This window comes from Hymenobacter sp. J193, assembly GCF_024700075.1.
In the GTDB taxonomy this organism is placed as follows: domain Bacteria; phylum Bacteroidota; class Bacteroidia; order Cytophagales; family Hymenobacteraceae; genus Hymenobacter.
Genome location: NZ_JAJONE010000001.1, coordinates 458685 through 516355, shown reverse-complemented (window position 1 = coordinate 516355; position 57671 = coordinate 458685). Strand labels below are relative to the sequence as shown.

The 57671-nt window shown below is 60.3% G+C and carries 45 protein-coding genes and 1 riboswitch (1 of these 46 only partly in view); of the genes, 24 read left to right on the top strand and 21 right to left on the bottom strand.

The genetic code is table 11. The features are described 5' to 3' along the window. Positions 1 to 250: 250 nt before the first annotated feature. From LRS06_RS02270 to LRS06_RS02225, 10 genes are all read right to left on the bottom strand, one after another. Positions 251 to 877, bottom strand: coding sequence for a DUF4241 domain-containing protein (locus LRS06_RS02270; protein WP_257869984.1), 627 nt, complete (start codon positions 875 to 877; stop codon positions 251 to 253). 145 nt (positions 878 to 1022) lie between these two features. Then, positions 1023 to 1559 (bottom strand): pyridoxamine 5'-phosphate oxidase family protein, encoded by a 537-nt coding sequence (locus LRS06_RS02265; protein WP_257869983.1) that lies wholly within the window; start codon positions 1557 to 1559, stop codon positions 1023 to 1025. 49 nt (positions 1560 to 1608) lie between these two features. After that, positions 1609 to 1968 (bottom strand): DUF3592 domain-containing protein, encoded by a 360-nt coding sequence (locus LRS06_RS02260; RefSeq protein WP_257869982.1) that lies wholly within the window; start codon positions 1966 to 1968, stop codon positions 1609 to 1611. Positions 1969 to 1990: 22 nt separating this feature from the next. Next, a complete protein-coding gene (locus tag LRS06_RS02255) occupies positions 1991 to 6919 on the bottom strand; it encodes a DNA repair ATPase (protein ID WP_257869981.1) in 4929 nt (1642 codons plus the stop codon). A gap of 45 nt (positions 6920 to 6964) precedes the next feature. Then, entirely contained in the window at positions 6965 to 7339 is a 375-nt protein-coding gene (locus tag LRS06_RS02250; RefSeq protein ID WP_257869980.1) for a hypothetical protein, read from the bottom strand. A gap of 114 nt (positions 7340 to 7453) precedes the next feature. Further along, positions 7454 to 7969, bottom strand: a complete 516-nt coding sequence (locus LRS06_RS02245; RefSeq protein WP_257869979.1) for a hypothetical protein — start codon at positions 7967 to 7969, stop codon at positions 7454 to 7456. 219 nt (positions 7970 to 8188) lie between these two features. After that, complete coding sequence (locus LRS06_RS02240; RefSeq protein WP_257869978.1) at positions 8189 to 10357, bottom strand: flotillin family protein; 2169 nt, start codon at positions 10355 to 10357, stop codon at positions 8189 to 8191. A gap of 158 nt (positions 10358 to 10515) precedes the next feature. Continuing rightward, on the bottom strand, positions 10516 to 11157 hold the full coding sequence (locus LRS06_RS02235; RefSeq protein ID WP_257869977.1) for an OB-fold-containig protein: 642 nt from the start codon (positions 11155 to 11157) through the stop codon (positions 10516 to 10518). Between the two features lie 98 nt (positions 11158 to 11255). Beyond that, positions 11256 to 11972, bottom strand: a complete 717-nt coding sequence (locus tag LRS06_RS02230) for a PspA/IM30 family protein (protein WP_257869976.1) — start codon at positions 11970 to 11972, stop codon at positions 11256 to 11258. Continuing rightward, positions 11969 to 12385 carry a YbjN domain-containing protein gene (locus LRS06_RS02225; protein WP_257869975.1) on the bottom strand — a complete coding sequence of 139 codons (417 nt, stop codon included), beginning with the start codon at positions 12383 to 12385 and terminating at the stop codon, positions 11969 to 11971. The genes LRS06_RS02230 and LRS06_RS02225 overlap by 4 nt, the downstream gene beginning before the upstream one ends. 190 nt (positions 12386 to 12575) lie before the next feature. On the opposite strand from LRS06_RS02225, the gene LRS06_RS02220 reads away from it, so the two are divergent. The 3 genes from LRS06_RS02220 to LRS06_RS02210 are packed head-to-tail and all read left to right on the top strand — an operon-like array spanning position 12576 to position 15483. Then, a complete protein-coding gene (locus LRS06_RS02220; RefSeq protein ID WP_257869974.1) occupies positions 12576 to 13358 on the top strand; it encodes a LexA family transcriptional regulator in 783 nt (260 codons plus the stop codon). Positions 13359 to 13369: 11 nt separating this feature from the next. Next, positions 13370 to 13828 carry a hypothetical protein gene (locus LRS06_RS02215; protein ID WP_257869973.1) on the top strand — a complete coding sequence of 153 codons (459 nt, stop codon included), beginning with the start codon at positions 13370 to 13372 and terminating at the stop codon, positions 13826 to 13828. Between the two features lie 53 nt (positions 13829 to 13881). Then, on the top strand, positions 13882 to 15483 hold the full coding sequence (locus tag LRS06_RS02210; RefSeq protein WP_257869972.1) for a YdiU family protein: 1602 nt from the start codon (positions 13882 to 13884) through the stop codon (positions 15481 to 15483). 132 nt (positions 15484 to 15615) lie between these two features. Here the strand turns inward: LRS06_RS02210 and LRS06_RS02205 are convergent, their stop codons facing one another. Beyond that, positions 15616 to 16770 (bottom strand): DUF418 domain-containing protein, encoded by a 1155-nt coding sequence (locus LRS06_RS02205; RefSeq protein ID WP_257869971.1) that lies wholly within the window; start codon positions 16768 to 16770, stop codon positions 15616 to 15618. A 35-nt stretch (positions 16771 to 16805) separates the two neighbouring features. On the opposite strand from LRS06_RS02205, the gene LRS06_RS02200 reads away from it, so the two are divergent. Then, positions 16806 to 18482 carry a sulfatase-like hydrolase/transferase gene (locus LRS06_RS02200; protein WP_257869970.1) on the top strand — a complete coding sequence of 559 codons (1677 nt, stop codon included), beginning with the start codon at positions 16806 to 16808 and terminating at the stop codon, positions 18480 to 18482. Between the two features lie 140 nt (positions 18483 to 18622). Continuing rightward, positions 18623 to 20131, top strand: a complete 1509-nt coding sequence (locus LRS06_RS02195) for an NCS1 family nucleobase:cation symporter-1 (RefSeq protein ID WP_257869969.1) — start codon at positions 18623 to 18625, stop codon at positions 20129 to 20131. A 139-nt stretch (positions 20132 to 20270) separates the two neighbouring features. On the opposite strand, the gene LRS06_RS02190 is transcribed toward LRS06_RS02195, so the two are convergent. Further along, complete coding sequence (locus LRS06_RS02190) at positions 20271 to 21554, bottom strand: homoserine dehydrogenase (protein ID WP_257869968.1); 1284 nt, start codon at positions 21552 to 21554, stop codon at positions 20271 to 20273. 159 nt (positions 21555 to 21713) lie between these two features. Continuing rightward, the gene (locus LRS06_RS02185) at positions 21714 to 22916 is read right to left on the bottom strand and encodes a PLP-dependent aspartate aminotransferase family protein (protein ID WP_257869967.1); all 1203 of its coding nucleotides are present in this window, start codon (positions 22914 to 22916) and stop codon (positions 21714 to 21716) included. Positions 22917 to 23056: 140 nt separating this feature from the next. Next, a riboswitch (SAM riboswitch) is annotated at positions 23057 to 23171 on the bottom strand. 225 nt (positions 23172 to 23396) lie between these two features. On the opposite strand from LRS06_RS02185, the gene LRS06_RS02180 reads away from it, so the two are divergent. Next, complete coding sequence (locus LRS06_RS02180) at positions 23397 to 24722, top strand: leucine-rich repeat-containing protein kinase family protein (protein WP_257869966.1); 1326 nt, start codon at positions 23397 to 23399, stop codon at positions 24720 to 24722. 4 nt (positions 24723 to 24726) lie between these two features. Here LRS06_RS02180 and LRS06_RS02175 read toward each other — a convergent pair whose 3' ends face one another. Further along, complete coding sequence (locus tag LRS06_RS02175) at positions 24727 to 25119, bottom strand: hypothetical protein (protein WP_257869965.1); 393 nt, start codon at positions 25117 to 25119, stop codon at positions 24727 to 24729. A gap of 199 nt (positions 25120 to 25318) precedes the next feature. Between LRS06_RS02175 and LRS06_RS02170 the strand changes: the two genes are divergently transcribed. The 4 genes from LRS06_RS02170 (at position 25319) to LRS06_RS02155 (ending at position 29674) form a co-directional block, all read left to right on the top strand. Continuing rightward, positions 25319 to 25444, top strand: coding sequence for a hypothetical protein (locus LRS06_RS02170; protein ID WP_257869964.1), 126 nt, complete (start codon positions 25319 to 25321; stop codon positions 25442 to 25444). Positions 25445 to 25562: 118 nt separating this feature from the next. After that, positions 25563 to 28121 carry an excinuclease ABC subunit UvrA gene (uvrA, locus tag LRS06_RS02165; RefSeq protein WP_257869963.1) on the top strand — a complete coding sequence of 853 codons (2559 nt, stop codon included), beginning with the start codon at positions 25563 to 25565 and terminating at the stop codon, positions 28119 to 28121. Between the two features lie 275 nt (positions 28122 to 28396). Further along, on the top strand, positions 28397 to 29008 hold the full coding sequence (locus LRS06_RS02160; RefSeq protein ID WP_257869962.1) for a CDP-alcohol phosphatidyltransferase family protein: 612 nt from the start codon (positions 28397 to 28399) through the stop codon (positions 29006 to 29008). A gap of 87 nt (positions 29009 to 29095) precedes the next feature. Next, positions 29096 to 29674 carry a class I SAM-dependent methyltransferase gene (locus LRS06_RS02155; RefSeq protein ID WP_257869961.1) on the top strand — a complete coding sequence of 193 codons (579 nt, stop codon included), beginning with the start codon at positions 29096 to 29098 and terminating at the stop codon, positions 29672 to 29674. Positions 29675 to 29680: 6 nt separating this feature from the next. Here LRS06_RS02155 and LRS06_RS02150 read toward each other — a convergent pair whose 3' ends face one another. Continuing rightward, positions 29681 to 31228: a SulP family inorganic anion transporter gene (locus tag LRS06_RS02150; RefSeq protein ID WP_257869960.1), complete on the bottom strand. Its 1548-nt coding sequence runs from the start codon at positions 31226 to 31228 to the stop codon at positions 29681 to 29683. 482 nt (positions 31229 to 31710) lie between these two features. On the opposite strand from LRS06_RS02150, the gene LRS06_RS02145 reads away from it, so the two are divergent. Both LRS06_RS02145 and LRS06_RS02140 read left to right on the top strand, forming a co-directional pair. Further along, positions 31711 to 32889 carry a carbonic anhydrase gene (locus LRS06_RS02145; protein ID WP_257869959.1) on the top strand — a complete coding sequence of 393 codons (1179 nt, stop codon included), beginning with the start codon at positions 31711 to 31713 and terminating at the stop codon, positions 32887 to 32889. A gap of 103 nt (positions 32890 to 32992) precedes the next feature. Beyond that, positions 32993 to 33904, top strand: a complete 912-nt coding sequence (locus LRS06_RS02140; protein WP_257869958.1) for a bestrophin family protein — start codon at positions 32993 to 32995, stop codon at positions 33902 to 33904. A gap of 14 nt (positions 33905 to 33918) precedes the next feature. Here LRS06_RS02140 and LRS06_RS02135 read toward each other — a convergent pair whose 3' ends face one another. Next, positions 33919 to 34542, bottom strand: a complete 624-nt coding sequence (locus tag LRS06_RS02135; RefSeq protein WP_257869957.1) for a hypothetical protein — start codon at positions 34540 to 34542, stop codon at positions 33919 to 33921. Positions 34543 to 34719: 177 nt separating this feature from the next. On the opposite strand from LRS06_RS02135, the gene LRS06_RS02130 reads away from it, so the two are divergent. From LRS06_RS02130 to LRS06_RS02110, 5 genes are all read left to right on the top strand, one after another. Then, complete coding sequence (locus tag LRS06_RS02130; RefSeq protein WP_257869956.1) at positions 34720 to 35718, top strand: SDR family oxidoreductase; 999 nt, start codon at positions 34720 to 34722, stop codon at positions 35716 to 35718. A 622-nt stretch (positions 35719 to 36340) separates the two neighbouring features. Further along, positions 36341 to 37282, top strand: coding sequence for a hypothetical protein (locus tag LRS06_RS02125; RefSeq protein ID WP_257869955.1), 942 nt, complete (start codon positions 36341 to 36343; stop codon positions 37280 to 37282). Positions 37283 to 37758: 476 nt separating this feature from the next. Next, the gene (locus tag LRS06_RS02120; RefSeq protein WP_257869954.1) at positions 37759 to 39456 is read left to right on the top strand and encodes a reverse transcriptase domain-containing protein; all 1698 of its coding nucleotides are present in this window, start codon (positions 37759 to 37761) and stop codon (positions 39454 to 39456) included. Positions 39457 to 39969: 513 nt separating this feature from the next. Continuing rightward, entirely contained in the window at positions 39970 to 40656 is a 687-nt protein-coding gene (locus tag LRS06_RS02115) for an alpha/beta hydrolase (RefSeq protein WP_257869953.1), read from the top strand. Positions 40657 to 41249: 593 nt separating this feature from the next. Continuing rightward, entirely contained in the window at positions 41250 to 44276 is a 3027-nt protein-coding gene (locus tag LRS06_RS02110) for a PAS domain S-box protein (RefSeq protein ID WP_257869952.1), read from the top strand. A gap of 190 nt (positions 44277 to 44466) precedes the next feature. Here LRS06_RS02110 and LRS06_RS02105 read toward each other — a convergent pair whose 3' ends face one another. From LRS06_RS02105 to LRS06_RS02085, 5 genes are all read right to left on the bottom strand, one after another. Continuing rightward, entirely contained in the window at positions 44467 to 45114 is a 648-nt protein-coding gene (locus LRS06_RS02105; RefSeq protein WP_257869951.1) for a J domain-containing protein, read from the bottom strand. After that, on the bottom strand, positions 45032 to 45490 hold the full coding sequence (locus LRS06_RS02100) for a hypothetical protein (protein ID WP_257869950.1): 459 nt from the start codon (positions 45488 to 45490) through the stop codon (positions 45032 to 45034). The genes LRS06_RS02105 and LRS06_RS02100 overlap by 83 nt, the downstream gene beginning before the upstream one ends. Before the next feature lie 33 nt (positions 45491 to 45523). Then, positions 45524 to 46438: an AraC family transcriptional regulator gene (locus LRS06_RS02095; RefSeq protein WP_257869949.1), complete on the bottom strand. Its 915-nt coding sequence runs from the start codon at positions 46436 to 46438 to the stop codon at positions 45524 to 45526. A gap of 237 nt (positions 46439 to 46675) precedes the next feature. Continuing rightward, the gene (locus tag LRS06_RS02090; RefSeq protein ID WP_257869948.1) at positions 46676 to 47671 is read right to left on the bottom strand and encodes an aldo/keto reductase; all 996 of its coding nucleotides are present in this window, start codon (positions 47669 to 47671) and stop codon (positions 46676 to 46678) included. A gap of 197 nt (positions 47672 to 47868) precedes the next feature. Beyond that, positions 47869 to 48771, bottom strand: coding sequence for a histone deacetylase (locus LRS06_RS02085; RefSeq protein ID WP_257869947.1), 903 nt, complete (start codon positions 48769 to 48771; stop codon positions 47869 to 47871). A gap of 969 nt (positions 48772 to 49740) precedes the next feature. Between LRS06_RS02085 and LRS06_RS02080 the strand changes: the two genes are divergently transcribed. The 7 genes from LRS06_RS02080 to LRS06_RS02050 all read left to right on the top strand — a co-directional run. Next, complete coding sequence (locus LRS06_RS02080) at positions 49741 to 51021, top strand: PcfJ domain-containing protein (protein WP_257869946.1); 1281 nt, start codon at positions 49741 to 49743, stop codon at positions 51019 to 51021. A 95-nt stretch (positions 51022 to 51116) separates the two neighbouring features. Then, complete coding sequence (locus tag LRS06_RS02075; protein WP_257869945.1) at positions 51117 to 51290, top strand: hypothetical protein; 174 nt, start codon at positions 51117 to 51119, stop codon at positions 51288 to 51290. Beyond that, positions 51223 to 52647, top strand: a complete 1425-nt coding sequence (locus LRS06_RS02070; protein ID WP_257869944.1) for a TROVE domain-containing protein — start codon at positions 51223 to 51225, stop codon at positions 52645 to 52647. Before LRS06_RS02075 ends, LRS06_RS02070 begins: the two co-directional genes overlap by 68 nt. A 126-nt stretch (positions 52648 to 52773) precedes the next feature. Beyond that, the gene (locus tag LRS06_RS02065) at positions 52774 to 53607 is read left to right on the top strand and encodes a TIGR02452 family protein (RefSeq protein ID WP_257869943.1); all 834 of its coding nucleotides are present in this window, start codon (positions 52774 to 52776) and stop codon (positions 53605 to 53607) included. Between the two features lie 1607 nt (positions 53608 to 55214). Beyond that, on the top strand, positions 55215 to 56618 hold the full coding sequence (locus tag LRS06_RS02060; RefSeq protein WP_257869942.1) for an RtcB family protein: 1404 nt from the start codon (positions 55215 to 55217) through the stop codon (positions 56616 to 56618). 198 nt (positions 56619 to 56816) lie between these two features. Continuing rightward, the gene (locus LRS06_RS02055) at positions 56817 to 57194 is read left to right on the top strand and encodes an endonuclease domain-containing protein (RefSeq protein WP_257869941.1); all 378 of its coding nucleotides are present in this window, start codon (positions 56817 to 56819) and stop codon (positions 57192 to 57194) included. A 185-nt stretch (positions 57195 to 57379) separates the two neighbouring features. After that, positions 57380 to 57671, top strand: partial view of an RtcB family protein gene (locus LRS06_RS02050; protein WP_257869940.1) — the 5' portion only. It continues 1145 nt past the right edge of the window; the window shows 292 of its 1437 coding nt (coding positions 1-292); its start codon is at positions 57380 to 57382; its stop codon lies beyond the right edge, outside the window.

Below are 57671 nucleotides of genomic sequence, written 5' to 3'. Positions count from 1 at the left end.
TGGTAGTGTCATCGAAGTCAATGGAGGTTCGTGTACGGTCGCAGTAGAAGGGTGGTGAAGCAGCGGCGAGTTTCTGGGTAGCACAAGGGGCTTAAAACGTGTTTGGGTTTTTTAGCTGTGGTCATGCTGAGCCTGTCGAAGCATCTCTACCGCTTCGTTGAGATAGTAACTCTAACAAAGCGGTAGAGATGCTTCGACTCCGCTCAGCATGACGTTCTAGAGGCCTTTTTAACAAAATTCAAACGTGCTCTTAGTTGGCGTTGGCGTCGATAAACTCCGTGACGAACTTCACGGGCTGATCATGGGCATTGAGGCCAAAGTAAGTGGCGTAGAACCCGTCGCCGTAGCCCGACTGAAACACGGCCACGTTGTTTTCCTGGCTGGGGTAGGGCTGCAACGTACAGTATGGCTGGCTTCCGGCCGCCGGGTAAAGCAAGTCATCCACGTAATCGTCGTAGTAGCTGACATACGCGTCGCCTAACTCGGCTTGCAGGTCAGCGTCGTGCCGGTTGACCAGGGCCAGGGTGGAGTGGTCCATGAAGCAGCCCAGGCCCGCCGATACTGGGTAGCCGAAGATTTCACCAGGCGCAAGCGAAGCAGGGTCCTGCCGCGCTGTCACGGCCAGCTCCCAGCGGCTGACGGTCCCTTCGCGCAGGCGCAGCTCGGCGTAGGCAATGCATTGATCCGCGGGCAGCAGGTGGATGTACACCGGGTAGCAGCCGGGCAGAAAGGGTTGGCGGAAGGGCTGTGGATCGGAGTAAGCCACCGGGTCACAGGCCAGCAGCTTTCCGGTTGGGAGAAACAGCTCGGTGACGAGCAGGGGCTGCAGCTTAGTGAGATGGGTAGAATCAGAAAACAAGCGGGTCAGACTAGTCATACGATAGGCTGCAGGTTAACAGGGGGTAGTAGCACGGTCGCAATATACCGGCAATAGCCTCCTGAGTGCCGCTTAACTCCTCCTCCAGGTTTTTTCCAGCGCGGGCAGAAAAACAGCGTCTCACGCATGCACCCCGTAGCCCGGCTCAAATGCCAGTGGGCTTGCCGTCGATGCTGCGGGTGTTGCGGTCGTGCCAGTACTGCTCTACCTGCTCGGTACCGCGCTTTTCCATGTTGTGATTCAGCTCGTCACGCTCGGCCCGGAAATCCAGGAAGGGCACGGCCATGCCGCAGGAGGTCTGCACCAAATCCACCTCCACCACCAGAATCTGCCGGGCGCCGGGCAAGGGCGGAAACAGGAGCAGCAGGTCGGCCCACTCCGGGTCGCGCGGGTGGTATATAGTGGCCGTGCCGTAGAGGCGCAGAATGTTGGGCTTGCCCTCGAAGGCGCACCACATCAGCGTAATGCGGTTTAGCTCCAGCAAGTGGGCGGCGGTTTCGTTGCCGCTGCCGGTCAGGTTGAGCCAGGCCACGCGGTTGGGGTCGAGCACGCGCAACGTGTCCTGGCCCTTGGGCGAGATATTGACGCGCCCATCTGCGGCGGCCGTGCCCACGAAGAACATGTGCTGCCGCTCGATAAAGGCCTGAGTGTCGGCGCTGATGGTGGGGTATTGCTTGCCCATGAGGAAGGGAGCTAGGAAAGTTGTCTAGTTAGGTAGTCGTTACCAGCTACTATGAAAACACACCAAATAGTAGCAACAGCAAGCCTATACTCAGGAATAAGGCGTGCAGCACTTTGTGCTCAGGGGTAATCAGGGCAATTTCCTGCGGATTATCAGGATTGTAGTACAGACTGATCCACTCACCATTTTGGTGGTATCGGCGTGATGGACTGGCTGGTGGTTTCGCCGTAACGGGTTGCTGATCGGTGGTGTAAAACCTGATAATGAGACCCTCATCGTGGTCAACGACAGTACCCATCGTGAGCTGCCCATTGCGCAAAAGCCATTGCCGTTTGCGCCATAGGTACAGACCATATAGCAACAGCAAGCCGCCCATGAGGCTCATAGATACACTTTCTTCAGTAATCATGACTGTATCCCTTGATGATAATCTACTCCCGCTTCAGCGCCTCCCGAATTCCACTCAACCCTCCGGCAATGCTTTCGAGCTTGTCGAGCATCTGCAGGAGCTGGCCGGCGCCGGAGTCGCGGAGGTTGTCGAGGTAGGTTTGCTTGATTTGCTGCCAGCGGGCGGCTTGCTCGGGGGTGAGCCAGTTGAGCAGCTCGCGCAGCTTGAGCAGGTTGGCCTCGGTGGCGCTGGTCAGGATTTGGGCTTCGCTTTCGTAGTGGGCGGCCAGGAGCTGCTCAATTTCCTGGTCGTTCATCACGGGGCGCACTTTCTCGGCCAGCTTGTTCATGTTGCGGTAGGAGCCCTGCAGCTTGAACGGCGGCTCGGTGCGGTAGGCGTCGGCCTGGGCGGCGCTGGCAATGTAGGCGGCATTTACCTTGGCCACCACGTCGCGCAGGCGCAGCAGCTTTTGGAGCACCGCCACGTACTCGTTCAGCTCCTCGGGCGTGTGGTTGCCCTCGAAGCTGAGGCCGTCCTGCTGTCCGGTTTCGGCGAGGCGGATGAGGGCGGGCACGTCCTGGGGGCTTTGGGTGGCAAGGCGGGCTAGGGCCGCGTTGCTGGTGAGGGCGTTTTCGAGGTAGGAGAGGCGGAAGGCGTCTTCGGAGCCAGCCGTGAGAATGTCGCCGAGGTTGTAGATGTCGGCACGGTTGGCTAGCATGTCGGGCAGTTGGAATACGTCGCCGCTTTCGGTGTAGGGGTTGCCGGCCATCACCACGCACACCTTGCGGCCGCGGAAGTCATAGGTGCGGGACCGGCCCTGGTACACGCCCTCAATCTTGCGCTGGGCGTCGCAGAGCGAGATGAACTTCTGCAAAAACTCGGGGTTGCAGTGCTGGATGTCGTCCACGTAAATCATCACGTTGTCGCCCATCTCGAAGGCCAGGTTCAGCTTCTCCAGCTCCTGCCGCGCCCCGGCGTTGGGGGCCTGGGCGGGGTCCACGCTGGTTACGGCGTGCCCGATGGCCGGCCCGTTGATCTTCATGAAGATGAGGCCCAGGCGGTTGGCCACGTACTCCATGAGCGTGGTTTTGCCGTAGCCGGGTGGCGAGATGAGCAGGAGCAAGCCCATAAGGTCGGTGCGCTTGCCCTCACCCGCCGTCCCGATCTGCTTGGCCAGGTTGGCCCCGATGATGGGCAAATACACTTGGTCGATGAGGCGGTTGCGCACGAAGGACGTGAGCACGCGGGGCCGGAAATCTTCCAGACGCATATCCTCGGCGGCTCGGGCCAGCAGCTGCTTCTTTACCTCCTGAAACGCCTCGTACTGGGCCACCGTGGCCCGGTCGTAGTGCAGCAAGCGGCGGCGGAAATCGGGGAAGTCGAGGTGGTAGTTGTTGGTTGTTAGTTGTTGGTTGTTCGTGGAAATGATGCGCGGGTGAGTGCCCTGGAAGCCTTCAAGCGTTTCGCGCAGGGGCGTGTGTACCACCCGCGCCGAATCGTAGGAGCCCGTCAGCAGCAGCACGGCGCACTCGTTGCAGAAATCCGCCAAGGTAGCCGCGGCCGGCGCCTGGCGCAGGTAGGCCTGGAGCCACTGTCGAATCAGGGGGAGCTGGGCGGCGGGCTGTTCCTGGAGGCCCGTCACCGACTGCTGGAACAAGTCGGTGGCCTGGCGCTCGTGCAGCTGCTTCTGGAACTGCTGGTACAGCTCGGCGGCTTCGGCAGCAATGATAAAGGTACCGGTGTGGGTCAGCTCGTGGAAAAGATAGTCGCCCGCCTCCGCTACCTGGGCGGGGGTGAACAGGCCGGTTTGCTCCGCGAAGCGGTCCACAGCGGTTTGTAGCTCGGTTTTCAGCTCGTCGAACTCCTGCGAATCGGGGAAGACCTGGAGCAGCACCCCGATACCCTGAAGCTGCCGCTCCCAGTGGGCGCGCTGGTCGGGGTTGGCGAAGCGCAGCCAGTAGAGGGCCGCGGCGGCGCGGGTGTCGGCGGGGTAGCGGAGCAGGTCGGCGGTGCGGGTGAGGCGTACCAGGGCCGTGAGCAGCAGGGCCGCGTCGTGGTCGTGCACGCCTTTGAGGTAGCCTTCCTGGTAGCGCGCGGCCATAAACTGCTGCACGTAGGTGAGCAGCTCGGTGGCACTGAGGTGGCCTAACTCTGTAACGGACAGCACGGCGGCGCGGCCGGTTTCCAGGTCGGCGGGGGCGGGGTGTTGGGCGGCTTGCAGAATGCGCCAGGCCAGAAACTCGGCCCGGTACACGTCCTGGTTTTCCGACACGACGGTTTGCTCCCACACAGGCTTGGAGGCCAGCAAAGCGGGGTCGGTTATCTTCTGGAAGAAGTTGGTGCCGGTGAGGTGGTAGTGCAGGTCACCGTCGCGCAGCACCACGGTCAGCTCCAGCGGCTGGGTGTTGACGGTGAAGGAATGCGGGCCGAACTTGAGGGTCTGGCCGCCGTCGGCGAACAGGTCGGCCCGGTCGCGGAGCTGGCGCACGGCATCCTCGCGCAAGGTTTTCAGCCGGCTCTGCACATCGTCGGACTTCACTGAGTCGCCGAGGTTGATGAGCTCCTGGGCCGTCTGGCGCACCTTCTCCACCATCACGTCGGCGGCAAAGTACCCGTTGATATCCGCCACTGATTCCAGGCGGGTAAGGCGGCTCTGCACCGCTTTCAACAGCCGCTCGGCGCTTTGCAACAAGGCCGTAGCGCGCTGGTTGCGGGCCGCTACCAGGGCCGTTTTCTTCGACTCAAAGGCTTCTACGACCTGCTCGCGCCGGGTGGTGAGCTGCTCGATAAACTGGTCGAAGTCGGGAAACTTGCCTTCCAACTCTTCGAGCTGCACCATGAGCTTGGTCAGGTACTCGTCGCACTTGGCGGGCGTGTCGGCCAGGTCGAGGTAGTTGGTCAGGGCCTGCTCCAGCAGCTTGAGCTGGGCGGTAAACTCGGCCTGGGCCTCGGTGCCGGCCAGGGCCTGCCGCCGCCGTTTCAGCGCCGCCCTGATCTGGTTGAAGCGGGCGTACACCGTCGAGATGTTGTCGATGATGGCCGTGGTTTGGGTGGGGTCGGGGATGGGCAGGTTGCTGACTACTTCAATCAGCAGCTCCAGCTCCTGGGCCACGGCGGCGGTTTCCTGCTCGCGCTGGTCGGCTTCGATGGTTTTCTGCACCTGCTCCACGCTGTCGGCAATGGCCTGCACGCGCTGGGAGTAAGGCGCCAGGGCATCGGGCTTGAGCAGGAAATCCACGGTTTGCAAGGCCACTTCCTTGCTCAGGGCTTCCAGGTCAGCGGCGTGCTTTCCCACCGCCGGCAGCTCCACGTAGCGCAGCTCCTTGAGCGAAATTACTTCGCCCCGCACCCCGCGCAACTCGGCCAGCAGTTGCACAAACTCCGAGACAGTATCGGGGGCCGAGCGGCGAATGCGGCCGGTCAGCTCGTCGGCTTTCTGGAATACGGCTGCCGTTTGCTGGGCGGTGTTCTTGCGGATACTCTGCACCTTCTCAAACTCCTCCACAGCGGCCGTGGCCGTCTGGCGGATTTCGCCCAGGGGCTCGGCCAACGCCTGAGCGGCCGGCTCGCGCAGCCAGTGGTAGGCGTCGGTGAGGCTAGTTGTCTGGCGGATCAGGTCGAGGTAGAGGCCGGCGTAGGAATCGTCTTTGCCGGTCAGGGTCAGCACCTCCTGCACCTCGCTCATGGCCCGCACAATCTCCTTGTTGCCCAGCTTGTAGAGGTAGGAATCGGAGGTGACGGGCAGCTGAAAATCGGGGGCGGTGTAGGGCGTCTGCCAGATTTGCACGGCGTGGTGCTTCTTGGGCTCATCGTCGGCGCGGAAGTAGCACAGTTCCCCGTTTTCAAACAGGGCGTAGCCGTGGCACACAATCGGGTTATCGACGCGCTGGGCAATGCGGTTGTAGCTCAGTAGCAGGTAGGTGCCGTGGTCCTTGTTGAAGAACACGTACAGAAAATCCTCCCCGTTGGGCGACACCACGCGCTTCTCAAACAGCATCTCGCGCAGGCCGTTGTCGAAGAGCTTGTTGTCGCCGGTTTGCAGGTAGAAGCCGTGGGGGAAGATCAGGCCCTGCCCGTCGGGCAGCAGCACGCAGGCATCGGCCAGGGCATCGAGGCGCTGAGCCGTCTTAAGCTTGTGGTTGAAGATAAAGTAGCGGTAGGTCTGCTCCTGGTAGGGCCGAATTTTGAGCAGAATCAGGTTGCCGATGGCCGCAAAGTAGATTTCCGAGTCGTCGAGTGTTTGGTCCTTATTATCCACCGGCTCGCTCAGAATGCCGTGGCCCGAAGCGGTGTTGTCCTCGACTTTGATGGTCAGGTCGCCGCCCACGGTTTCCACGAACACCTTGTCCTCAATGCTGATGTGGGGGTGCTTGCCGCCGCGCTGCATGTCGCGGGTGGCGCGCTTCCACTGGAACTCGTGCTGGGGTGGGAAGGTGTACTCGTGGTCGGAGCGGTTGTCGATGTAGCTCAGCGTGTCGCCCTGGATCAGCCACTTGAACGTCTTCACGTCGGACGCACTCTTGCCCACCCGAAACACCATGAACAGGTGCACGCCGATGACGGCGAACTTCACGAACTGAGTGTTCTTGTAGTAGCGGTACAGGTTGCGGAACTCCTCCAGAAACTGTGGGTTCTGCAGCAATTCCAGCCCCAGCGGCCGGAAGTCGTGCTCAGTGTACTCGTATATTCCGAACACGTCGGCCAGTTCTGGCTCGGCCTTCAGCCCCAACACCACGTTATACCCGAAGATGAACCGCTGCCCCACCGGCACCATGTCCCAGGCCACGCAGTTGTTTTCCGTCGTGATGCGGCCGGTGCCAATCAGGCGGGTATCCACGGCCCCAAACACCTGCTTACGCTCGGTATTGAGCAAGTCGAGGCGCTGGCGCAGGTCGGTGCTGCTTTTCTGCAGGCGGTTGCGCAGGATTTCGTAGGTGCCGGTTTCGAGTTGGGTGGGGGCTTGAGCTTCCATAGGCGGGCAAGGCACAAACCCTTGCCAGGAGAAAAGAGCTGCTAACTAGTTGGTTGAGGACCGCAACTTAGCCTTCAGGATAGCATTAGCTGGATCCGATTTAGCATAGATGACAGCGGTAGTATCGCCTTTTTTGTGGGTGCGCAAAAAGGCTCCGGGCACCCTCGTTCTGAGGGAATACGCCTTACCGGCCACTATATACTGCACCGATATTCGCTTGCCTTTGAACCTTCTTACCCGGGTAATGATGCCTGTGGCATACCCTGGATTGCTCAGAATCAACTCCCGCTCCTCAGCAGTTTTCGTTATGACGAAGTAGATGATGCCGGCTGCGACTGCAAAACAGAAAATCAGTCCAAGGACAAGGCCGACTACTTGCCGGGTTGAAGTTGGCGGATTGGTCGAATCAGGTGCTGGCATAAACTGCAACGAGAATGGGAACCCAACTTCCCTCGCCAAATGAGCAAGGGCAAGAGTGGTTGATAGGGCGAAATGCTGCCGGCTCAGCTGCGGTAGACGGTAATACAGCCGCGGCTACTCCGTGGTACGCACGCTGTCAACCACGCACCGGCCACTTTCCTGCTTGACGTAGAAGATCCAGCTGAAATTTTCTTCTCCTTCTGAGGGTAGCGCCAGGCGGTAGGCCTGGGTGCCGGGTTTAAGACCAGTTGCCTGGTACGCCGTCAGCTTGCTGATGTCGTCGAGTTGATACAGGTCCTGGGTGTGCATCACTTCGTCGGAATCAAAGCCTTCGAGCAACCCTTCCGTCACTTTCTCGGCTTCCAGCTCTTGCCCGCGCTCCAGGATGGAGGCCCGCTTCGTAGCTAGGTAGCTGGCGGAGAAATAGCCGGAGCGCCGGAGCGTATCGAGGTACACCGCCAGCTTAGGCCGGTTCAGCTGCATGTACTTCGTGGAGCTGACATTGCTGCGTGGGATTTTAGCTAACGTGGCCGCGTCTTCTTCACCGGTGAGCGGCATGTTGATGAAATCCGTGGTCGTATCGAACTCAGCGTTGTAACGCCGATGATACCAGCGCAGAAACCCTTGCATGCGCTCCAAACAAGGAGCCGCCGCAGTGGCTGCGGCTCCTTGTTTAGTTGTGGCTTGCTCGGCCGGCCCAGGCTGGGTGCGGGTCTCACCGGAGTCAGGGGCACCGCAGCTAGCTAAGAATACTGCTAAGGGTACTTGAAGCAGGAACGAGGTAGGAAGGCATAAAGACATGCAGCGTAGCTTGGTTCTCGCTTTGATTGATGAACGGAGCGCTATTCCCTACTTGAGCTCCAGCATTCGGGCGGGCTTGTCGCCGATGCCTAGGGCCGTAGCGGTGCTGGCCAGTTCCGTGATGGTGTTGCGAGTAGCGTCGTCGCCGGCCTTGTTCATCATTTTCAGCAGTAGGGCCGACACGCTCAGGTTTTTGATTTCCTCCGAGCTCAAACCAAACTGGTCCACGAAGCGGCGCAGGTTGGTTTTGAAGTCGCCCCCGCCGTCGGTGCTGAAGAAGGCGTCTTTCACCGTGCCCAGCACCTCGGAGTTATGCACCGTGCGGTCCACCATCTTGCCCTTGGTAATCGAGCCGATGATCTGGTCGAAGAACATGGTTTCCCCGCCCACGATGTCGATTTTGGCCGCTTTGAGGGCCTCACCAATAACCTCCGCTTGCGAGGCGGCAATGTCTTTCTGAATGTTGATCTGGGCTAGCTCCACCGACTTGTCCTTGTCGAGGCGCAGCTTGAATTCCTCGTGGTCTTTGCCCACCCCATCGAGCTTTTTCATGGCGTCGGCCTTGGCTTCGATGCCCTTGGCTTCCACCGCGAACTTCTGCTCCGAAACGGCCGCTTCGGCGAGGCCTTTCTTCTGGTCGGCATCGGCGCGGGCCTGGATGATGTCGGCGTCGGCCAGGCCTTTCTCGCGGTTGATTTTGGCGGCTACCATACCCAGCTTTTCGTCGGCTTCGGCCTGGGCCCCGGCTTTCGACTGGATGGCCTGGGCTTCGGCGGCGGCGGTGAGCTGGAGCACGTTGGCTTGGGTTTCGCCTTCTTTCTGGCGGGCCGTGGCTTTGGCCTGCATCACCTGCGCCTCCGCCAGGCCCACGGCGGTGGCTTTGCTGGCTTCGGCTTCGGCGAGGGTACGGATGGCTTGGCCTCGGAACTCAGCCGAGGCTTTTTCGGCTTCGGCATCAATCAGCGCCTGCTTGGCGCGGAACTCGGCGGCCTGACGCTCCATGTCGGCGTTGCCTACCAGGCTCACCGTGGCCGCTTCGGCCTGCTGCTTGGCGGCGGTAATGGCGACCAGCTTTTCACGGTCGGCCTGGGCCTGGGCGCGGGTGTCCTTGATTTTTTCCTCTTCTACCACCGTGGCTTTTTCCACCGTGATTCTTTCGCGAATAATGGTCTGGATGTTCTTTTTCTCTTCTTCCAACGCCTTTTCCTTTTCAATCTGCGCTAAGGCCACAATCCGCTCCCGTTCGTTGATTTCCAAAGCTTTGGCCTGAGCTACTCGTTCGGTTTCCACGGCGTCGGTGCGCTGCTTATTGCGCTCGGCTACCAACACCTGCCGGTCGCGGTTCTGCTCGGCAATGCCCACTTCTTCCTCCGTGGCAATGCGGGCTTTTTCGCCTTTGAGACGCTCTTCCTGGGTCACCTTCTCCGTTTCGGCCAGCTCCCGCGCCTTGATGTTGGCAATTTCGCGCTTCTGCTTTTCCTGGTTTTCAATCAGCTGCTTTTCCAGCTCCAGAATGGTTTCCTGGGCCTCTACGTCCTGCTTTTTGATGGTTTTCTGCTGCTCCCGCTGAATGGAGTTGGCCTGAATCTTCTGCTCCGAGGTCAGGGCAATGATTTTCTTGATGCCCTCGGCATCCAGGATGTTGTCCTGGTTCAGGGCCGCCAGCGGGGTTTGCTCCAGGTAGTCAATGGCGCAGTCGTCGAGCACGTAGCCGTTCAGGTCGGTGCCGATGATGCGCAGAATCTCCTGCTTGAACTGCTCCCGGGAGTTGTAGAGCTCGATGAAGTCGAAGTGCTTGCCCACGGTTTTGAGGGCTTCCGAGAACTTGGCGTCAAACAGGTTTTCGAGGGCCGCCGGGTCGGAGGCGCGGTGGGCACCGATGCTCTGGGCCACGTTGAGCACGTCGTCGTGGGTTTTGTTGACGCGCACGAAGAAGTTCACCTTCACATCGGCCCGCAGGTTGTCTTTGCACACCAGACCTTCGGAGCCGGCCCGCTGAATGATGATGGTCTTGAGCTTGATGTCCATCACCTCCATCTTGTGTAGCACGGGCACGATGAAGATACCCGTAAACGAAACCTTCGTGTCGCCCATGCCGGTGCGCACCAGGGCCTCGCCCTGCACGGCTTTCTTGTACATGCGCGCCACTACGGCCAGGATGCCGAGCAGAAACAAACCGAGCACGACCAGCACGGCAATTGAGAGTTGACCAATCATAAAAAGTAGGGTAGAGGTAGAATCAGGGGAGAAGAGGTTGCGAGAGGTGATGTCCGGAATCGAAGATGGATTCAAGGATGATGACTATTCTTTTGGTCAGTAGCGGCCGTGGTACTGGCCGTTTTCTGTGGCTTGCTGATCTTGGAGCGGTCAATTCATTAGCTGGCTTCGTCGTAAGGCTCAATGAGGTAGCAGCGACTGGGCGCGTGGTAGTCAATAACCAGGGCCGTGTCGCCTTTGCGCAGCTCGGTAGCGGCGGAGGCGGCTTTCACGTTCAGCATCAGCGTGTCGCCGTTGGTGCGCACGGTGGCCTGGCCCAGCCGCTCATGCGAGGCCGGCAGCAGCAGGGTGCAGACTTTGCCAATGGGGTTGCTGCCCGACTGATCCTGCTCCAGCGTGGCAAACAGCTTCACGAAGGGAGTAGTCAGCACTTTGGCTACGAGCAGGCTGCCAATAAACAGGGGGAGGCAAAACGCTAGACCCAGCAGTAGGGAAGAGTTGTGCGTGTAGTAATTTGTGAGGATGCTGCCCACCCACAGCGGCAAAGCCAGAAAGCTCACGAACACCATCAGCGGCACCCGGCCCAGGTTGAAAAATGCCAGGGCGTGGTTAAGCCACGCTACGCTCAGGTGGGCATCGTGGGGCACATCGTGGGTGCTATCCACGTGCAGATCAAGATCCAGGGTCTTGAAATCGAGCAGCCCAACGATGACCGTAAGCCAGTACAGCAGCACGAAAATCAGCAGGCCCGTAGCCAGCAGATTAGGCGGGGAAACCGCCGCTTGTAGGAGTTCGGTCATAGGCATACAGTGGGCAGCTTAAAGGTAGAGGATTTGCTGCGCGGCCCAACGCAGCCGCGCGGCACCTCACCGTATTTGTTTCTTCAACTGACCCCGGCTTACTGTGCGTTGGCATCCAGCCCCAGTTTTTCTTTCAGGGCCTGCAAGTCGGCGGCTGCTTTGCCGGCACCGCTCTGCTGCAGGGCCTTGTCGATTTCCTGGTCAACGGAGCGGCTTTCCTGGGCAATCTGGCCGTAGGACTCGGCCAGGGCTTCCTCGGTGGCTACCTTCTCCTTCATGCGCTCCAGCAAAGCTACCGTACCCGAGGAGTCAATCTGGGCCAGCTGCTGGTTGATGGTTTTGGTGGCCGTGCTCACCGTGACGCGGGCCTTGAGGGTCTTCAGCTCGTTTTCCCACTGGCTCATGGTCTGCTTGAGCTGCTGCACGTTCTGGTCGAGCTGGGCGGCCGAAGCGGCAAACTTCTCCTGGTCGGTGGCGGCGCGACTGGCCTGCGCTTCGTTTTCAGTTTTTTTCAGCAGGGCCTCACCGGCCAGCCGGTCGGCTTCGGCGGTGGGCAGCTCGCCCTTGTGGGCGCGCTGCAGCAAAAGCACGGCTTTGTTTTCGTAGTCCAGGGCCTTGGCGCGGAACGCTTCGCCCTCGTTGCGGGCCCGAATCACCATGGCTTTTACTTCGGCCAGGGCGTGCAGGCTTTTGTCCAGATCCTGGCGCAGGTCGCGCAACCCTTGCTCGGTCATTTTGATGGGGTCTTCGAGCTGATTCACGGCAGAATGGGCTTCGGACTGACCAATTTTGAAGAGGCGGCTGAAAATGTTCATGGCTTTTGGGGGCTTGGAGTCTTGGAAAAAGCAATCAGTTCGTCGCTGAATTCACTGAGCAGCAACGCCAGGGAGTTGAACACGGCTTCCAGCTCGGGGCGGTCGAGCTGCTCAAGCTGGAGCGTGTCGCGAAAAATGACCTTGCAGCCCGAGTCGTCGAGCACAAAGGCGCCGTGGATGATGTCGCGGTTTTTCTGGAGCAGCCGCTGGTACACCTCGCAGGTGGGGCCGGGCAGATCCAGCAGGTGCTGCTCCATAATCAGCAGGGGCTCGCCGCAGCCCAGCACCAGATGCTCAATGCCCAACTCCGGCTTGCTCACCACCAGAATGTTGGAGGCTGCGTCCTGGTGCTGAATGTCGAAGTCCAGCTCCAGCAGGTAGCGCTGGATTTTAGCGAAGTAGCTCTCGGCCATAAAAAGAAATAAGGTGAAGAAATCAGAAGGTAGGGAAAGCGGAGCAGGAACGAGGAAGCGTAGAATATAGGCGTGCTCAAAAAAGAGCTAGCGAATGCGCAGGTAAGCGCTTATGTGGTAGCTTTACGCTGCAATTCTACTCAAAGTTTGAGAGATGCTCAAGTTTTGAGCGAAATATTTTTTCTCTGCTATGTCCTACGTTGGCAAGAACATTCGCAAAATCCGAACGGTTAAGAAGCTGAGTCAAGCGGCTTTTGCCGAGTTGTTTGGCCTGGCCCGTCCCAGCGTGGGCGCCTATGAGGAGGGCCGATCAGAGCCCAAAATGGAGACGCTGATTCAGATTGCTCAGCATTTTGGCTTATCGGTTGATCTGCTACTAACGAAAGAACTGACGGTAAATGAGCTGTATCATTTCGACATCTTTCAGAAAGAAGCCACGCCCGTTCCGGCCACGAAGCCAGCCGCCCTGGCTGATCAGCAGGCCAACGTTACGCCCTTTGTGCCCGCCGACCGCTTGCTCGAATACATTGTGCAGCACCACAACACGGCTTTCCTGGATGCACTGATGCCCCTTACCTTTCCGCATACCCTGGGCCCGGTCACCCGCGCCTTTGAGATAGTGGGGGCCGAAATGCAGCACCAGCAGCAGGGCCTGCGCCACCAGGACGTTATTCTCTGCCAGCGCGTGGAGCTGGCCGCGCCCACTCTGCGGGTGCAGCGCATCTATGCCTTCGTAACGCAAAGCAAGCTGCTGGTGCGGCGCCTGGCCGAGCGGATATCAACCACCCACCTCAAGCTGCGCGCCGATAACCCTGATTATGGCTCAGAGGAATTTGCGCTGGATCAGGCCCTGGAAATCTGGGAGGTGAAGGCCGTATTTACCACTCACCTGCGCCCGCCTTCCCGCATCGAGGACCGGGTGCTGCGCCTGGAGCGGCAAGTGGAGGAATTGTTGGCGCGGCTGGACGGGTGAGCCGAGTGTGTATGGGGTTCTTCGATTTCCTCTTCAGCAAGCCTGTGTACCTGGAGGACAAGTTTTTCGGCCAGCTCCAGTGGCTTGGTGACAAGGCACAGACCGGATACTCTGAGGGAAAACGGATTTTTCAGCCTACGGGCCAAGTACTGGAGTTCAACATCAGTGCCCAAAAAACCGGCCCTACGGCGGCGCATTCAGCCTTTTTTCAATGGGTAGAAGCTCAGTATCCGGCGCTTTGCGGGGCGGCCGGGCCGCTTATCACGGCCGAGTTCGGTAAGTGGATTTCTGGCTTTCAGATTCAGGACTTTGAGCGTGAGTTCACGCCCACCTTTCTTTCGATTCCGGCAAATGCCGCTGACCCGCTGGCCGAGTGGGAACTAGCATTTGATACGGTGCATGACCAAAACCATACGGTCACGGTTTGCTTTGTAGGTGCCACACCCGTATATGGGCGAGTGGATGGTTGAGGGTTTCTGGTAAGAGAAACCCTAGCCACCTTGTATCAAACCTATTTTACATTATGTCTGCTTCCGCCCAACCCCTCGAAAACGCCACGTTTCAGAATTCCTTTGTGGAAGAGCTGCGCGGCGATACATCCCTGAACAATAGCCCACGCCAGGTGCCGGGCTACCACTACTCCCGCGTGCAGCCCACGCCCGTAGCCGACCCGCGCCTGCTGGCCTGGTCGGAGGAGCTGGCGGCGGAGCTGGGCCTGAGCCAACCGCCGGAGCGGGGCGCAGCCGTGGAGGCGCTGGCCGGCAACCGCGTGCTGGAAACCATGAAACCGTTTGCGGCGCGCTATGGCGGGCATCAGTTCGGCAACTGGGCCGGGCAGCTCGGCGACGGGCGGGCTATGTCCCTGGGCGAGCTGCCGGCCCTGAATGGCACCACCCGGGAAATCCAGTTGAAGGGCGCCGGCCCCACACCCTACTCACGCCGCGCCGACGGGCGGGCCGTGCTGCGCTCCTCGGTACGGGAGTTTCTGTGTTCCGAGGCCATGTACCACCTGGGTGTGCCCACCACCCGCGCCCTCAGCCTGGTAGCCACCGGCGACGCGGTAGTGCGCGACATGTTCTACGATGGCAACGCCCGCCCCGAGCCGGGCGCCATTGTAGCCCGGGTGGCGCCTACGTTCGTGCGCTTCGGCAACTTCCAGCTGCTGGCCGCCACCGGCGAAATCGACAACCTGCGCCTGCTGGCCGACTACGTAATCCGGCGGCACTTCCCGGAGCTGGGGGAGCCGAGTCCGGAAGTGTACGAACGGTGGTTTGCGCAGGTGTGCCAGCGCACGGCCGTGATGGTGGCGCACTGGATGACGGTGGGCTTCGTGCATGGGGTAATGAACACCGACAATATGAGCATCCTCGGCCTCACCATCGACTACGGGCCCTACGGCTGGCTGGAGCCCTACGAGCCCGACTGGACGCCCAACACCACTGACTTTGCCACCCACCGCTACGCCTTTGGGCAGCAGCCCCGCGTGGCCCTCTGGAACCTGATGGCCCTGGCCCAGGCCCTCACACCCCTCATATCCGACCCGCAGGCGCTGCGTCCTCACCTGGATGATTACGTAGCCACATTCACGGCCAAGCGCCAGGAGTTGCTGCGCCGTAAGCTGGGCCTGGGCGTGGTGCTGACGGAGGATAATGCCCTGCTGGATGAGCTGCTTTCGGCCCTTGAAGCAGCGCAGGTAGATATGACGGTGTATTTCCGCCAGCTTAGCCACCGCACCTTCGACGTGCTGGCGGGCACAGCCTCCGAAGCCACGGCATGGCCGGCGCTGCTGGCTGACGCGGCCTACCCCGATTCTCCGGCTGAAGGCCAGGACCAGCTGCAGCAGTGGCTGTGGCGCTACATGCAGCGCGTGCGGCAGGAAACTACAGCACCGGACGATATTCGGGCCGGAATGCTGGCGGCCAACCCTAAGTATGTGCTGCGCAACTACTTGGCCCAGCAAGCTATTGAAGCCGCCGAAGCTGGCGACCTGGCTCCGCTACAGCGCCTGTATCAGGTTCTCAAAACGCCCTTCGCCGAGCAGTCCGAACACGAGGACCTGGCCGCCAAGCGCCCCGAGTGGGCCCGCGAAAAGCCCGGCAGCGCCACGCTCTCGTGTAGTTCCTGATTAGGGAATTACTTATAAGTCTAAACGACACCAAGCAGATACCCGAGAAAAACCATTGCTTCTTTTGAGGAAAAACATTGCCACTTTTTCCTCAAAAGAAGCAATGGTTTTTCTCGGAAGGACGGTGGCCCGTTACCCGGGTAAAACAGGCGAGGAGTGCGTGAGCCGAAGCAGCAGCCATTCCAGCGGACCCTGCCGGAAACGGCGTAGCCACCAGCCCGAAATCAGTGTCTGTAGCAGAATGAGTGGGACGTAGGCGGCCAAGAGCGCGAGAGGCGGTAGTGTAGCGTACAAACCCAGGCCGTAGCCGTAGAAAAGCAGGCTGTACAGCAGGTTCTGGAACAGGTAATGAGTGAGTGACATGCGGCCCAGGGGCGCCAGCCAGGTCAGCAGCTGGCGCCCGAAGTCGGTGGTGTTCCATACCAGTGGAGCCGAAACCAGCACCAGCACGTTGCCGGCATAGAACACCGCTACCAGGCCCAGTTTCAGCGCGGCAAGTGCCGGATTGCTGGGTTCTTCCCCGCGCAGGCCGGAAACCTGCAGCAGGATGCCTGCTCCCACCAAAGCTGCCAGGGCCGCGCCCAGCAGCCTTAGCGCCGGCCGGCGCTGCACCCAGCGCCGGTAGCGGGCCTGCTCGCCCAGGAAGTGTCCCAGCAGCAGCCAGGCAAAGATTCGGGCCTGAAACACCAGCGCCTCCGGTGACCAGAAACTGAAGCTGCTCAGTCCCAACCGTGTCCGGGTAACCTCGGTAAAGGAGCCGTGCTGCAGGCTCTCCCGGATAGTGGCAAACACTAGTGGAGGTGCGTCGGCAGTTGATCCGATAGGGGCGAAGCTAAGCAGAAACAGGACAGTCGCTAGGCTTAGCCGCACCGTGGGCGGCCACCACCGGATGCTCAGCAGCAACAGACTCATAAGGGCATACTGATGCAGCACGTCCCCGTTCCAGATAAAGGCCAGCTGCAGCAGCCCCAGCCCACCCAGCACCAAAGCCCGCCGCACGAACGGCATAGGGCCTTTGGCTTCCAGGGCCAGGGCCGCCGCCAGCCCAAACACAAGCGCCATGATGGGGTAGAATTTCCCTTTCAGAAAAATCATGAAAACCGTGAACCCCAGCTGCTGCCCGGCCTGCGGGAACTGCGTGGCGTACTCGGCCACGTAGGCGCTGTCATAGTTGAAAGCCACCAGGTTGACGGCCCCTACGCCCACCAGCCCCACCCCGCGCAGAATATCCAGCAGGTCGTCGCGCCGGGAGGCTGGGGGCGGGGAGGCAGGCACAGGAGCATTCATGGGCGCTTTCGTTTATTTGCGAAAGTTCACACAAAATGCCTTCATCTCCGCTTGTCCGTCTGCGCCGGTACCTGGGCTCTGCCTGGGGGCTTTGGCTGTTGCTGGGCGGCTACGTGGCCCTGGTAGAAATGCGCCCCGGCCGCCTCTACTATATCCTGACGTACCTGCTATTTCAGGAAAGCGTAACGCAACTGCTGGGCTACCTGCTGTGCCTGGGCCTGGCAGTGGCCGGGCTGCTGGCGCTGTGGCTCAACCGCGCCCGGCTGCTGTATAGCTTGGGCAGCGCGCTGTGGCTTGTATGCCTGGCAGTCAGCCTCACGTACCGCCTTATTATCGGCTACAACTTCATGTACTCGGATGCAGTGCTGGCCTGGAACAACCGCGCCCTGGCCGGGGTAGCCCTGCAAAGCTACGCCGGTCAGCTGGCCGGGGCGGTGCTGGGCGCCAGCCTAGTGCTGGCCGGCCTGCACTGGCTGCGGCAGCGCATAGCCTGGCGCGCGGCCCCGGTTTCGGCGCTGCTGCTGCCGCTGGCGGGAGCGGCCATCTATGCCCAGATAAAATGGACCACCGGCACCGTCGATGACTTCCCGGCTTTGTACCGGGTGCCGCTCACGCTGCTGGCAGCCATTACCGACCAGCTGCCCCAGCCCCAGCGGGCGCCCGTGCCGGTGGCCCCCGTGGCACCAGGCGTGCCCCATTTGTTTCTGGTGGTGGATGAAAGCATTACGGCCTCGGAGCTGACGCTGCAAGATTCTGCTTTGCGCACTACGCCCTTTCTGTATTCGGTGCGCGGGCAGCTCCACGACTTTGGGGTGGCCAGCGCCACCATCAACCAAAGCGCGGGCTCCAACATTGCCCTGATGAGCGGTACCCGCCCCGCGGAGCTGCCCGACACCCGGTACCGCACGTTTGCCCGCACCAGCATCTTTCAGTTTGCCAAGCGGGCCGGCTATGCCACGTACTATATTGATGCCCAACTGGGCGGCGACGTGCTGCAGAACTTCATGAGCCCCGAGGATCTGCGCTACATCGACCACGTGGAGCGCCCCGCCGCGCAGCAGCCCCAGCTGGCCTACTATGAGCGCGACATGGTGGTGGCCGCGCGGCTACGCGAGCTGGCCCGGCAGCCGCGCAAAGTTTTCACCTACGTAGTAAAAGCCGGCGCCCACTGGCCCTACGCCCGCACTTACCCGGCCGACTCAGCGTTTTTTCGCCCCGTCCTTTCCCCGCGCAGCCTCTACAAAGACCAGAACCGGACCCTCAATACCTACCACAACGCCGTGCGCTGGACCGTGGACGAGTTCTGGCGCAAACTAATGACGGACATTGTGCCCCGGGACAGCGCCGTGGTGGTGTACACCTCCGACCACGGCCAGAACCTGACGACCTCGGGTGTGGCTGTTTCGCATGCGTCGGTGTATGAAACCTCGCCCCAGGAAGTAGCCGTGCCACTCTGGGTCTGGGACGCCGGTAAGCAGGTGACTTTTCCTCCAACGGCCGTAACCGGCCCGGGCCGCAGTCACTTCGATATATTCCCGACGCTGCTGCGGCTGCAGGGCTACGCGCCGGCCTGGGTGGCGCAGCACTACGGCTCCTCCCTGCTGGACGCCCCGACCCAAGAACCCCGCCGGTTCATGACGGGTGACTTGTTCGGGCGGGGGCCGCACGCACTGCAGCCTTTCCAGTGGCCGCTCGCGCAGTCGGTGAAGTAGCGCGAGCCGGCAGCCAGGGCGGCATTGCCCACTATACTATGTGGATGCCGCTGCATTTCTGGCAGCCCGCCAGCGGAAATGCTTGCGTAAGGTGCTTTCTCTGCTTTACTTACGAAGTGAACCTTCTAAGGCGCCGCCCTATGCAAGTACTTTCTACCCCGGTAAACGACCAGCCCAGCGCCGGCCTCACCAGTCCTGATCTGGCCCCCGTACCCGCCGCGGCCCGCACCTGGACCAGCGCCAACTACGCCGCCCTGTGGATCAGCATGAGCTTGTGCATTCCCACGTATATGCTGGCCAGCTCGCTGATTGAAGGCGGCATGAACTGGTGGCAGGCACTGCTGACTATTTTCCTGGGCAACACGGTGGTGCTGGTGCCCATGCTGCTCAACGGGCACGCCGGGGCTAAATACGGTATTCCGTTCCCGGTCTTTGCGCGCGCGTCGTTTGGGGTGCGTGGGGCCAACGTGCCCGCTCTCTTGCGTGCAATTATTGCCTGCGGCTGGTTTGGCATTCAGACGTGGATTGGCGGCTACGCCCTCTACCAGATGGCCGTGCTCTGGGTGCCGGGGCTGGCCACGCTGCCGGCCGTGTTTCCAGCTTCCTGGGGCCTGGCAACGGGACCGGCCATAACCTTTTTCCTGTTCTGGGTGCTGAACATGTACGTGGTGTACTTGGGCGTCGACAGCATCAAGAAGCTGCTGGTGTTCAAGGCGTTTTTCCTGCCGGTGGCGGCAACAGCTTTGCTGTGGTGGGCCATTTCGGCTGGCCACGGCTTGGGGCCGATTCTGGCGCAGCCGGCCAAATTTGCTTCTTCGGCCGAGTTCTGGGCGTTTTTCTTTCCCTCGCTCACGGGTATGGTAGGCTTCTGGGCCACGCTTTCCCTCAACATCCCCGATTTCACCCGCTACGCCATCAGTCAGCGGGCTCAGGTGCTGGGGCAGGCCCTGGGGTTGCCTTCGTCCATGACGCTGTTTTCCTTTGTGGGCGTGGTGGTTACGTCGGCCACGTTCGTGATTTACGGACAAACCATCTGGGACCCGGTGGTACTGGCTGGTAAGTTCGACAGCAAAGTGCTGGTGAGCGTGGCCATGCTGGCCGTAGCGCTTTCCACCCTGGCCACCAACATTGCCGCCAACATCGTTAGTCCAGCCAACGACTTCGCCAACTTCGCCCCCGAGAAAATATCCTTCACCACGGGCGGCTACATCACCGGCGTCATCGGCTTGCTGATCTTCCCCTGGAAGCTCATAGCCGACCCCTCCGGCTATATCTTCACCTGGCTGGTAGGCTACTCGGCGCTGCTGGGTCCCATCGGCGGCATCATGATAGCCGACTACTACCTGCTGCGCCATCAGCAACTCCACGTACCGGACTTATACCAGTACCAGGGCCGGTACACCTACCAAAACGGCATCAACTACGCCGGCATGCTGGCTTTGGGCATCGGCATTCTACCCAACATTCCCGGCTTTTTGCAAGCTGTGGGTGCCGTGCCAGCGGGGAGCGTGTGGCCCTGGCTGGCGGCCGTGTACAACTACGCCTGGTTTGTAGGCTTTCTGCTGGCCGGTGGCCTCTACGTGCTGCTGATGCGCCCCCAAACCCGCCTGTCCGTATCGCCCCCACTGGCTGCCGCAGAGGTAGCTTGAGCAGAAAAACAGACAGTCATTCCGAGCGCAGCCGAGGAATCTCGCGTGCTGATGTTGTGGTGCTAGATGATTACTACACTAGCGAGATTCCTCGGCTGCGCTCGGAATGACGGATGGGAGTAGCATGTAACTGCCGCTCCTACAGCGGGCTCACCGCTTCATCGGTTGCCCATGCGGCCTGCACGATGGTATTGGTTTCCGGCGCAGGAGCTGTTGTCACGGCCCGCAGCGGCGCGGGCAGCCGCACGATGCTGATGCCGGGTAGCCGCAGCCACGCAGCCTGCGCCAGTTGCTCCAGTCCAATGGTGCCGGTGAGGTAGTAGCCTAACTCCTGGGAGTGAAAATACTCGTGAACGGTGCTGAAGTCGGCGCGGTCGGGGGCGTGGTCGGCCCCGAAGGTTACCAGTATGTCAGCTTCAGCGGCGGCGGGAGTGAGGGACAGGGCGCTTTGCTGGTGCAGCTTCTTGTACTCGTAGCGGTAGCCGTAGGTAAGGGCCGACAGGTCGCTGAGTACGGCCGAGGCAGTCGGCACAGCGCCGGCGCCTTTGCCCAGGAAAAACTGTCGGTCGGCGAAGTTGCTCTGGGTAATGAGGCCGTTGTATTCGTCCTGCACGCGCGCCAGCTCGTGCTCGGGGCGCACCAGCGTGGGTAGCACAGCCGCCGCTACCCCCCCGTTGGGCAGGCGGCGGGCTTCGGCTACCAGCTTCAACACCAGGCCTTTTTCGCGGGCGTAGCTGCTGGCCAGCTCACTGATGCCGGTTATGCCCACGGCTAGAATGTCCTCGGGCCGGGCTACCAGCCCGAACGCGTGGGCCAGCAGCAGCACCAGCTTGTTGCGGGCGTCGAGGCCTTCTACGTCGAGGGCGGGGTTGCTTTCCGCGAAGCCCAGCTCCTGGGCCTTACGCAGCGCCGCCGAGAAAGTCAGCGCGTCGCGGTGCATGGCCGTGAGGATATAGTTGGTGGAGCCGTTGATGATGCCTTCCACCGCTTCCAGCAGGTCGGTATCGTAGTACTCCTCCAGGTTGCGGATGACGGGCAGGGATGCACAGGCAGCGGCCTCGTAGAGCAGGGGCGTGTTGGTTTCGCGCTGCAAATCAATCAGTTCCTGCAGGTGCTCGGCCAGCATTTTCTTGTTGGCCGTTACCACGGCTTTGCCCCGGCGCAGCGCCCCCATCACGATGCGGTAGGCCTCGTCGGCGTCGTCAATCAGCTCCACAATGACGTTAAGCGTGGGGTCGTCCAGCACTTCGTCGCGGTCGAAGGTGAATAGCTCGGCGGGCAGGTTGCGGGCTTTGGTGCGGTCCTTCACCCCGATGCGGCCGATGCGGGCCCGCAGGCCGGGCGTGCGTTCCAGCACAGTGTGCAGGCCTTGGCCCACCACGCCGAATCCGAATAAGCCGATGCGGATGTCGTTACGATTCATAGTACTTGTGCAAATCAAAAGGGCGTCACACTACTGTTAACCATCATGCTGAGCGCAGATGAAGCATCTCTACCTCTGGCTAACCAATTGACATTGCAACGAAGCGGTAGAGATGCTTCGGCTGCGCTCAGCATGATGGTTTACTATCTTTTTCAGCCCCTACGCCAGCTGGGCTTCGGCTTCGCGTACGGCTTCTTTCAGGGCTACTTTGCCTTCGCTCAGGCGGTCGAGTGCCTGGGCCAGGTCGGCAATCAGGTCTTCGGCATCTTCCAGGCCCACGCTCAGGCGAATCAGGCTGTCGGCCACACCGGCGGCCTGGCGCTGGGCCACGGGCGTGGATTTGTGCGTCATGGTGGCGGGGTGGCAGAGCAGGCTCTTGGCGCCGCCCAGGCTTTCGGCCAGGTGGAAGTACTTGGTGCTGGTGACTACCTGCGTGGCGGCTTCCTGGGTGTCTTCTTCGAGCACGAGGGCAATAATGCCGCCGAAACCGCCGGGCTGCTGCTTTTTGGCTACCGCGTGGTTGGGGTGCTCTTCCAGGCCCGGGTAGTACACGGCGCGCACTTCGGGGCGCGTTTGGAGGAATTGGGCCACTTTCAGGGCCGTGCTACAGTGCCGCTCAATGCGCAGAGGCAGCGTTTCCAGCCCCCGAATCACGAGGAAGGAATCGAACGGCCCGAGGATACCGCCCGAAGCGTTCTGGATGAATTTTAGCTGCAGCCCCAGCTCCTCGGTGGCCGCTACCACGACGCCGGCAATGAGGTCGGAGTGGCCGCCCAAGTACTTGGTGGCGCTGTGCACCACGATATCGGCCCCCAACTTGATGGGCTGCTGGAGCACGGGCGAGGCGAAGGTGTTGTCCACGCACAGCCAGGCGCCGTGGGCATGGGCTATGTCGGCAATGGCGGCAATGTCCGACACTTTCAGGGTAGGGTTGGAGGGCGACTCCAGCCACACCAGCTTGGTTTTTGCGGTAATGGCGGCAGCTACCTTGGCCGGATCAGTGGTGTCGCAGTACACGATATCGATGCCGAAGCGGCGGTACACGTGCTCGAACAGGCGGAAAGCCCCGCCGTACAGGTCGTCGATGGCCACGATCTGGTCGCCAGCCGAGAGCAGCTTCACCACCGCATCGATGGCGGCCAGACCCGAGGCGAAGGCGTAGCCGGAGTGGCCGTATTCGAGGGTGGCCAGGATGTTTTCGAGGGCGCGGCGGGTAGGGTTGCCGGTGCGGGCGTAGTCGTAGCCCTTGTTTACCCCGGGGGCCTCCTGTACGAAGGTCGAGGTCTGGTAAATCGGAACGGAGATGGCGCCGGTGAGCTCATCTACGGGAATGGACTGGAGGAGGCGAGTGGCAGATTGCATGGGTTTGGCCGTTTTGTGGTTAGACGAAAACGCACCTTGTTGCCCAGACACTTATGCAAGATTTCTTACCGAAAGAGCATAAAAAAAGCCCTCCCGACAAGTCAGAAGAGCAAGACCGCTGCAGACGGTAGGCATCTTTTAACTTATCTTCTTCCGCGCCGACCGAAGCCGACTCAGAACAGGATTTAGCACCTGGTATTTCTACTGGTTGCTAAGGCATCACAGGGCCTGTCCCTCCGCCTTTCTTGATAAGTGCTCCGTGGCATGGAGCGCAGGGCAAATGTACAACCAGAATTTATTCGTGCAAATAATTTTGAAAATATTTTGGAGCAGGTGGTAAGGTCATGCAGAGCGCAGCGAAGTATCTCACGTGCAATGGTAATTTGATTACTGATGCAACGTCAGCATGCGAGATGTTTCGCTCTGCTTAACGGCTGATAACCGCAAAGGCAACGGCCGCAAACCACGACCTTTGCCCGTATGCACACGTTGGAGCAATTGCGCCGCGGCGACTTGGTCGGCGCTACCCGCCTTGATCTATCGGAAAGCCTCATGGAGTTTCCCCGCGAAATATTCGAGCTGGCCGATACGCTGGAAATCCTCAACCTCTCCGGCAACGCGCTGGCGGAGCTGCCCGCCGACTTGAGCCGCCTGCGCCGGCTGCGTATCCTTTTCTGCTCCGACAACCAGTTTACCGAGGTGCCCGAGGCACTAGGGAAGTGTTCAGAGCTGCAGATGGTGGGGTTCAAAGCCAACCAGATCCGTACGCTGCCGGCCACCGCGTTGCCACCCAGGTTGCGCTGGCTTATCCTGACCGACAACCAACTCACCGCGCTACCGCCCGAAATCGGCCGGTGCCACGAGCTCCAGAAGCTGATGCTGGCCGGCAACCAGCTTACCCATCTGCCGCCCGAAATGGCGGCCTGCATCGCCTTGGAGCTGCTGCGCATCTCGGCCAACCACCTTGGGGAGCTGCCGACGTGGCTGCTCAGCTTGCCTCGCCTGAGCTGGCTGGCGTTTGCCGGCAACCCACTCAGTGAGTACATCGAAGCCGCCGCGCTGGCCGCGCATCCCATACCAGAAATCAGTTGGGAGAAACTGGCTATCCAGCAACAGCTGGGTGAGGGCGCTTCGGGGGTGATTTACCGGGCGGAGTGGCAGGATCCTGCAGCCCACGAACCGGTTGCCGTGAAGCTGTTCAAGGGCGCCGTGACCAGTGACGGGCTGCCGCATAGCGAAATGGTAGCCTGCATCAGTGCCGGGCGCCACCCCGGCCTGATTCCGGTGCTGGGCAAGCTCAGCCGCCACCCGGCCGCCGCTGAAGGGCTGGTGCTGGAGCTGCTGGACCCAGCTTACCGCGTGCTGGCCGGCCCGCCCAGCTTTTCCACCTGTACCCGCGACGTATATGCTCCCGGAAGTTTATTCAGCCTGGAGCAGGTGCTGCGCATAGCGCACGATGTAGCTTCGGCGGCGCGACACCTGCACGCTCAGGGCCTGCTGCACGGCGACCTGTACGCTCACAACACGCTGGTGAATGCAGCCGGCAAGGCACTGCTGAGCGACTTTGGGGCAGCCAGCTTTTTCGATAAACAGGATAATGCCCGGGCTGAGGCGTTGCAGCAGCTGGAGGTACGGGCCTTTGGCTGCCTGCTGGAAGAGCTGCTGACGCGTTGCCAAAGTGAGCCTGCCGACGCCGCTACGGCGGAAAGCCTATGGGCCTTGCAGCGCCTTTGCGCCCAGCCAATGGTAGCAGCGCGGCCCTTGTTTATCGAAATAGTACAACTGATAACCGGCCTGCAAGGGTAGTGCGTCAGCTTTGGCGGGCCAGCCACGCGTAGCCCGAGGCCAGGTCATCGAACAATACCACCATGGGCCGCGTGACGAAGAGCATAGCCGTTTCCATGGACTTGCGGGCAGGCCAGTGTGGCGGGCAGATCCAGGCCACGAAGCGCACCCCCTGGTCGGCCAGGGTGGCATAGTAGTGGCTGCCCACCCAGCGCGCTCCTCTGTCCCACTCGCTCGTTACCTGGCTGTTGTCGTTGAGCATTTTGGTACACGCACAGCTTTGCAGATGCTGCAGCACTAGCTCGCCGCCCTTTTTGGAAGACACTGCATCGTGGTGGCCTTTCCATTCTACGTAAAGCCACTGGTTGTCTTCGTCGAAGGCAATAGATAGCGAAGAAGTTTCATGAAAATACTGCATCGTGGAAAGAGCAGCGCCAGGGGTAGGGGAGCGGTGCCAGTCAGGAAGATACGGGTTGGTTATGGTTATTGTACTATATAGAGCACACATATCTGTGTGACAGCAAGCCGGGCCCGGGAAACGTTTCGTCCTGTCTGCTACGTAAAACCAGGTAACGCTCTGTTCTGCATTTTCACTTCCACTTATCCGCTGTTTTCCCATGCGAATGCCCGGTATGAACCGCCGCCCGCGCCCCGATTACAATGACCGCTACACCAAGTGGGGCTGGTACACCATGGCGCTGATTGCCGCGGTCTGGGTGATATACGAGCTGTTCTATAAGTAACCCGCAAGCTGCCTGCGGCCGGAGCCAGGCTACTGCCCGTACCTCATTTAGTTACAACGGCTTGCTTTGGTAGCGGCCAAAAAGCGGCCAAAACCAGCCAGTTGCCGTATTTCGCCCCATGACGCCTTCCTCTGCTTCTTCCAACCTTTCCGGTTTCGTGCGCGTGCGCGGCGCCCGGGAGCACAACCTCAAGAACATCGACGTTGACATTCCCCGTGATGCCCTGGTGGTGTTTACCGGCGTGTCGGGCTCGGGCAAGTCGAGCCTGGCGTTCGGCACGCTCTACGCCGAGGCCCAGCGCCGCTACCTCGAGTCGGTGTCGCCCTACGCGCGGCGGCTGTTTCACCAGATGGCCGTACCCGAAGTCGACGCCATCGACGGCCTGCCCCCGGCCGTGGCCCTGCAGCAGCAGCGTGGCACGCCCACTGCCCGCTCGTCGGTGGGCTCCGTAACCACGCTGTCCAACCTGGTGCGGATGCTGTATTCCCGGGCCGGCGACTACCCGGCTGGGCAAGGCATCGTGTACGCCGAAGGCTTTTCGCCCAACACCCCCGAGGGCGCCTGCCCCAACTGCCACGGCCTGGGCCGCACCTACGAAGTCACGGAGCAGACCATGGTGCCCGACCCCACGCTCACCATCCGGGAGCGGGCCATTGCCGCCTGGCCCCAGGCCTGGGGCGGGCAAAACCAGCGCGACATCCTCGTGACCCTGGGCTTCGACGTGGATACGCCCTGGCAGGCTTTGCCGCAAAAGGACCGGGACTGGATTCTGTTTACCGACGAGCAGCCGGTGGTGCCGGTGTACCCGGGCTACTCGCCCCAGGAAACCCAGCGGGCCCTCCGGCGCAAGGAGCCGCCCAACTACATGGGCACGTTCACCGGCGTGAAGCGCCACGTGCTGCACACCTTCGCCACCACGCAAAGTCCGCTGATGAAGAAGCGGGCCCTGCAGTACATGCTCAGCACCGAGTGCCCGCTCTGCCACGGCAAGCGGCTGCGCCCCGAGTCCCTGGCCGTCACCTTCGCCGGCCTCGACATTGCCGACCTGTCGCGCCTGCCGCTCAAGCGCGTCGCGGAGCTGCTGCGCCCGTTTGCCGACGGCACCGCGGCCGGCCGCAAAAAGCAGGATTCCGCTCATCCTGAGCAAACCATTGTGGCCCGGCGCATTGCCGAAGACCTGGTGGCCCGCCTCGGCGTGCTGCTCGACCTGGGTTTGGGCTACCTCGCCCTGGAGCGCAGCACGCCTACCTTGTCGCCGGGCGAGCTGCAGCGCCTGCGGCTGTCCACACAGCTGTATTCCAATCTGTTCGGCGTGGTGTACGTGCTCGACGAGCCCAGCGCCGGCCTGCATCCGTCCGACACCGAAGCCCTGCTGCAGGCCCTGGCCAGTTTGAAAAAAGCTGGCAACTCGCTGTTTGTGGTAGAGCACAACCTCGACGTCATCCGCCAGGCCGACTGGCTGGTGGACGTGGGTCCGGCCGCCGGGGAGCAGGGTGGGGAAGTCCTGTACAGCGGCCCGCCGGCGGGCCTGGCTGCAGTGGATGCGTCCCAGACCCGACGCTATCTGTTTACTGCTGAGAAGAAGCTGACACCTCGCCAGCCGCGGGAGCCGCGGGGCTGGCTGCGTTTGCAGGGCGTGACGCGCAACAACCTCACGGGCCTCGACGTGGAATTTCCGCTGGGCGTGTTCACCACCGTTACGGGCGTGTCGGGCTCGGGCAAGTCAAGCCTGGTCAGCCAAGTGCTGGTGGAACTGGTAGCGGCTGAATTAGGAATTAGTAATGAAGAATTAAGAATTGACGCGGAAGAAGCAGAAGATGCAATTCTTAATTCTTCATTGTCAATTACTAATTCTCCGACCGAAGGAAGGATTGTGGCCGGCATGGAGCAGATCAAGCGGCTGGTACGGGTCGACCAGAAGCCCATCGGCCGCACACCCCGATCCAACATGGCCACCTACACCGGGTTGTTCGACCACGTGCGCAAGCTTTTCGCCGCTACTCCGGCGGCCAAGAAGCGCCGCTACGATGCCGGACGATTTTCCTTTAACGTCGCCAAGGGCCGGTGCGAAAACTGTCAGGGCGAAGGGTTTGTGATGGTGGAGTTGCTGTTTCTGCCCAGCGTATACGCGCCCTGCCCGGTGTGCCACGGGGCCCGCTACAACGCCAAAACCCTCGAAATTACCTACCGCGACAAAAACATTGCCGAAGTGCTGGGCCTCACCGTGGATGCCGCCGCCGACTTCTTCGACGAGGAGCCAACCGTGCTCCGGGCCCTTACGGTATTGCGCGAAGTGGGCCTGGGCTACCTGCGGCTGGGGCAGCCGGCCACCGAGCTGAGTGGGGGTGAGGCCCAGCGCATCAAGCTGGCGACCGAGCTGCAGCGGGCCCAGCGTGGCAATTCCCTTTACGTGCTCGACGAGCCCACCACCGGCCTGCACCCATCCGACGTGGAAAAGCTGCTCGTCCAGCTCGACGGCCTCGTGGAAGCCGGCAACACCGTCATCGTGGTGGAGCACGACATGCGCGTGGTAGCCGGCTCCGACTGGGTGCTGGACATCGGCCCGGGCGCCGGCGACGAGGGCGGCAAGGTAGTAGCCGCCGGGCCGCCGGAAACGGTGGCGAAGGTGAAGGAGAGCAAAACGGCGCCTTACCTGGCGCGGTTCCGGAGCCGGTAGATGACATAAGCCGCCTCGTTTTGCAAAACTGTTCAACTCTGCGTCTGGCTGTTTCTTGTTGGTCTGCTGAGCAACGAAAAGCTCTGGCTGGAGCGCTAATGGAGTTCGATGGGAACTGCCCGAAAAGTCTGATCTGAGTGTGGGGATAATGCATTAAGTCAGCTGCTTAAAGCCGTTGACGGGAAGATTCAGGAGTCTGGTAGGTCGAAAAGCTGGGTGGGTGCCTCGTGGTAAGGCTGTTTCCTTGCGGCTCTACTCACCTGCTGCCCGTTCCTATGCTGCGCCACCTTCCGCTTGCCCTCGTGTATTCCCGGTTGGTCCTTGGCTTGGTAATTCTGCTTGGCTGCCTGCTGCTGCCGGCCGAGCCGCTCACCCGCCCGCTGGTGGCTACGCTCGTGGTCATTGGCCTGCTTACCGACGTGTTCGACGGCATCCTGGCCCGGCGCCTGGGCGTGGCTACCCACCGGCTCCGCCGCCTCGATTCCAGCGTTGATACGGTGTTCTGGCTGTGCATTGTGGCCGGTACACTCCGGTTGTGGCCACGCTTCTTTCCGGATAATGCGTTGTGGATTTGCCTGGTGCTGGGGCTCGAAGCCCTGACGTACGTGGTCAGCTACCTGCGCTTCCGCCGCGAAATTGCCCTGCACACCCTGGCCGCCAAAGCCTGGGCTCTGCTGCTGATGGCTACTATGCTGCAGCTGATTCTCACCGGGCAGACGGGGCTGTTATTCTCGGCGTGCGTGGTACTTGGGGTGCTGAGTCGGCTGGAAACCCTGGCTATTGTCGGCACCCTGCGCGTGTGGGCGGCCGATGTGCCTTCCCTCTACCACGCCCGGCAGCTGCGGCGGGGGCAGGCTATCCGCCGTCACCCACTGTTCAACGGTTAGGTAGAGCATAATGCTCGGATCTGCATCCGATCCGGCAAGCATTCGTACACCTGGGGCGACAAATGCTCACCTTCGCCCTCCGATTGTATGCTGCCCCCATTCGTCGAAGAATTCCTGCGCGACCCGTCCACCGTCGGCTCCCTGATTCCCAGCTCCCGCGACCTGACCGGGAAGGTAGTCGAGTCCATCGACTTCGACCGCGCCGCCTGCATTGTGGAGTACGGGCCCGGCACGGGCGTCTTCACCGATGAGCTGATCAAGCGGCGCCGGGCCGACACCGTGCTGGTATTGATGGAGGTGAACCCACGCTTCTGCGAGCAGTTGCGGGAGCGGTACGCCGGCCAGCCGGGCGTCCACGTTATCGAGGACTCCGCCGACAAAACCGGAAATCATTTGGCGCGGCTCGGCATTGAAAAAGCCGACTATGTGGTATGCGGGCTGCCCTTTACGTCTCTCTCGCCCCGGCTGGGCTGGCGCGTGCTGGAGCACACGCGTAACATTCTGGCTTCCGACGGGCAGCTGATTCTGTTTCAGTACACCCTGCAGAATACCCGGCTGTTCGAGAAGTTCTTCCGCCCTCTGAAGCAGGACCATGTGCTGCTGAACCTGCCGCCGGCCTACGTGCTGGTGTACGCGCCCAACCCGGAGCCGGTCCCGGCAGAGTAGCCTGGCTCAGCCCGCGTCTGTCACCACGCGGTATTCGGGGTCTTCCAGGATGTTGACTTCGATTAGCGCCCCGGCATTCTGCAGCAGCCGGCGGCAGTCGGGGCTGAGGTGACGCAGGCGCAGGGTTTTGCCCTGGCGCTGGTACCGTTCCGTGAGCTTGTTCAGCGCGTCGATACCCGACATGTCGGCCACCCGGCTTTCCCGGAAGTCGATGACTACCTCCGCCGGATCAGCCTGCACGTCGAACTTATCGGTGAAAGCCTGCACCGAGCCAAAGAAAAGGGGGCCGTAGATTTCGTAGTGCCGGGCCCCGGCATCGTCCACGTGCTTGCGGGCCCGGATGCGCCGGGCATTCTCCCAGGCAAAGGCCAGCGCCGACACCACTACGCCCAGCAGCACGGCCAGCGCCAGGTTCTGCGAAACGGCCGTTACGATGGTCACTAGCAGCATCACCAGCACGTCGGTACGCGGCATGCGGCGCAGGATGCGCAGGCTGGCCCACTCAAAGGTGCCGATGACGACCATGAACATGACGCCCACCAGGGCTGCCAGTGGCAGCCGCTCAATCAGCTCCGAGCCAGCCACCACGAACAAAGCCAACGCCGCGGCCGCCACCACGCCCGACAGCCGCCCTCGGCCGCGGGACTCCAGGTTCACCATCGTCTGCCCGATCATAGCGCAGCCGCCCATGCCGCCGGTCAGGCCCGAGGCCACGTTGGCCAGGCCCTGGGCTACGCAGTCCTGGTTGCCCCGGCCCCGGCTGTCGGTCATTTCGTCGACGACTGTCAGGGTGAGCAGACTTTCAGTGAGGCCCACCAGCGCCATGATGACGGCGTAGGGAAACACGACCACCAGGGTATTCCACGCCAGCGGCACCTGGGGCAGATGAAGCCGGGGCAGCCCGCCCGCAATGGAGGCAATGTCGCCCACCGATTTGGTTTCGAGCCCGGCCCCAACCACCAGCGACGACACCACCACGATGGCAGTGAGCGAGGCCGGCACGGCCCGGGTGAGCCGGGGCATCAGGTACACGATGCCCATCGTGAGGGCTACCAGTCCCAGCATCAGCCCGAGCGGGGCGCCCGTAAGCCAGTGCTCGGCGCCGACTGCGTCGCGCACCTTGAACTGCTCGAGTTGAGCCATGAAGATGATAATGGCCAGGCCATTGACGAAGCCATACACCACCGGCTGGGGCACCAGCCGGATAAACTTGCCCAGCCGCAGCAGGCCAATGCCCATCTGCAGCAGCCCCATCAGCAGCACGGCCGCAAACAGGTACTCCACGCCGTGCTGCACCACCAGACTCACGATAACCACCGCCACGGAGCCGGCCGCGCCGGAAATCATGCCGGGCCGGCCGCCGAATACGCTGGTGACAAGGCAGATGACGAAGGCCGAGCCGATGCCCACCAGCGGGCTGATGTGGGCCAGCAGCGCAAAGGCTACCACCTCCGGCACCAGGGCCAGGGCAGTAGTCAGGCCGGCCAGGATTTCGTCTTTAACGTTTACTGTGTACTGGGCGAAATAAGACTGAAGCTGAAAAGAAGCGGGCATCACAAGCGGAAAGCAAAAGAAAAGCCGCCCACACTCGGTAGGGAGCAGCGGCATGGAGCACAACGAGCCAATTGTTAAGGTAGAATGAGCCCGAGCCGAAGCAGCAAAGGTAGGGCTGCCCGCGCTAGAGGCGGCAATGGCTAGTTTTCTACGGCTGATTATAGCGTTTGGCCGGCTACCGCCAAAGGCTGGAATTGTTCAGATTAAAATGCTTTATTCTTATTTTAATTAAATTCTAACACACTTATAATTCAATTTTAATTCTGGTAGTTACAATGGTCTTTACCTTTGTGACGGTCGAATTGGTAGCTGCGCTGGTTTATCAGCTTACCCTGGCTGCTATCCGCAGTCCTGCTGATTCCGCCCGGTCCGGCTGCTCTGGCCACCGCCTCCCCGCCCTGCTTCTGCCTTCCCACCCGGTCTACTGCTTTTCGCTGCTGTTAAAGTAGCGCTGAAACTTTCATGCCGTTTTCCTCTCACCTATGCTGACGACTTTCCTGCCTTTCCTGTTGCTTGCTCTGCCGGCCAACCTGCTGCTGACTTCTTCGCTGGGCCTGGGCCTGGTGGGGGTGCTGGCAGGCCTGGGCTGGCAGCTGCGCAAAAAGTGGCGGCCCGCCCGCCGCCCGGCTTCGGCCACCCGACTGCAGCCGGGCCTGCAGCAGCTTCGCCTGGGCCAGCACGTGTCGTTTCTGCACAAAGCCACCATGCTGACCACCCTCAATAAAGTGCCCGCCAATACCACCGTGGAAATAGACGGCACCTTGTCCGCCTTTATCGACCCCGATGTGCTGAGCGTTATTGAGCTGTTCCGGGAAAGGGCCCGGCCGCGCAACATCCGACTGCTGCTGCTGCGCCGGGCCGCCGACTACGCCCGCCACCTGGCCGACCAGCCCCGGCTGAGTTTTCGGGAACAGGAATTCACGGCCTTTTACCCGCTTTTTGCCCAGCGCAACTGGGTGGCCAACAAGCTGCAGCAGCTCGCCGATTATCCTCCCGCCGTACCGGCGGTGCCGCCCCGGTTTCTGTTCGTAGGCTTTTCTGAGGCACCGGTTGCCGGCGTGGCCGGGCCAGGCGTGGAGCCCCGGCAGGTGTTTGGCCCGCGCTCCGCCGCTAACGTGGTGGTTAGCACCGAGCTAAGCCTGCCGGCTGTGCTCCGGTACGCGGTGGAGGAGCTGCAGGTAGAGCATATAGTGCTGTGCGGGCACTATGAAGGACAGCCTGCCGCCGCCCCCGCCGCTTCGGTGGAGGCCGCAACGGGGCGCAGCTGGCTTACGGCCGTGCGCGAAAGCCCGGCCCCGGCTGAAACCGGCGAACCGGAAACCGACCAGGAGCGCCACGCCCGCCTGGTACGCCTGCACATCATCGGGCAGCTGTATGAGCTGCGGCAATCCTGGGCCGGGCGGGGCAACGTGCCCCAGCTGCACGGCTGGGTATACGACCGCACCGGCGGCGTACTGCACGACCTGGGCGTAGACCTGCGCCGGGGCTTCTCGGAATACGAGATGCAGCTGCGCTACCAGCTCACGCCCGAGGGCCTGCGCCCGCTGCCCGGTGAGCTGCAGCAGGAGCCATTCCTGTATGCGGTGCAGACGGATACCCGCCCGGGCCCCGTGCTGGCCATTCCGCCCCTGGATAGCCACGGGCCCCTGGGCGTGCCGTAGCCGCTCCCCCGCTAATGGCCGGGGGTATTCGGCCGCACTTCCTTCAGTTCTTTTCCCTCATTTCCTGTTGGCTCTGGCCGCGTGGCTTACCTCCTGTTGCCCTATGTTACTTGACACCAAGCTGCCCGTCTCCTACATTTTCACCCGCATCAAGCCCGACGTTATCCGGGTTCTGCTGATTTCAGTAGTGTTTCAGCTGCTGAAGATGTTTTTTGTGGATTACCTGCCGCGCATTCCGCTGCAGCTGCCTACCATCCTGGGGAGCTGCATTTCCCTGCTGCTGGCCTTCACGCTCAATCAGTCGTACGACCGGTGGTGGGAGGCGCGCAAGGTCTGGGGCGCCATCGTGAATGACTCCCGCTCCCTGGTGCTGCAAATCAAGGGCTTTGTGGCCGAGGCCGTGCTGCATCCGCCGGATGGGGAGTCGCCGCTGAAGGCCATTGCCTACCGGCAGATAGCCTGGTGCTACAGCCTGGGCGAGGCGCTGCGCGGACAGGATACCACCGCCACGCTGGAAAAATACCTGCCCCGCCCCGAGCAGAAGTACGTGCAGCCCCACCGCAACAAGCCCCTGGCCCTGCTGGCTTTGCACACCGAGCACATCCGCAGCCTCTACCGGCAGCAGGCCCTCAACGACTTCCAGCAGGTGCAGCTGGATAGTACCCTGGTGCGCCTCTGCGACGCCATGGGCAAGGCTGAGCGCATCAACAGCACGGTGTTTCCGGTAAGCTACCGGCTGCTGGTGCACTTCTTCATCTACCTGTTTCTGATGACACTTTCCCTGGGACTGGTGGAAACGATGGGGCTCTGGGAAATTCCGGTGCTGCTGGTTACGGCTTCCACGTTTTTTCTGCTGGAGCGCACCGCCCGCTACCTGCAGGACCCCTTCACCAACAAACCCACCGATACGCCCGTGACGGCCATTGCCCGTACCATCGAAATCAACCTCAAGCAGCTGGTGGCCGACCCCGAAGTGCCCGCCCCGGTGCAGGCCGGGGAGTATTACCTGATGTAGGCTGACTCTGCCCGCTACTGCGTGAAGCTGAGAAGCTCCAGGCGCTGCAGCAGCTGGCCGGTTTCGCGGGCGTAGTAGTTGGCGTGTGCCAAGCCCAAGCCGGGGGCCACGTACTCTTCGCGCTTCTGAATGAGGGGCGTGGCCTGGCCGGGGTAGAGGTACTGCAGCTCAATATCGTAGCGGATGGCATGGTAGCGGTGCCAGGAGGTGGCCACGGGCGCCGGCTGCGCGCCGCGCCAGGTGAGCACCCACAGGGAATAGTCGGGGTACTGGTAATTGTAGCCAATGGAGCCCCCGAAACCCGCATTGGCGTAGACGATGATGCCCTCGGGGTCGGCGGGGTTGTAGCGCACGTAGCCGTTGTGGTTGTTCTGCACCAGCTCCTTGGTGCTGAGGATGTACCAGATGTGCCGGTCGATAATGGTGTCGCGCACCACGGAGCGGGTGGTGGTGGTGCTGTCGATGGCGGTGCCGTTGGCATCGAAGGCGTAGCGGCGGTACACCCAGGTGCTGCCTACGCGCAGGGGCACTACCTGCTCGGCCATGGGGGCGGACGCATCAAGGTCGTTTTTCTGGCAGGAGACAAGCCCCGCGGCAAGCAGCGGAAGGCATCCAAGAAGGCGGAGAAGTGTGGGCATAGCAGGCGGCCGGCTTCTACGGGCCGGGCAAAGGCAGGAGCCCCGGCGGCCGGCGGAGGTTGCAACCTTCGGCGCCAACCTGGCAGAAAACAGGCCCGGCGCGGCCGGCGCTTCGCACCTTAAAGCCGCCGCCGTGCGTAAGGAAAAGCACAACCAACCGCACCGCAACCCAATCTTATGAAAGAGGAAAACACGCTGAGCCGGCGCCAGGTCATCAGTGGGCTGGGCGCCAGCCTGGCCGTGGCCGCCGTAGCGCCCGTGCTGGATGCCGAAGCCGCCAGCAGCCCCGCGGCTGAGCCGCTCCAGGACCCTACTACCAAGTACCCCAGGCCGCCGTTTAAAAGCCAGCAGCAGCCCTGGCCGGGGCTGGCCGGGCAGATGGAGCCCAGGCCCGACCACGGCGAGAAAAGCTACAAAGGCTCGGACCGCCTGAAGGGCCGCAAAGCCCTGATTACGGGCGGCGACTCGGGCATGGGCCGCGCGGCCGCCATTGCCTACGCCCGCGAGGGCGCCGACGTGGCCATCAACTACCTGCCGGCCGAGGAAGCCGACGCCAAAGAGGTTATAGCCCTTATCAGGCAGGCCGGGCAGAAGGCCGTAGCCATTCCCGGCGACCTGCGCGACGAAACCTTCTGCAAAAAACTGGTGGAAGAGGCCGTGAAGCAGCTGGGTGGGCTGGATATTGTGGTGAACAACGCCGCCCGGCAGCAGCAGCGCCAGTCGATTCTTGACCTCAGCACCGAGGACTTCGACGCGACAATGAAAACCAACATCTACGCCCCGTTCTGGATTATCAAGGCCGCGCTGCCCCACCTCAAGCCGGGCTCGGCCATCATCGGTACCACCTCCGAGCAGGCCATGGACCCCTCGGCCAACCTCTACGACTATGCCCAGACCAAGGCCGCTACCTCCAACTACATCCGCTCCCTGGCCAAGCAGCTGGGGCCGAAGGGCATTCGGGTGAATGGAGTGGCGCCCGGCCCCATCTGGACGCCCCTGCAGGTGAGCGGGGGCTCTACCCAGGAAAACCTGGTGAAGTTCGGGGGCGACAAGCCCCTGGGCCGGCCGGGGCAGCCGGCAGAGCTGGCCTCCATCTACGTGCAGCTCGCCGACCCCGGCGCTAGCTACGCTACCGGACAGGTGTACGGCGCTATGGGCGGGGGCGGCCTGCCGTAGGGGCCATATCCCCGGCCTTCTCTTCGGGTGGAGAGGGGGAGCCTGCCGATTGTTGGACGTGAAAAGGCCCTGGCGCGTTTGCGGCGGGGCCTTTTTTGGATGCTTATGCCGTCGGGGCTGGCGCGAGTTTAGCGCAGCGTAACTCGTGCCGGGCTATGGTGTGGAGGCTGGGCCTCCACTGCCGCGTCAGCGGCAAACTGGTTTTGCGCGGCTTGTTCGGGCGGTGGTTTCGTGGTGCGGGGGAGGCGCAGCCTCCCAATCATGGCTGGTCACGAGTTACGCTACGCTAAACTCGCGCCAGTGGGGGCGGGTGGTTTGGCGTAGAAGGGACCTGGGTGAAGGTGGCAGGAGCGGCCGGCGAGGCGGTGGAACCTATCGGAATGATGGTGGGAACGTGCGGGGAGGCAGTAGGATCATACGGAAGGCTGGTAGGAACGTGCGGAAGGTTGGTAGGAGCGCGCGGAAGAATGGTAGGAACGGTGGGAAGGATGGTCGGAGCGGTGGGTGAGGTGGTGGCGCCTTGCTGCTATGGGACAAGGGGCTTGCAAACTATTAAAGGATGAATATATTGAGGAGCTTTTTCGGGTGAAAAGGCTGATAATCATCTCCAATCCCAATTAGTATGAAGACTTATCAACAAAACCAGTTAACCATGTATGGAGCCGTGCTGCGCTTCCTGGCTGAAGATGGGGCCGCGCTGGCGGCCATTAAACGCATCGGGGCCGGGCGGGTGGCGCTGGCCGCCGTGGTGACGCGGCTGCAAACGGCGGCTGCGGCCCAGGACCAGAACACGACCGAAATCACCCAGGACCGCCGACAAGTGAAGGCCGAGGCGGCCGGCAAAGCGGAGGCGCTGCGCCTGCTGGTAGTGGCGCTTACCCCCGATGCCGCCCTACGCGGGGAGCTAAAGCAGCCGCTCAGTAAAACGCTGGCGGGCAAGGATGCTGAGCTGTTGCGCTACCTGCGCCGCATTGATGAAGCCGTAGGCACCCTGGCCGCCACCGACCTGACCGACGCGGGCTACGACCCCAAGGTGCGCACTGCCCTGCAGGCTGACATCAAGACGCTGACCGACACGCAGGGCGAGGCCCGGCAGGTGATTACGGGCGCCAGCACCGCTACCGACACGCTGGAAACCTTGCTGGAAGAGGCCAAAGCGGTGCTGGACGAGCAGCTGGACCCGCTGGTGCTGGCTCAGCGCCTGAAGCACCCCGAGCTGGTGGCCCAGTACGAGGCCGTGCGCCGCCTGGTGAAAACCGCTGCCCGCCGCACGCCCCAGTACCGGGGTGTGGCCCACTACAACCAGCCGGTGCTGGTGTTTGACCGGCGCACGGCCGGCCTGACTTCCCTCACGCTGGGCAACCGCAGCGGCAAGGGCATTGCCCTGCGCTACTATACGGCCGCCGAACCCACGGCCCGCCCCGCCGAGGGCCAGGGCCTGCTGGTAAAGCACAAAACCGACGTACACCTCTCCGACTACGGCCCCTTGGGCGACGCCGAAGCCCCGTATCTGCTGGTGCTCCTGGAGCAGGTGGACGGGGAGGGACGGTGGGTGGTGCGGTAGGGGCCTCACCCACCCGGCCTTCTCTCCGGGTGGAAAGGAGGAGCCGGACGATTGTTGGGCGTGAAAAGGCCCCAGCGCGGTTGCGGCGGGGCCTTTGGTTAGTGAGGTAATAACTAATCACTTTTATAGCGGATTCAAGAATGGTGTAATATGCGTCTATACACCGTTCCTGAATCTGCTATAGAACTTTTGCAAAAAAGATTGTCATCTTTGGAAATGTTGCATATTTGCACTGCAAGGGCAAATAAGAACTTGTTAAATAACAGAAGGAAGTAGTGACGATAGGAGCAATCATTGCTTAATGTGCTTGCTATCGGTTGCGACTGAACAAAGTGGAAACAAAGTTAGGCTAACCCCTGACTCCCCAGTCTCATTACGTTTAGAATTGCTCAACTTTGGAAACAAAAACAATACAAGCGATTCAATTGCCAATTCATTAGCCGTTGGCGCCCACTACTACCTTCTGTTATTTATTTATGATGTCTTTTGAAAGCTATTTTTCCAGAAAAGAAATAATTAAATGCCTAGTATCAGCTAGAATTTCTGAATCAAAAAAAGAAGAAGAGATTCATTTTTTGAGAAATATCAGTTCAGAGCATGAAAAAATGCCTGAATTAAAAATGGCAGATTTTTTTCCAAGTAGGAGGGCTTGGGTAAGACCTAGTGCAAAAGAGAGGAAGGGAAAAAGCAGTTCTAAAATTTATGAATACAGTCTTTTAAAGACAGTATTCATTTGCTTAGAGAAAGTTAACAAAGGTTTAATAATTGCGCCTGAATGGCTTATTAAACTTTTTAATAAAGTAGAAGAAATCCAAAAAAAATCTTGCATTAATAATGTTTATTTTCTGAAAAAACCAGTTATATTTCCTGTGTTAAAAGATGAAGTCAATCAAACGTACAGGCCTATTGCATTATATGATTATGTTGATAAAATAATTATAAGTAGAGTCGCTAAGTACTTAACAGATGTATTTGATAGTGATTTGCATAATTGTGCAGTAGCCTTCCGTTCTTCTAAAAAGAAGACAGTAGTCGATAATACACATCATGGAACAGTGAGTAGAATAATACAATATCAAAAAGAATATGGATATAAAAAATTATGGGCTGCGGAATGTGATATAAAGAAATTTTTTGATTGTGTTAATCATAATTTGGCAATAGAAGTTCTTAACGAAGCAATTGCAAGAGCTTCATTAAACTCGATAAAAGTTGATGAAAGGGCAATAAATTGGTATAAGGCATACTTAGATTCATATTCATTTAACAAGTACGTAAAGGAGCAAGAAATTGAATTATCAAAGAGAAGAAGAAAAAAAATATCTTTTGAATGGTTAGGGGAGAATGAATTTTATAAGCTATATCCAAAAGAAGATGTGTCTATATGTATTGGAGTGCCCCAAGGTGGAGCTATTTCATGCTTAATAGCTAACTTGATAATGCATAATGTAGATACGTCAGTACTGGATGGCGAGAGGGATGATATGTTATACTTGAGATACTGTGATGATATGATAATAGTGCATTCAGATCAATCTAGTTGCCAGAAAGCACTAGATAGATATTATTTTGCTTTGCAAAAATCTAAACTTATTGCTCATGATCCAGTAAATATAAGCGCTTATAACAAAGATTTTTGGAAACAAAAATCAAAAGCTCCTTACCGTTGGGCGAATCCTTTACTTGAAGCAGGAAGTGTTCCTTGGTTGTCATTTGTGGGCTATCAATTACGGTATGATGGCTATATAAGAATTAGATCAAAATCCGTTAAATCTGAGATGATGAAGCAAATAGCTGTAGTTGATTCTGTTATTAAATCAGTGAAATTTAAAAAGAAAAAACTTGCCTTTGATTATTCTCATGTAAAAATATCTAGAAGACAAATTGTTTATAGGGTTACAAATAAGCTTATATCTATGTCTGTGGGAAGGCCACAAATTGGTGTAAAAGGTGAGCCTCAAATGTGTTGGTCTTCAGGCTTTAAATTGTTGAGTAATGGAAATAGCTTTTATAATTCAATTAAGCGTCTTGACAAAAACAGGGAAAAGCAAATAATAAGACTCAATAAAGCATTGATTTCACTTGATGTTGTGACATTGCATAATAATATAAAAAAAGACAAAATAAAATACTTTGGTAAGCCATTTAGTTATATTAAATCTTTTAATAGATAGATCCAATATTAAGTAATGCCGCAGAGTAGTAATGGTTAAGGAGTTATTGTCAACACGAATTTAATACAGTGGAATACTCCTAATTAGAGCGTGTTTGGGAATTTGAAAAGAACGTCATGCTGAGCCTGCCGAAGCATCTCTACCGCTTCGTTTGGGGCTTTTTCAACGAAGCGGTAGAGATGCTTCGGCAGGCTCAGCATGACAGAAACGACGTTTTCATAAATTCCCAAACACGCTCTTAGAGTAGGAGGATAGTTAAATTAGACATTACAGAAGCTCCAAGGCTGCCGCCGCCCCTCCCTGCGTAGCTTTGCCGCATGGCCAAGAACCCAACCCCAACCAGCTTCGCCTGAGCCCGCTGCCCTGAAACTGCTGCGCCTGAAGCTGCAGCTGCAGGCGGCCGTATCCACGGAATGGGCGTTTGGGGCGGCCTGGCGCCTGTTCACCACGCCGCGGCGGCTGCCCGAGAAGCACTGGGAAGCGGCGGCCCTGGCCGGGGCGCAGCGCTTCACGGTGCCAAGTGGGGGCTACACCCTTGCGGCCTATGAGTGGAACCCGGCCGGCCAGCGCACGGTGCTGCTGGTGCACGGCTGGGAGCACCGGGCCAGCTTCTGGGGCGCTATGGCGGCCGGGCTGGTAGCGGCGGGCTACCGCGTAGTGGCCCTCGATGGGCCGGCCCACGGGGCCTCCAGCGGCCGGCGCACCACGCTGCCGTCATTTGCCCGCGCCGTGCAGGCCGTGGCCGATGCGGTGGGCGAGGTGTACGCAGTGGTGGCGCACTCCTTTGGGGCGGCGGCCACGGTGGGCGTGCCGGTGCGGTTCAACCAGGCCACCGATGGGGAGCTGCCGCGCCTGGTGCTGCTGGCTGCGCCGGGCAGCACTACGGCGGTGGCCCAGCGCTTCGCCGCGCTCCTGCACCTGCCCCCGGCCGTGGTTGCGCGCATGGGCCGCCACATCCAGGAGCAGCACGGCCGCGACGCCGAAAGCTTTAGCCTCATCCAGGTGGGCCGCCAGTTCCCGGCCGGCCGCGCCCTGCTTTTCCACGACCGTGCCGATGAGAGCATTCCCTTCGCCGAGGCCGAGGAAATTGCCGCCAACTGGCCGGCTCTGACCTTTCGCGCCACCACCGGCCTGGGCCACAACCGCATCATGCGGGATGAAGGGGTGATAGGGGAGGTGGTGGAATGGGTAAATGGGTGAAGAAACACTGTCATTGCGAGCAGCGCGAAGCAATCCGTCCTCTGAAATGTGCTTCACGTTCTTTTACCAGAAGGCTCTTACCCGTTGCGCACGGGTAAGAGCTTTTCACGTTTCAGGGCTGGGTGCGTTGCCCAAGACGGATCGATGCCGCCTGATGCGCGGAATGTCGTGCCTGCCAGAGCGGGTTACCAGTTGAAGCCAGGCCAACGCAGCAATGAGGCAGAAAGTGGCAGACTAGCAGGTGGCGCGTTTATTCAAACCGGGTAGCGCCGGCGCTACCCGGTTTGAAGCCTCCAGCAGGCTTGGCTGATGCCCCGCGGGTCTATTGCTCGTCTAGGTTTACGCTAAGTGTTCAGGTCGCGCTCAGGAGAACAGGCTGGATACTTATAATATAAATATTCTTAAATAAGAAAGCGTTACCTTACATGATAATCAGATCTATATAAGTCATGTGCTTGTGCTGTTTTTTGCACTAAGCCTCTACTTATCAGCAATGTCAGGTGGGGGCTTATATCCCGCCAGCAGGGCAGCTCACACCACAAGCAATAAGCATCCTGCCAACACCTGCTCCCTGGGGCTGGTGAATTCACCCGATGAAAGAAAGCGAAAAAAAGTACCGGCAGCTGATTGAGGCCAGCCAGGATTTACTGGTTACCCTGAATCTGAAGGGCATTGTCCTTGATATTAACGAGGCCGCCGTGACCCTGACGGGTGTAGACCGGGACGTGTTGATGGGGAGTGACTTTTTCAACTTATTTACCGAGCCAGAACTGGTGCGGGCAGCCTACCAGCAGGTAATGGCGGAGGGGACAATCAGCAACGTGCCGTTTATGCTCCGCCACACCAACGGCAGCCTGACGGAGGTTTTGGTTGATGGCTCCGTAAACAGGGACGAACAGGGAAAGGCCCTGGGAGCGGTGTTGGTAGCCCGGGAAGTAGCCGAGAAAAACTGGGCTACGGAGCTGGGCATTGCCAACAAAGAACTGGCGTTTCAGCACAACGAAAAGGAAAAGCGGGCCGATGAGTTGAGCATCGCCAATGAAGAATTGGCATTCCAGAACGACGAGAAAGAAAAAAGGGCGCAGGAGCTGAGCGTCGCCAATGAGGAATTAGCCTTTCAGAACAACGAGAAGGAAAAGCGGGCGCAGGAACTCATAATCGCAAACACTGAGCTGGCTTTTCAGAATGACGAGAAGGAGAAGCGCGCCCAGGAATTAGGCGTTGCCAACACCGAACTGGCGTTTCAGAATGACGAGAAGGAGAAGCGGGCGGCGGAGCTGAGCATTGCCAACACTGAACTTGCTTTCCAAAACGACGAAAAGGAAAAGCGCGCTGCCGAGCTGGGTATAGCCAACAAAGAGCTGGCGTTTCAGAACGACGAAAAAGAGAAGCGGGCCCAGGAGTTAATCATTGCGAATGCGGAGCTGGCCTTTCAGAACGACGAGAAAGAGAAACGGGCTCAAGAATTGAGCATTGCCAACATTGAGCTGGCGTTTCAGAATGACGAGAAGGAGAAGCGCGCGGCGGAGTTGGTCATTGCCAATAAAGAGCTGGCCTTTCAGAACGATGAGAAAGTGAAGCGGGCGGCCGAGCTGCGCGTGGCCAACTACGCCCGGGGCCTGATTGAGGCCAGCCGCGACCCGCTGGTGACCATCAGCCCGGAAGGCAAAATCACGGACATGAATATGGCCACGGTGTACATCACTGGCATGGACCGCGAGCAGCTCATTGGCTCCGACTTCTTCGTGTACTTCACCGACCCGCAGATGGCGCGTGAGGTGTACCAGGAAGTGTTTGCCAAAGGTACGGTGGCTGACTCACCCCTCACCCTCCGCCACAAAAACGGCAAGCTGACCGATGTGCTCTTCAACGGGTCGGTGTACAAAAATGACGAGGGCAAAGTGCTGGGCGTGGTGATTGTAGCCCGCGACGTGACCGACCAGAAGCGCATTGCCACGGAGCTCATTGAAGCCAAATTTGCGGCCGAGCGTGCCACCGTGCTGGCCGAGGAAGCCCAGGCCAAAGCCGAAAGCGCGGTGAAAGCCAAGCAGCAGTTCCTCAGCAACATGAGCCATGAGATTCGGACGCCCATGAACGCCATCATCGGCTTCACGAAGGTGGTTCTGAAAACGGAGCTGACCGATAAGCAGCGGGAATACCTGACGGCCATCAAACTCAGCGGCGACACGCTGATTGTACTCATCAACGATATTCTGGATCTGGCCAAAGTAGATGCCGGCAGGATGACCTTTGAGAAAATCCCGTTCAAGCTCGCGTCGTCGGTAACGGCTATGGTGCACTTGTTCGAAACCAAGATTCAGGAGAAAAACCTGGAACTGGTGATGGACTACGATACCAAAATCCCGGACGTGCTGGTGGGTGACCCCGTGCGCCTGCATCAGGTTATCCTGAATCTGGTAAGCAACGCCGTCAAGTTTACGAGCGAAGGCACCATCACCGTGGGCGTGCGCATGCTGGTGCAGGACAAGGAAAAGGTCATCCTCGAGTTTGCGGTTACCGACACTGGTATTGGCATCGAGGAAAGCAAGCTGGATACCGTATTCGACGATTTTCAGCAGGCGACCAGCGGCACCAGCCGCTTGTACGGCGGCACGGGGCTGGGCCTGGCCATCGTGAAAAATCTGGTGGAGCCCCAGGGGGGCACTATCAACGTGAAAAGCAAGGTGGGGGTAGGATCCATGTTCAGTTTCATCCTGAGCTTTGCCAAAACGCTGGAAAAAGCCAGCGCGGACATCAACCTGAATATTGAGCGGGAAGAGGGTTTCAAAAACGTCAAAATCCTGGTGGTGGAAGACATAGCCCTCAACCAGCTGCTGATGAAAACGCTGCTCGAGGACTTCGGCTTTGAGATGGAAGTAGCCGGCAACGGCAAAATTGCCCTGGAGAAGCTGCGTACGACCCGCTACGACATCGTGCTCATGGACTTGCAGATGCCCGTGATGAACGGGTTTGAAGCCACCGAATACATTCGCAACGAGCTGCGCCTGAACGTGCCCATCATTGCCCTCACGGCCGATGTGACCACGGTAGACGTGGAGAAATGCAAGGCTGTAGGCATGAATGACTACATCTCCAAACCAATTGACGACAAGCTGCTCTACAGCAAAATCATCAAGTACCTGAAGCAGTCTGACGCCGACCAAACGGCTGCGCTGTCTGCCGTTAACGTGCCGACGCAGCCCCAGACCTGCGTCAACTTCGACTACCTGAAACGCATCACCAAGAGCGACGCCCGCATGGCTGAAATGATTGGCCTGTACCTGCAGGAGATTCCGCAGCTGGTGCAAACCATGAAACAGGCTATTGCCGAAAAAGACTGGATGGCCCTGAAACGAGCTACGCATTCCATCATTCCCACCTTTGCCACCATGGGCATGGACCCGGAGTTTGAGAATATCACCAAATCCATTCAGGCTATGGCCGTGAACCTGATTTCCGTCGGTGATGGAGCCAGCCAGGAAGTCATGACCGGGCTGCTCTCCCTGTTCTCGAAGATAGAAACGGCCTGTGCTCAGGCCGCAAAAGAGTTGGAAGGGAAACTGCTATTGCTTGCGCAGGCCCTTGTGCCGGCGCAAGCGAGTAAGTCTGTAGCCAACTGATAGGCTACGCGTCTTTCATAGGCGTTCGAATAGGCGTGCTTAGTTGGTTGAAATGCATCGAGCAGTCAGCATGACGAAAAGCTGTGCTGAACCTTGCCAGCTGGGCGCGTCGCCTACCAGCGGGCCTGCGCAGCTGGTCGAGCTGCAGCACCCGAATACTTTTATTCAACCATAAAACCATCCACCACCCTCACACTGTGTCGTGGCCTTCAGCTGCCAACTCGCGGAGGACTTCGCGCAGACCGGTGGGCTCCTGGATCAGGTGGTGGACGTGGTGGAGGTACTCGGCCTCGGCGCGGAGGTGGCGCTTGAGCTGGCGGATTTCCTGCTCGCGCTTTTTGCCGGTGGTGCCGCTGAAGCCGTTGTCGCCGAATTTGAGCTCGTTCAGTTGGGTTTTCAGGTCCAGCTGCTGTTGGTGCAGGGCCTGGGTGTAGCGTAGCAGTAGGGTATCGTCGGTAGCCGCCGCGGGTGCCGACTCGGACAGGAGCTGCAGCAAGGTGTAGAGGTCGTTGGTTTCGTAGGCCTCCGTGATGCGCTGCATGAGCTGGTTGCGCTGCTCCCGAATGGCGTCGTCCTGGGTCAGGTCGGGGTGGTGAGTACGGGCCAGCTGACGGTAGAGGGTCTTGGTGTTCGACAAAAGCACCTGCTCCTGGGCGCGGGCTTGGTAGGCGGCAGCCTCTTCGGCTTTCTGCTGCCTGGTTTTGCGCCGGGCACGTGCCGCGGCCGCGGCCTGCTCGTGCGGGGGAAGGGTGGGGTCAAGGAGCTCGGGGGCAGCAGCGGGCGGCACGGGGGGCTTCTGCGTCCTCATCATTATCATCGGCGCGGCGGCGCGGGGCATACTTGCGCAGGATTTCGGCGGCATCTTCCCCGAATCGGTTTTGCAGGGCGCGGGCATTGCCTATCAGCAAAGCCGTAATCTGCTGTTCCTCCAGGCGACTGAAATAGCCCAGCAGCAAGGCTTCCTCCAGCGGGGCAAATAGCGCCTGGCGGGCGCGTACCACTTCCTGGGCGGCGGGCCCTACCTGCTGCCAGTAGCGGCGGCGCGCCTCGGCCTGCTCCTGCTGCAGCTCGCGCAGCCGCTGCCTAAGGCCTTCTACCTGCGCCACCGCCTCCCGAAACGCCTGCTGGGCCGGGGTGCCAGGTGCTTCGGTGGGGGCGGGCGTAGGCAGCTGGTTGGCGGCGGGCAGGTCGGTAAGCGGGTTGTGCAGGTTCATGCCCGCAAAGGTAAGGAGCGGCCGCCGCGGGCTCTACTGGGCCGAGAACCGGAAGGCAGCCGGCGTCTGGCCGGTTTTGCTTTTGAACAGACGGGTGAAATACTGTGGGTACTCGAACCCCAGTTGGAAAGCGGTTTCGTTGATGGTAAGGGAGGTGCCCAGCAGCAGGGTTTTGGCTTTCTCAATAAGGGCCTGGTGAATGTGCTGCTGGGTGTTCTGGCCCGTGAGGGTGCGCAGCATGTCGCTCAGGTAAGCCGGCGACACGTGCAGGGCATCGGCAAAGTGCTGCACCGTGGGCAGGGGCTGCCCGGTGTCCTGGCGGAAGTAGGCGGTGAGCAACTCCTCAAAACGGGAAAGCAAATCGTGCTCGGCGGGCCGGCGCGTGAGGAATTGCCGGTGGTAAAAGCGGTTGGCGTAGCTCAGCAGCACCTCCAGCTGCGAGACCAGCACGTCCTGGCTGAAGGCGTCGATGGGCTGCTCGTACTCGCGACGGATGTTGTCCATCAGGCTTTCCAGGGCTTGCTCCTCACGCTCGGAAAGGTGCAGGGCCTCGTGTACCTGGTAGGAGAAAAACCCGTAGCCGGCCATCTTCTTGCCCAGCGGGTAGCGGTGCAGCAGGTCGGGGTGAAACACCAGCATCCAGCCGCTTATCTCCGAAATATCCAGCCCGTCGTTGCCTTCGCAAAGCTGCCCCGGGGCGTAAAATGCCAGCACGCCCGCGTTGAAGTCGTAGGCGCGGTGTCCGTACCGGATGTTGCCCTTCAGGTTTTTCTTGAGCGCAATGATGTAGAGCTGCCGCAGCGCCGGGCCGGTAGGCGGCGTGAGGTGGCGCGTTTTCGCCAGATCAACCACCGTAAGCAGCGGGTGCGCCGGCGCCGGAAACCCAAAGTGCTGGGTGAAATCTGAAACAGTAGCCAGTAGGCGAAAGTCTTTGGCGGGTGGTTTCATAGGGAAGAGAATGAGTTGAACGTCATGCCGAGCGTAGCGGAGGCATCTCGAATGCTGATGTTGCTAACGTCACCGTCATGCTGAGTGGAGTCGAAGCATCTCTACCGCTTCGTTAAAACGTCATTCCGAGCGAAGTCGAGGGATCTTGCGTGCTGACGTCAGAATAGCATTGCAACATCAGCACGCGAGATTTCTCGACTTCGCTCAGAATGACGGACGATTATAGGTACAACAAAATCAGAAGCCATCTGGATAGGCGGCGCCGGCGGCGCTGCCTACGGGCATAATGGCGTCGAGGTCGGCCAGCTCCTGCGGAGTCAGCACGACGCTGGCGGCGGCCACGTTCTGCTCCAGATACTTGCGGCGCTTGGTGCCGGGAATCACCACCACATCCTGGGCCAGCACCCAGGCCAGGGCCAGCTGGGCGGGCGTCACATCCTTAGCGGCGGCCAGGGTTTTGAGCTTTTCCACCAGCTCCAGGTTCTTGTAGAAGTTTTCGCCCTGGTAGCGCGGGAACAGGCGGCGGGAGTCGGTGGGCTCGAAGTCGTCGGGCGTTTTGATGTCGCCGGACAGAAAGCCCCGGCCTAGTGGCGAGTACGCCACGAAACCGATGCCCAACTCACGCGCCGCTGCAATAATGCCCTCGTCCTCCACGCGCCGATCGAACAGGGAATACTCCGACTCCAGGGCCGAAATAGGATGCACAGCGTGGGCCCGGCGCAGGATGTCGGCCGGTACTTCCGAGAGGCCCAGGTAGCGCACCTTGCCTTCTTCCACCAGCCGGCTCATGGCACCCACCGTGTCTTCGATGGGCGTGTTGGGGTCGAGGCGGTGCAGGTAGTACAGGTCCACGTAGTCGGTGCCCAGGTTGCGCAGGGAGCGTTCAATGCTTTTGCGCACGTATTCGGGGCGGCCGTTGTAGCCCCCGGTCCAGTTCTCCTGTTCGTCTACTTCGAAGCCGAACTTGGTGGCTACGGTGTATTCCTGCCGGCGGCCGGCCAGGGCTTTGGCAATCAGCCGCTCGTTGAGCATAGGGCCGTAGAGGTCGGCCGTGTCGAGCATGGTCACGCCCAATTCCCGGGCGCGGTGCAGGGTCGCCAGACTTTCGGCCTCGTCGGCCGCGCCGTACACGCTCATGCCGTTGATGCCGCCGGTCATGCCCATGCAGCCCAGGCCTTCCACGGATACGGTGAGGCCCTGGCTGCCCAGGGGTACTTGTTTGATGGTGCTCATGGTGCTTGGGGTTGGTTGCGAGATGAAAGACAAAAGCTCCTGGCCTTTGTCCGGCACAAAGGTCCCGCACTACGTCCCCAACCGGACTATACAAACCGCCGCATCTGCAACACAAAACGAGGCTCCGGTTGCCGGCTTTTGAGGCGAGGCTGGAGAGCTTTGTCACCTGTCACCTGTCACCTGTCACCTGTCACCTGTCACCCATACACCTCATACGCCACCCGGAACGTGTTGCAGTGCGCGTCCACGATGTCGCGGAGCAGCTCGGAGTAGCCGCCGCCCATGCTGACGGTCACGGGCAGCTCGTGCTGGCGGCAGAGGCGCAGCACAAACTCGTCGCGCTGGCGGCAACCCTCCTGGGTGAGGGCCAGCTTGCCCAGCTTGTCGGTGGCCAGCACGTCCACGCCAGCCTGAAAGAAGATGAAATCAGGCTGCACTTCGCTTAGCAGGCGCGGCAGCGTCTCACGCAGAATACGCAGGTAGGTGGCATCGTCGGTGCCCAGCGCCAGGGCTACGTCCAGGTCCGACTGCTCTTTGCGCAGGGGGTAGTTGGCGCCGGCGTGCATGGAAAAGGTGAACACGCGCGGCTCGTGCTGGAAAATGCTGGCCGTGCCGTCGCCCTGGTGCACGTCCAGGTCCACCACGAGTATTTGCCGGGCCAGTTGGTGATAAAGCAAATGGGCGGCGGCCACAGCAATGTCGTTGAGCACGCAGAATCCTTCGCCCCGGTCCCGGAACGCGTGGTGGGTGCCGCCCGCTAGGCTCAGACCAATGCCATCCTGCAGGGCCCGCCGCGCCGACTCCACCGTACCGGCTACACTGCTCAGGGAGCGACGCACTAGCTCGGGGCTTTGGGGCAAACCCAGCCGGCGCACCTCGGCGGGGGAGAGGCGCAGCTCCTTCACCTTGTACCAATACTCGTCCAAATGCACGCGCAGAATGTCTTCCTCGGAAGCCAGGCCGGGGTCGTAGATGTCGGCGGGCTGCGCAATGCCCTGCCACAGCAGCTGCTCCCGAATGAGGGCGTACTTGGCAATGGGGAAGCGGTGACCTTCGGGCAGGGTGATGGAGTAGTTTTCGGAGGAAGCAAGGCAGGGCATGGCGCTACTTTACGTGGGGTGGCCCGCCCGGTTAGCGGCGCCGCTGCGGTTTCCCATTTGTGTAGAGACGCATACTTGCGTCTCGCCGTCCGCGCCGGGTGCTGTTCAACCATGAGACGCGAATACACGTCTCTCCACGCTGTACGCGCTATTTACTAATGATTAAATAACGCTGGTGATAGTCTGTAATTGCTCTGAAATAACGATGGTCATCGGGTTATTATTTTCTTAAACATGATCATGGCTAAGGCGAATAAAAATAATTGAAAATATTTTATGAAAAATTTAGTTAGAACAAAATAACCTTTCTACCTTTGATCCGTTCAAAAGCCCACAAGTACAGTTTCTAACACTTCCCTCGTCATGCGCCGGCACTACAATAAATTAGCAGTTACCCCATCAATGCTGGATAGCAAGATCCAGCCGGGGTTCGGCGCGTCAGCAGCAAGGTGAAGTTCTACCGATAGAGCATCCTACCGCGAAACGCCCGAATCCTGCCAGATTCGGGCGTTTCGTTTTTCAACTATCTGTTACCCATTCTCCTGCATCCCCATGCTTACGCCCACCCAGTTGCGCTCTATGCCCGTCGCTACCCGGGCCTTTGCTACCCGGTATCCTACTGCGCTTAGCTTGTCTGACTGCTCGCTTATTCAAAGCCGAAAACGCGGCTGCGAAAAGTGTAGCAGCTAAATCCAGGCAGCAAAAACTAAATTAATACTTCGGGTTTTCACTTTCTGTTTTATTGCCTTTGATAAGGTAATACGGAAAAGTATTGCCTTAATTTTTCAAATAAATAGTTTCTAAAACGCCAGTATTCGTGCGCGAATACCTGGCTGATTTCTCACGCCCTTTTTTTCGACTCGGTATGTACGAAGGTTTCCGCATTCTGCTTTATCCGACCGCGCCCCCGGCGCCAACTGCATCTGATTTTTCAATCGGTAAACGACCCCGTGAGGGCAACCCCGACCGATGGCTAACCGCCACAAACCCCCTCCCCGACAGGCCCAGGCTGCCTGCCACTCCCTAACCGCGCTTACCCGCCGCGTCGACTGGCGCAAATGGTCGGCGGCCCGGCAAATAGAGTTTCTGTTTTCTTTTTACACGCTGGCCGAGCTTCAGCAACAGGTAGAACCCCGCTCGCCGCTGCTTGGCCGCTTTGAGCACTGGGTGCTGGGCCGCACGCTTACCGAGCGGCAAGTGACGCGTAAAGTACTGCTGGAGCTAGCGGCCAAGCGCACCGACCTGCTGCAGCGGCCCGACACGGTGGCCGCCGTGGGCGGCCTCACCCGCTACTACCTGTTTCGGGTGCGGGAGCTGGACGACTGGCAGCCCGGCAGCCGCAACGTGTTCCGGCAGCTGGATAGCCTGCTGCGCCACCTTTTCGACCAGTACGGCGACGTACCGCAGTGGGTGCTGGAGCCCTGGAGCAGCGGCCAGTTTCAGCATAGTGGCGTAGATCTGCGGGAGCTAACCATTCACTTGGGCAGTGGCCGGGCGCTGCGCAGCTTTGCGAGCGTGCCGGTACCTCTCACCAAGCGCCTGGAGCACGAAATGCGGCGGGCTCCCGGAGGCTGCAGCTTCCTCGAAGCCTTGCGCTACGGTCAGCTGGCAGCCCGGGGTGCTCTGGCGTGGATAGGGCCGGTGCTGGAATCCCGGCTGGGCCGCGAAATAGGCCCCGACGACGAGTTCTGGCTGCGTGTGGCGGATTTCTTTGCGGCCTCGCCCATGGTCGACCCACGTCACTTCGGGCCCGTCTGCGACTGGATTCACCATAAACGCACGGTAGGCATCGAGCCGGAGCCGCCGCAGCCGGGTTTCTCGCTGCAAGGCCGCACCATGGCGGGTATGCTGGCGGCGGTGGAGCAGTGGCACCAGAAGCTAAGCCGGATGCCCCGGCACGCCGGACACTTGCTCACGGCCACCTGGGTGCCGCTGCCCATCCCCGACTTCGTCAGTGGCGAAGACGAGCGGGTGCGCATCAGTCAGCTGCGGACTTACAGTGAACTGGTGGATGAGGGCCGGGCCCTGCGCCACTGCGTGGCCTCCTATCTGCAATCCTGCCAGCAAGGGCGCTGTGGCATTTTCTCGCTTAAAATTGAGGGCGCACGAGCCCTCACGCTGGAGGTGCTGCCCAACCGCCAGATTGTCCAGGTCCGTGGCCGCTACAATCGGGGCCTCAACGAGGACGAACGGTACTGGCTGAAACGCTGGGCCCGCGACGCCCAGCTAACCCTGGCCAAGTACCTGTAGCGGCCTTGCCAACCCGCTGACCACGTAGTGGTGGCAGCTACCTGGGCCGCCGTTTGGCCGCACTTCCATTCTTCTCATCCTTTTACCACTCCCTCATGCGTTTCAACTTTAGCTTCCGCAAAACTCAGCCGGCCGCCGTGGTGAACCACGAGGGGGCCGTGGCTTACCAACTCACGCCGGCCTTGGAGCTGTACGCCGCCGTTGCCACGGCTGCCCTCAGCGACCAGTTCTACGAAAAAAGCCGATACCCGCCTGCAGCGCCTGCGTGAGCTGGTGGCGCGCAACGACCCACGCTTCGTGGCCCAGCTGGCCGTGTATGCCCGTGAGAAACTCTATCTGCGCACCGTGCCCCTGGTGCTGGCCGTGGAGCTGGCCCAGATCCACCGCGGCGACAACCTGGTGAGCCGCCTGGTAGCCCGCGTAGTACAGCGCGCCGACGAAATCACGGAGCTGCTGGCTTTCTACGCCCTGGCCAACCAGCGCCAGGGCACCAAGCAGCTCAACCGCCTGTCGAAGCAGCTGCAGAAAGGCCTTGCGCTTTCCTTCAACCGCTTCGACGGCTACCAGCTTGCCAAGTATGACCGGGCCGGCCAGGTGCGCCTCCGCGACGCCCTGTTTCTGGTGCACCCCGCCGCCAAAAGCCCCGAGCAGCAACACCTGTTCGACCAGCTGGTACGCGGCGAGCTGCCCACGCCCTACACCTGGGAAACCGAGCTTTCGGCCCTGGGACAGGCGAGCTACGCCACGGCGGCGGACCGGCAAACGGCCTTCCGCCAGAAGTGGGAAGAGCTGATTGGCAGCGGCAAGCTGGGCTACATGGCCCTGCTGCGCAACCTGCGCAACATCCTCGAAGCTGAGGTTTCGGCCGGGGCTATGGCGCAGGTGGTGGCCGCTCTCACCGATGCCACGGCCGTGGCGCGCAGCAAGCAGCTGCCGTTCCGCTACCTGGCCGCCTACCGCGAGTTGCTGGCGGTGCAGTCGGGTCACGTAGCGGCTTTGCTGGCGGCGCTGGAAACGGCCATCGGCCACTCCATTGCCAACCTGCGCGGCTTCGGCCCCGAAACGCGGGTGGTGGTTGCCTGCGACGTATCGGGCTCCATGCAGCAGCCGGTGTCGGCGCGCAGCAAAGTGCTGCTCTACGATGTAGGCCTGGTGCTGGGCATGCTGCTGCAAAGCCGCTGCGCCCACGTGGTAACCGGCATGTTCGGCAACACCTGGAAGCGGGTGGCCTTGCCTCAGGGCCAGGTGCTGCGCAACGTGCAGGAGCTCTACCGCCGCGAAGGCGAGGTAGGCTACAGCACCAACGGCCACCTGGTGGTGCAGGACCTGATCCGCCACAACGAGCGGGTGGATAAGGTGATGATCTTCACCGACTGCCAGCTCTGGAACAGCACCGGCAACGATGCCTCCCTGGCTGCAGTGTGGCGGCAATACCGCCGCACCGTAGCGCCCCAGGCCCGCCTGTACCTCTTCGACCTGGCCGGCCACGGCACGGCACCGGTGCAGGTACACGAAGCCGACGGCGTGGCCCTCGTGGCCGGCTGGTCCGATAAAGTGTTCGACGTGCTCCAGGCCCTGGAAAACGGCGGCACGGCCCTCACCGAAATCCAGCGGATTGAGCTGTAGGGCTATTCTAGGCTGAATTATTCGTGTGCTTATCGTTAGCCCCGATGGTTATGAACTGCTAACACTACGCGGCCGGGCGGCGGTCAATCCGGGCCACCGCCCACAAAAACGATTTTACCTTTCATCATGAACCGCGAACAACGACAGGAAATAGCCCGCCAAACGCTCCACGCGCTAAAGCAGGGAAGCTACCAAACGGCTACCGGCACCCAAGTCGATATTGGCAATTGGCAACGCACTGCCGAAGCCGAAAGCCGATTGTACCGGCCGCAGGAAGCAGCCGCTTTGCTGACCCCGAAAGGCTCCGATGACGCTGCTACCAAACCGGCGGAAGTGCGGATCTATCATGCCACCACGCTCGCCGCGGCGGCTGATCTGGCCAGCCAGTACCAGCGGGTTACCTGCCTGAACTTTGCATCGGCCCGCAACCCGGGCGGGGGCTTTTTGGGCGGCAGCCAGGCCCAGGAAGAAAGCCTGGCGCGCTCCACGGGACTATATCCGTGCATTGCGCAGTTCACCGAAATGTACCAGCACAATGCGCACCTCAATGGCCTGTACAGTGACTACCTCATTTACTCACCCGGCGTGCCGGTGCTGCTGACGGATGAAGGCGAGTGTCTAACCGAGCCCTACCAAGTGGACATCATCACCGCGCCGGCCGTGAATGCCGGGGCACTGCGCCGCAACAACCCGGAGCTGCTCGACCAGCTGGTGCCTACCATGCAGCGCCGGATTCAGCAGGTGCTGGCAGTAGCCGCCCAAAACGGGAGTGAGGCCCTGGTGCTCGGAGCCTGGGGATGCGGTGTATTCGGCAATGACCCCGCGCAGATGGCGGAGCTGTTTGCCGAGGCCCTGGCCGAACCAGCGGTTCGCAACCAGTTCCGGCGCATCGATTTTGCGGTATTCGACCCGAAGCCGCCTTATGCAACCTTACAGGCTTTTGAACAAGCCCTTACCTGACCAACCTTTTTACTGTCATGAAATCCTTCTCCTAAAATTCTTCGGAAACAGTGCCGTAGATCAGCCATGCTTCGCCCAACTGCGATGGAGGATTTAGTTCTTCGCCGTGCTCATACCACGGAGTATTGGTAGGCTGGTCGGGTTTATTGCCTGTTTCCTTTCGCCGCGGCCAAGCAGGCGGTCGGGTGCCGTCGGAGGGCATTTCTTCGTCTGGTTGAGGGCAGTGGTCCATGAGCCACGCCCGGGGTTCGACTCCCCATGGGCCTTCCAGCCCGTTGCCCCGGCCCTTGCTTGCGCCAGTGGCCGATACCTTCACCGGGTGTCGTGGCCTTCACGTACTTCGTGTTATAAGTTCGACTCTTATCGGGCCCACCAATACCGATAGCAGATTCAGAAACCGTGTCATGAAGCTGTAGAGACGCATACTTGCGTCTCCTCGTTGAACATGCGGCACAGACGATGAGACGCAAGTATGCGTCTCTACATTGTTCCCAAAACTGCTATAACATCTGGGCCCGTAGCTCAATGGTAGAGCAGAAGTGGGGCCTTTTTTACCCCGGCGAATTTTTCTTCATCATTCAAACAGGTGCCGTAGGAACGCATTTCTTCGCTCAGAACTGGTGCCGCAAGGCGTGCAGGTGCAAACCCTGCCTCGCTGCCTTTGGGTAGCGGGTGGCGAAATGTAGACGCGCCGGTAAATAAGAGCGCTCCGCTTGTTGCCCTGTCAGAATGATTCTTACACACTCGTTGGGTGCCGTAGCCTAGCCTTACTTCGCACTTTTAATGCCCGGGTCGCGGGTTCGAATCCCGCCCACCGCTTCGGCTGTGGTAGCTCAGATTGGTAGAGCAGGATATGCAGGCTGGGCGCCCTGTTGCCCCAACGTTTTTTCATCTGTTTGCCGGGTGCCGTAGGCGGGCGCTACTTCGCAAGTTGTTTCGTAAGATTCGCGGGTTCGAATCCCGTCATTGTCTTTCCCAAGGCAATGTGGCTGAGTGGTTGAAAGCGCAATTCCCTATGTGCGCCCGCCGTTTTTTGCCCCGGTAAGCAGCTTATTTTCCTGATTGGTGCCGTAGCGCCGCCCTACTTCGATTGGGTCGATGGGGTCGGAGGTTCGAGTCCTTCCTGCTTCTTCGGGAGCAGTAGCTCAGCTGGTTAGAGTACATACGGGCTGCGTAGTTGTTGCCCAATCAGGGGTGGGCGGGCAAGGTGGCGTCGGGCAGCATTCCTTCGACTGAAAATCTGAGGCTGCCCACCTGTACCCCTTGCCCGAACCTACCTGCCTTCCCGGCCGGATGCCGTAGGCCCGCGTTACTTCGACCTGTCTTGTCGGGTAGTATGCCTCAGGTGTACCCCAATGTGCGCGGGTCGGTCTGTTGCTCCGGCTCTCAGGGAAAAACACCCTTTTTTAAGGTGGAGTGCCGTGCTATTGGAAACAGTCTGATTCAGGCAGTTCCTGCTGACATGGTTAACCACCCCGCCCTTCGGGCACCCCTCCTTCAAAAAGGAGGGGAGTTCGTTCACAGCTCTTCCTTTACCCTTGAATAAGGAAGGGAGTTCGTTCACAGTCCTTTTTTTAACCTCACGCGACTTTGTTCGCACGACTAGTATGGCCAATCAATTACGCGGCAACGACCTTCGCCAGCTCGGATTTCCCGAAGGCCGGGCCATTGGGCTGGCGCTGGCCCAACTGCAGCGCAAACACCTCAAGCGCCTCTCGCACACCGATCAGCTGGCGCTGCTCAACCTCCTTCTGCAAACCCCCAACAACTTCCTCACCGACCTCGACTGGAGCCACACGGCCGCCGCGCTGCTGCCCGTGCCCAGCCGCCACATTGCCCTCACCGAGCGCAAGCCCTACGTCACGTTCGGGGCCGAGCACATCGAGGCCGGGGCCATTCACCAGATGGAAACGGCCATGAAGCTGCCCGTGACGGTAGCCGGGGCCCTCATGCCCGACGCCCACTTCGGCTACGGCCTGCCCATCGGCGGCGTGCTGGCTACCGACAACGCCGTGATTCCCTACGCCGTGGGCGTGGATATCGGCTGCCGGATGGCCTTGTCCATCTTCGCCTTGCCGCCCCAGTACCTCACCCAGCGGGTGCAGGAGCTGCGCAACGTGCTGCTGACCACTACCAAGTTCGGCAACCGGGACGTGTTCCGGCACGGCCAGAAAATAGGCCACGAGGTGCTGGAACGCGACGAGTTTGCTTCGATTCCCTTCCTGCGCAACAAGCACGAGTCGGCCATTGCGCAGATTGGCACCTCGGGCTCCGGCAACCACTTCGTGGAGTTCGGCATTGTCGAAATCACCGACGCGACGAACGAAATGGGCGTGCCGGTGGGCCAGTACCTGGGGCTGCTTTCGCACTCCGGCTCCCGCGGGCTGGGCGCGGCCGTGGCCCAGCACTACACCAACCTGGCCAAGGACGTCTGCAAGTTGCCCGCCGAGGCTCAGCACCTGGCCTGGCTCACCCTCGACTCCGAGGCCGGGCAGGAATACTGGGCGGCCATGAACCTGGCCGGGGACTACGCCTCCGCCTGCCACCACCAGATTCATCAGCGCGTGGCCCGCGCCCTGGGTGAGCGGCCCCTGGCCAAAGTGGAAAACCACCACAACTTCGCCTGGAAGGAGCGCCTCGCCGATGGCCGGGAGGTGATTGTGCACCGCAAGGGTGCTACCCCGGCTGGCAAAGGCGTGCTGGGTATCATCCCCGGCTCCATGACGGCACCCGGCTTCATCGTGCGCGGCCGGGGCGTGGCCGATTCGCTGGGGTCCGCTTCCCACGGGGCGGGCCGGCTGATGTCGCGCACCCGCGCCAAGGCCGAGCTGGGCGAAGCCGACGTGCGCCGCCACCTGCAGCAGCACGGCGTGGAGCTCATCGGCGGCGGCCTCGACGAAGCCCCTATGGCCTACAAAGACATCCACACCGTGATGGCAAGCCAGCAGGACCTAGTGGACGTACTCGGCACCTTCACGCCCAAAATCGTGCGGATGGATGGGGCCGTGTAGGCGGCATGTGGGTAGAAGCAAAAACACCCGTCGGAATTCCCGATGGGTGTTTTTATGTTGGCAGAACGACAAACTCCCCTCCTTACCAAAGGAGGGGATGCGGCGGCGAAGCTGCCGCTGGGGTGGTTGAGCCGTCCGCGCCGTCAGAGTGCCAAATCGTGCATTGGTATATGCATCCGCCTTACTGTATATTTATTCATGCCCAACACCTGCCATCACAACCGCCAGGAGCTAAAAGGCTCCCGCCGTGAGCTGCGGAGCAACCTCACGCCAGCCGAGGCAACGCTGTGGAAGTCTCTGCAAAACGGGCAGCTGGACGGACGTAAGTTTCGGCGACAGCATAGCGTGGGACCGTATGTGCTGGACTTCTACTGCCCCGCCGAACGGCTGGCCATAGAGCTGGATGGGCAAGGCCATTTTGATGTGGTGGGTCAGGGAAGAGACGAAACGCGTACTGCTTATCTGAGCAGCTTGGGCATTTATGTAGTGCGGGTGGAAAATAAGCTGGTGTTTGAGCAATTGGCCTGGGTGCTGCAGGGGATTCGACAGGCATTTTGGGATACTAGGAGATTATAAGTAAAAGCTAGGTGTAAGCGGCCCAGACGACGCAACCACCCCAGCCGCCGCTGAAGCGGCGGCGGCCCCTCCTTTGGTAAGGAGGGGAGTTTGTTCACGTGCAACCAACCTGCCTGTCTGCTAGCTGAACCGTAACCTGCAGCGGCGGCTTTGCGGTAGAGGAGTTCCACCCTTTGCTCTTCGTTATGGCTAAAGCAACCAACAAGCTCCACGGCAAAGACCTGCGCCAGCTGGGCTTCACCGACGATAAACAGATCAGCCGGGCGCTGGATATCCTCGACCAGCGCGAGCTACGCCGGCTCGATAAAGGCAGTGCCCTGGCCCTGCTGCGCGAAATCAAGGCCGACCCGTTCAAATACGTGCGCGACCAGACCTGGCGCCCCCTGGCCCAGGAGCTGGTGCCCCAGCCCAGCCGCGACGTGCAGCTCAACCCTAGCATCAAAGACTACCGCCGCTACGGCGACGCCTTCATTGAGG

Bases quoted from the DNA above. Each gene is read 5' to 3' on its own strand.
- LRS06_RS02270 (WP_257869984.1), bottom strand. From the start codon at position 877: ATGACTAGTCTGACCCGCTTGTTTTCTGATTCTACCCATCTCACTAAG.
- LRS06_RS02265 (WP_257869983.1), bottom strand. From the start codon at position 1,559: ATGGGCAAGCAATACCCCACCATCAGCGCCGACACTCAGGCCTTTATC.
- LRS06_RS02260 (WP_257869982.1), bottom strand. From the start codon at position 1,968: ATGATTACTGAAGAAAGTGTATCTATGAGCCTCATGGGCGGCTTGCTG.
- LRS06_RS02255 (WP_257869981.1), bottom strand. From the start codon at position 6,919: ATGGAAGCTCAAGCCCCCACCCAACTCGAAACCGGCACCTACGAAATC.
- LRS06_RS02250 (WP_257869980.1), bottom strand. From the start codon at position 7,339: ATGCCAGCACCTGATTCGACCAATCCGCCAACTTCAACCCGGCAAGTA.
- LRS06_RS02245 (WP_257869979.1), bottom strand. From the start codon at position 7,969: ATGCAAGGGTTTCTGCGCTGGTATCATCGGCGTTACAACGCTGAGTTC.
- LRS06_RS02240 (WP_257869978.1), bottom strand. From the start codon at position 10,357: ATGATTGGTCAACTCTCAATTGCCGTGCTGGTCGTGCTCGGTTTGTTT.
- LRS06_RS02235 (WP_257869977.1), bottom strand. From the start codon at position 11,157: ATGACCGAACTCCTACAAGCGGCGGTTTCCCCGCCTAATCTGCTGGCT.
- LRS06_RS02230 (WP_257869976.1), bottom strand. From the start codon at position 11,972: ATGAACATTTTCAGCCGCCTCTTCAAAATTGGTCAGTCCGAAGCCCAT.
- LRS06_RS02225 (WP_257869975.1), bottom strand. From the start codon at position 12,385: ATGGCCGAGAGCTACTTCGCTAAAATCCAGCGCTACCTGCTGGAGCTG.
- LRS06_RS02220 (WP_257869974.1), top strand. From the start codon at position 12,576: ATGTCCTACGTTGGCAAGAACATTCGCAAAATCCGAACGGTTAAGAAG.
- LRS06_RS02215 (WP_257869973.1), top strand. From the start codon at position 13,370: ATGGGGTTCTTCGATTTCCTCTTCAGCAAGCCTGTGTACCTGGAGGAC.
- LRS06_RS02210 (WP_257869972.1), top strand. From the start codon at position 13,882: ATGTCTGCTTCCGCCCAACCCCTCGAAAACGCCACGTTTCAGAATTCC.
- LRS06_RS02205 (WP_257869971.1), bottom strand. From the start codon at position 16,770: ATGAATGCTCCTGTGCCTGCCTCCCCGCCCCCAGCCTCCCGGCGCGAC.
- LRS06_RS02200 (WP_257869970.1), top strand. From the start codon at position 16,806: ATGCCTTCATCTCCGCTTGTCCGTCTGCGCCGGTACCTGGGCTCTGCC.
- LRS06_RS02195 (WP_257869969.1), top strand. From the start codon at position 18,623: ATGCAAGTACTTTCTACCCCGGTAAACGACCAGCCCAGCGCCGGCCTC.
- LRS06_RS02190 (WP_257869968.1), bottom strand. From the start codon at position 21,554: ATGAATCGTAACGACATCCGCATCGGCTTATTCGGATTCGGCGTGGTG.
- LRS06_RS02185 (WP_257869967.1), bottom strand. From the start codon at position 22,916: ATGCAATCTGCCACTCGCCTCCTCCAGTCCATTCCCGTAGATGAGCTC.
- LRS06_RS02180 (WP_257869966.1), top strand. From the start codon at position 23,397: ATGCACACGTTGGAGCAATTGCGCCGCGGCGACTTGGTCGGCGCTACC.
- LRS06_RS02175 (WP_257869965.1), bottom strand. From the start codon at position 25,119: ATGCAGTATTTTCATGAAACTTCTTCGCTATCTATTGCCTTCGACGAA.
- LRS06_RS02170 (WP_257869964.1), top strand. From the start codon at position 25,319: ATGCGAATGCCCGGTATGAACCGCCGCCCGCGCCCCGATTACAATGAC.
- uvrA (WP_257869963.1), top strand. From the start codon at position 25,563: ATGACGCCTTCCTCTGCTTCTTCCAACCTTTCCGGTTTCGTGCGCGTG.
- LRS06_RS02160 (WP_257869962.1), top strand. From the start codon at position 28,397: ATGCTGCGCCACCTTCCGCTTGCCCTCGTGTATTCCCGGTTGGTCCTT.
- LRS06_RS02155 (WP_257869961.1), top strand. From the start codon at position 29,096: ATGCTGCCCCCATTCGTCGAAGAATTCCTGCGCGACCCGTCCACCGTC.
- LRS06_RS02150 (WP_257869960.1), bottom strand. From the start codon at position 31,228: ATGCCCGCTTCTTTTCAGCTTCAGTCTTATTTCGCCCAGTACACAGTA.
- LRS06_RS02145 (WP_257869959.1), top strand. From the start codon at position 31,711: ATGCTGACGACTTTCCTGCCTTTCCTGTTGCTTGCTCTGCCGGCCAAC.
- LRS06_RS02140 (WP_257869958.1), top strand. From the start codon at position 32,993: ATGTTACTTGACACCAAGCTGCCCGTCTCCTACATTTTCACCCGCATC.
- LRS06_RS02135 (WP_257869957.1), bottom strand. From the start codon at position 34,542: ATGCCCACACTTCTCCGCCTTCTTGGATGCCTTCCGCTGCTTGCCGCG.
- LRS06_RS02130 (WP_257869956.1), top strand. From the start codon at position 34,720: ATGAAAGAGGAAAACACGCTGAGCCGGCGCCAGGTCATCAGTGGGCTG.
- LRS06_RS02125 (WP_257869955.1), top strand. From the start codon at position 36,341: ATGAAGACTTATCAACAAAACCAGTTAACCATGTATGGAGCCGTGCTG.
- LRS06_RS02120 (WP_257869954.1), top strand. From the start codon at position 37,759: ATGATGTCTTTTGAAAGCTATTTTTCCAGAAAAGAAATAATTAAATGC.
- LRS06_RS02110 (WP_257869952.1), top strand. From the start codon at position 41,250: ATGAAAGAAAGCGAAAAAAAGTACCGGCAGCTGATTGAGGCCAGCCAG.
- LRS06_RS02105 (WP_257869951.1), bottom strand. From the start codon at position 45,114: ATGCCCCGCGCCGCCGCGCCGATGATAATGATGAGGACGCAGAAGCCC.
- LRS06_RS02100 (WP_257869950.1), bottom strand. From the start codon at position 45,490: ATGAACCTGCACAACCCGCTTACCGACCTGCCCGCCGCCAACCAGCTG.
- LRS06_RS02095 (WP_257869949.1), bottom strand. From the start codon at position 46,438: ATGAAACCACCCGCCAAAGACTTTCGCCTACTGGCTACTGTTTCAGAT.
- LRS06_RS02090 (WP_257869948.1), bottom strand. From the start codon at position 47,671: ATGAGCACCATCAAACAAGTACCCCTGGGCAGCCAGGGCCTCACCGTA.
- LRS06_RS02085 (WP_257869947.1), bottom strand. From the start codon at position 48,771: ATGCCCTGCCTTGCTTCCTCCGAAAACTACTCCATCACCCTGCCCGAA.
- LRS06_RS02080 (WP_257869946.1), top strand. From the start codon at position 49,741: ATGGCTAACCGCCACAAACCCCCTCCCCGACAGGCCCAGGCTGCCTGC.
- LRS06_RS02075 (WP_257869945.1), top strand. From the start codon at position 51,117: ATGCGTTTCAACTTTAGCTTCCGCAAAACTCAGCCGGCCGCCGTGGTG.
- LRS06_RS02065 (WP_257869943.1), top strand. From the start codon at position 52,774: ATGAACCGCGAACAACGACAGGAAATAGCCCGCCAAACGCTCCACGCG.
- LRS06_RS02060 (WP_257869942.1), top strand. From the start codon at position 55,215: ATGGCCAATCAATTACGCGGCAACGACCTTCGCCAGCTCGGATTTCCC.
- LRS06_RS02055 (WP_257869941.1), top strand. From the start codon at position 56,817: ATGCCCAACACCTGCCATCACAACCGCCAGGAGCTAAAAGGCTCCCGC.